This is a genomic window from Pseudomonas laurylsulfativorans (genome assembly GCF_002906155.1).
Taxonomy (GTDB): Bacteria; Pseudomonadota; Gammaproteobacteria; order Pseudomonadales; family Pseudomonadaceae; genus Aquipseudomonas; species Aquipseudomonas laurylsulfativorans.
The window spans coordinates 566,870-620,977 of the sequence record NZ_MUJK01000003.1; the positions used below are offsets into that span (position 1 = coordinate 566,870).

Genomic DNA, 54,108 nt, shown 5'->3' on the forward strand with positions numbered 1-54,108 from the left:
CGTACGACACTTTCAGCACCCTGGCCAACCAGATTCCGGATCTGATGGTGCTGGCGGTTGGCATGACCTTTGTGTTGATCATCGGAGGCATCGACCTGTCGGTCGGCTCGGTGCTGGCCCTGGCGGCCTCGACGGTCAGCGTGGCGATACTCGGCTGGGGCTGGAGCGTTCTGCCCGCAGCGTTGCTCGGGATGGTCGTCGCGGCGCTCGCAGGCACCATCACCGGTTCGATCACGGTGGCGTGGCGGATACCGTCGTTCATCGTGTCCCTGGGCGTGCTGGAAATGGCTCGCGGAGTGGCGTACCAGATGACCGGTTCACGTACGGCCTACATCGGCGATGCGTTCGCCTGGTTGTCCAATCCGATCGCCTTCGGCATTTCGCCGTCGTTCATCATTGCGTTGCTGATCATATTCATCGCCCAGGCCGTGTTGACCCGCACAGTGTTCGGTCGCTACCTGATCGGTATCGGCACCAACGAGGAGGCCGTGCGGCTGGCGGGGATCAATCCGAAGCCCTACAAAATCCTGGTCTTCAGTCTGATGGGATTGCTGGCCGGGATTGCCGCGCTGTTCCAGATTTCTCGCCTGGAAGCCGCCGACCCGAATGCGGGCTCCGGTCTTGAGTTGCAGGTAATCGCAGCCGTCGTGATCGGCGGGACCAGCCTGATGGGCGGGCGTGGCTCGGTGATCAGCACGTTTTTTGGCGTCCTGATCATTTCCGTACTGGCCGCGGGGCTGGCACAGATCGGGGCAACCGAGCCAACCAAACGCATCATTACCGGCGCCGTGATTGTGGTGGCGGTGGTGCTGGACACTTATCGCAGTCAACGCGCAAGCCGGCGGACCTGAGTCATGGCGACTATCAAAGATGTGGCAGCCCTTGCCGGCATTTCCTACACCACGGTTTCCCATGTGGTGAACAAGACCCGTCCGGTCAGCGAAGAGGTCCGGATCAAGGTTGAAGCGGCGATCAAGACCCTCGACTACGTCCCTAGTGCGGTGGCCCGTTCGCTCAAGGCCAAGACCACGGCGACCATCGGCCTGTTGGTGCCCAATAGCCTCAACCCGTATTTCGCCGAACTGGCCCGGGGTATCGAGGATTACTGCGAGCGAAACGGTTACTGCGTCATCCTGTGCAACTCCGACGACAATCCGGACAAGCAGCGCAGCTACCTGCGTGTGCTGCTGGAAAAACGCATCGATGGCCTGATTGTCGCCTCGGCCGGCGGCGACAGCGGTCTGGCCCAAGGCCTGAAGGGCGTCCGCACGCCCATGGTGATCGTCGACCGCGGACTGGACGGTGTCGATGCGGACATGGTGCGCATCGACCATGAATACGGCGCGTATCTGGCGACCCGGCATCTGCTGGAGCTAGGCCACCGGGACATCGCCACGATCAGCGGGCCGGAAAACACCAGTGTGGCGCAGATGCGTCTGGCGGGTTATTGCCGGGCCTTGAAAGAGGCGGGCGTCGAAGTCTCTTCCGGGCGCGTGCTGGCAAGCGATTTCACCAGCACCGGCGGTTACAGCGCTGCCGCGATTTTGCTGGAAAGCCATCCGCCTACCGCCATTTTTGCCGCCAACGACATGATTGGCATCGGCGTGCTGCGGGCCGCCGCCGAGCGCAATATTCGCGTACCTAGCGAGTTGTCGGTGATCGGCTTCGACGATATCCAGATGAGTCGGTATGTCTATCCGTCGTTGACCACGGTCGGGCAATCGATCTTGCAGCTCGGAGAAATGGCGGCCGAAGTGCTTTTGCGACGGATCGCCACGCCAGGACTGGTGACCGATCAGCGCATCGTGACGCCGAGTATTGTCATCCGTGAATCGACGGCGCCGCTGGCCGGCGTATTTACCCAGTTCCGTTGAAAACCGAACGCCGCTAAACCAACAGCGCCACCGAAACAGAATCGATGAGTAGCAATGTATGTCAGCAAAAGTAGTGGTGATTGGCAGCTTGAACATGGATCTGGTGACCCGGGCGCCACGCTTGCCCAAGGGCGGTGAAACGCTGATTGGTCAGTCGTTTTCCACCGTGTCCGGCGGTAAGGGCGCCAATCAGGCCGTGGCTGCGGCGCGGTTGGGAGCGCGGGTGTCGATGATCGGCTGCGTGGGTAGCGACGCTTATGGTGAGGCGCTGCGTGGGGCGCTGTTGGCCGAGCAAATCGATTGTCAGGCGGTCAGTACCGTTGAAGGTTCCAGCGGCGTGGCGTTGATTGTGGTCGACGACAACAGTCAGAACACGATCGTGATCGTCCCCGGTGCCAACGGTGAGTTGACTGCTGCAGCCATTGACCGTTTTGATTCGGTGATACAGGCGGCGGACGTGCTCATCTGTCAGCTGGAAGTACCTGATGCCTCCGTTGGCCATGCGCTCAAGCGTGGTCGCGAACTGGGCAAGACGGTCATCCTCAACCCCGCACCGGCCAGCCGTCCCTTGCCAGTGGATTGGTACGCGTCTATCGATTACCTGATTCCCAACGAGAGCGAAGCGTCGGCCCTGAGCGGAGTGTCCGTGGACTCCCTGGAATCCGCGCAAGCCGCGGCGACCCGCCTGATTGCCTTGGGCGCCGGTAAGGTGATCATCACCCTCGGTGCTCAAGGTTCGCTGTTTGCCGATGGCCAGCGCTTCGAACATTTCCCCGCGCCCGTCGTGAAGGCTGTCGATACCACGGCGGCTGGCGATACGTTCGTGGGCGGTTTCGCTGCGGCGCTGGCCGCGGGTAAGGATGAAGTGCAGGCAATCCGCTTCGGGCAGGTGGCTGCGGCGTTGTCTGTCACCCGGGCGGGTGCGCAACCGTCGATTCCCGCCTTGAGCGATGTGCAGGCGTTTAAAACCCCATGAAAAAGACACCACTGCTCAACATTGCTTTGTCGCGGCTGATTGCCTCATTGGGGCATGGCGACATGGTCGTCATCGGGGACGCGGGGTTGCCGGTTCCTCCAGGCGTTGAATTGATCGACCTGGCCTTGACCCATGGCATTCCGGATTTTGCCAGCACCTTGAAGGTGGTGCTCAGTGAGATGCAGGTCGAAAGCCATGTGCTGGCTCAGGAGTTCTTCGATAAAAAGCCGTCGCCCCTGGTGACGCTCGATGAACTGAACGGCGGAGGCGCTTTGGGGCGACGTGAAGTGCTCACCCGTGAACAATTCAAGGTCCTGAGCCGACAAGCCAGAGCGATTGTTCGTACAGGCGAGTGCCAGCCGTACTGCAACATTGTGCTGGTCGCCGGGGTAACGTTTTGACTGGCTGTTCGCGTTCTGATTTTCCTGGCGCAAGGAGCGCGCCCAGTATCGCTATGCTCAGAAACTGCACCAACTGCTCAGGAGTCTGCTGCTTTTGTCCCTGATTACCGCAACGAACGCCCAGGCGGCACAAAAAATCGACCTGATCATCGACACCGATCCGGGGGCTGACGATGTCGTCGCCCTGTTGTTCGCCCTGGCATCGCCGGATGAACTGGATGTCCGGGCATTGACCACCGTTGCTGGCAACGTTCGCCTGGACAAGACCTCGCGCAATGCGCGACTGGCCCGGGAGTGGGCGGGGCGCGAAGAGGTGCCGGTCTATGCGGGGGCGCCCAGGCCCCTGATGCGCACACCCATCTACGCCGAGGACGTTCATGGCATGGAAGGGCTCTCGGGCATTGCCGTGCATGAGCCCAGGCAAGGCCTGGCCAAGGGCAGCGCCGTCACTTATCTGATTGATACCCTGAAATCGGCCAGGCCCCACAGCATTACGATCGCCATGCTTGGCCCGCAGACCAACCTGGCCCTGGCGCTGATCCAGGAGCCGGGTATCGTTCAGGGCATCAAGGAAGTGGTGGTCATGGGCGGCGCGCACTTCAACGGCGGCAACATCACGCCGGTGGCCGAGTTCAACCTCTTCGCCGATCCGCACGCCGCCGAAGTGGTACTCAAGAGTGGTGTGAAGCTGACCTACCTGCCGCTGGATGTGACCCACAAGATCCTTACCAGCGAAGCGCGCCTGAAACAAATTGCCGCGCTGAACAACAACGCCAGCCGGCTGGTGGGTGACATTCTCAATGAATACATCAAGGGCGACATGGAGCACTACGGCATTCCCGGTGGCCCGGTACATGACGCCACGGTTGTCGCTTATCTGCTCAAGCCGCAGTTGTTCAGTGGTCGCTCGGTCAACGTGGTGGTCGACAGTCGCGAAGGGCCGACCTTTGGGCAAACGATCGTTGACTGGCATGACGGCTTGAAAGCGCCAAAGAATGCCTTCTGGGTTGAAAGCGGTGATGCCCAGGGGTTCTTCGATCTGCTGACCGAGCGTCTGGCCCGTCTGAAGTAATCGTCATGCCCCGCTGGTGTCTGTCTGCGGGGTTCACTCCCGCCCGCTGACCGCTTAGGCCTTTTGGTCCGACAGATGTTTCTCGAATATCTGCTCGATGAACGATTGGGCGGCTTCGGTTCCAATATCCCTGACCAACAGGTCAATACCGATGATGGCAAGCTCTTCCGTGCTGCTTGGGCTGTAGGAGCTGTGGCCGTCCTGCCACTTGGCCTTGATGTCAGCGTCGATGCTTACGGTGGTCATGTTGGCACTCGTGAGGTCGGGGAGGTCTGAGTGCCGAGTTAACCATTTTGCGGGGCTTTTGACACGCCGACTTAGGCAGCAAAGGTGGGCTATGCGACACTTGGTCTTTGATGAATATTCAAGGAATGCGCCGTGCAGATCGATTTGAATTCTCCAGATGGCCTCACCCTTGAGGCCGTGCGTCAGTTGCTGGCCGGCGCCAGTGACGATGAGCACACCCAGTTGCGGGTCACCAGAGGAGGCATTGCCTATATCTCCTCGGGTGTCGTGGGCGGTACCGATATCGACGGCTTGTTGTTTCGTCTCGAAACATGGGCCAAGGGCTCCGGTTATGTCGGGCGGGTCGCGGCCAGCGATGAAGTCTGGGTCATGCAAATCTTCAATGCCTTGAAGGAGAACTGGCCCAATCCGCCTTACGACTATATCGACGTCTATTGAGCGTCGTTCATATTCAGTCACGATTCAGTGATTAAGGGGAAGGCGGTGCTCAGGCAGAATCGCGGCTCGTCCGGATTGCGGGCAGGGTGCTAGCGCTGCCGGTGAAACCAAACGCCAGTCTGGTTGTCGCACGATCTCAGCTTAATCATTGAATAAGGAGGCTTCATGCCTTGGAAGCTCGCGTCATTGGGTACTTTGCTGGCCGTTGCCACGCTGGCCGGTTGCAGCACTACCTCTACGGAGTCGGCATCCGCTGATGTTGCGACGACTGACACGGGTCGCAGTCGCTGTGAAGCAAAGGCTGCCGAGTTCACCATTGGCAAACAGGCATCGCCGCAGCTGCTTGAGCAGGCGCGTACTCGCGCAGGGGCACAAAGCGCACGGTTCCTGCTGCCAACCGATATGGTGACGCTGGAGTACCGTTCCGATCGCCTGAACCTGAGCACCGATGCCGGCCGGGTGGTAACCCGAGTCAACTGCGGCTGATCGTTCGCTTTTGTTTCAGCCATAAAAAACCCCGTCACATGGACGGGGTTTTTTTAGTGCGCCTGGAAATTACTCTGGGCGAACTTGAGCAGCTTGCATACCCTTTTGGCCTTTCTCAGCCACGAAGGAAACAGTCTGGCCTTCTTTCAGGCTTTTGAAACCGTCGCTTTCGATAGCTTTGAAGTGTACGAACAGGTCGTCACCGCCACCTTGAGGAGTGATGAAGCCGAAGCCTTTTTCATCGTTGAACCATTTAACGGTGCCGGTTTGGCGATTAGACATGGTGTATCTCCAAGAAACATATATTTTCAGTAGTACTGTGCTGCTCAGGCCAACTGGGCACACCCGGGTATCATAGTCGAAATGTTCGGTTTGGGAGCCCCCCAGACGCGTTGTTTGCTTTCATATAGCACGTCTTTCACCGCGATGAATGGCTGTGAGCCCCGGTTTCAGCGGGTTTGCGCTGCTAAAAAGGGGATTAAAAAAACCCGTAAAAGCTGCGTAAATTATGTGAGTCAGCCGATATTTGGCTGTTTTAGGCCCCCGGAATACTCAAAAAACGCCCTGCAAAGCTCTATTTCTGAACTCTGCACACCGAGATTTCTTTCAGCGCGCGCTGGCTCAATTCAGGACCAGGTGGATTGTTTTTGTCCATCAACTGCGCGATTTCTTGGGTGGTAAATTTCTTCTCGAGAACGTCGGCGCCGCATGCACAGTGCTTCTTCGCTTCGGCCGGGTTGACACTTTGGCTGGCAGCTTTTGTGCAATCGCCCATGTACTGGGCTTTCACGCCGGCTGGCCAGGCAGCGTGTGCACTCAGTGGCAGCAACAGGGCAAGCGGGGCGGCGAAGGCAAAAAGATGGATAAGGCGCATGACAGGAACTCCTTGGGGTCGATATCTGTGGCGATTCTCAGTCAATTTGAGGCGGCTCGTATATCGCAAGTTCACTCTGCGCCATAAAAGTGAGGAATTTTTCACCGTCTGATTGCGTGCAGGCCGATTACCGTTCATCTGTGCTAGCATGCCCCGCTCGGGCGTTTGCAGGCTCCGACGGACCTTCAGTCCCGGTAGCGGCAGATGTGCGATTAACCCTGATTTGAATCCCAGTCACTCTGGTTCGGTTTTCCGGTTGGCCGCAAGGCTCCTGCCGCTGTAAGGCAGGCGTTCGTCATTGAATGGCCTGGACCGGATCTTGTACTGGCTCATCCCAACCCACGTGACCTTTGGTAGGGGTCACCACTAGGAGAGGAGGCGCCATGCCAACTATTACTCTTCCCGACGGCAGTCAACGTTCATTCGATCACTCGGTCTCCGTAGCCGAAGTCGCCGCATCCATCGGTGCAGGCCTGGCCAAGGCCACCGTCGCCGGCAAGGTCAATGGCAAGCTGGTCGACGCCAGCGACATCATCGACAGCGACGCGTCGCTGCAAATCATCACGCCAAAGGATGAAGAGGGGCTGGAGATCATTCGCCACTCTTGCGCCCACCTGGTTGGCCATGCGGTCAAGCAGTTGTACCCGACCGCCAAGATGGTCATCGGTCCGGTCATCGACGAAGGTTTCTATTACGATATCGCCTTCGAGCGTCCTTTCACCCCGGACGACCTGGCCGCCATCGAACAGCGCATGCAGCAGTTGATCGAAAAAGATTACGACGTGATCAAGAAAGTCACTCCGCGTGCCGAAGTGATCGAAGTGTTCAAGGCCCGTGGCGAAGACTACAAGTTGCGCCTGGTCGAAGACATGCCGAACGAACAGGCCATGGGCCTGTACTATCACGAAGAATACGTCGACATGTGCCGCGGTCCGCACGTGCCGAACACGCGCTTCCTGAAGTCCTTCAAGCTGACCAAGCTGTCCGGCGCCTATTGGCGCGGTGATGCCAAGAACGAGCAATTGCAGCGCGTCTACGGCACCGCATGGGCGGACAAGAAGCAACTCGCCGCTTACATCCAGCGCATTGAAGAAGCGGAAAAGCGCGATCATCGCAAGATCGGCAAGCGCCTGGGCCTGTTCCACACCCAGGAAGAGTCGCCGGGTATGGTGTTCTGGCACCCGAACGGCTGGACTTTGTACCAGGTGCTTGAGCAGTACATGCGCAAGGTTCAGCGCGACAACGGCTATCTTGAAATCAAGACGCCGCAAGTCGTTGACCGCAGTCTGTGGGAGAAATCCGGGCACTGGGCCAACTACGCCGACAACATGTTCACCACGCAGTCAGAAAACCGCGACTACGCGATCAAGCCAATGAACTGCCCTTGCCACGTGCAGGTGTTCAATCAGGGCCTGAAGAGCTACCGCGAGTTGCCGATGCGCCTGGCCGAGTTCGGTGCCTGCCACCGTAACGAGCCATCGGGTGCCTTGCACGGCATCATGCGCGTGCGCGCATTCACTCAGGACGACGCCCACATCTTCTGCACCGAAGAGCAGATGCAGGCCGAGTCAGCCGCGTTCATCAAGCTGACCATGGATGTCTACGCCGATTTCGGCTTTAAAGATGTCGAGATGAAGCTGTCCACTCGTCCGGAAAAACGCGTCGGTTCCGACGAACTGTGGGATCGCGCCGAAGCGGCATTGGCTGCAGCCCTTGATAGTGCTGGCCTGCCGTACGATCTGCAGCCGGGTGAGGGCGCCTTCTACGGTCCGAAGATCGAATTCTCGCTGAAAGATTGTCTTGGTCGGGTCTGGCAGTGTGGTACCCTGCAGCTCGATTTTAACCTGCCAGTGCGTCTGGGAGCCGAATTCGTCTCCGAAGACAACAGTCGCAAGCACCCGGTGATGTTGCACCGGGCGATCCTGGGGTCCTTCGAGCGTTTCGTCGGAATCCTGATCGAGCACTACGAGGGTGCATTCCCGGCGTGGCTTGCTCCGACCCAGGCAGTGGTGATGAATATCACCGACAAACAAGCGGATTTCGCCGCCGAGGTTGAAAAAACCCTCAACGAAAGCGGATTCCGTGCCAAGTCTGACTTGAGAAATGAAAAAATCGGCTTTAAAATCCGCGAGCATACTTTGCTCAAGGTTCCTTATCTCTTGGTTATCGGAGATCGGGAAGTCGAGATGCAGACTGTCGCTGTGCGTACTCGTGAAGGTGCTGACCTGGGCTCGATGCCCGTCGCCCAGTTCGCTGAGTTTCTCGCGCAAGCGGTTTCCCGGCGTGGTCGCCCAGATTCGGAGTAATTATTATTAAGCGTGAAATGAGACAAGATAAACGAGCTGCACCGAAAGCCCCGATCAACGAGAATATCTCGGCCCGCGAGGTTCGGTTAATTGGTGCTGAAGGTGAACAGCTTGGGATTGTGTCAATTGAAGACGCGCTTCTTAAGGCTGAAGAGGCCAAGCTGGATCTGGTGGAGATTTCCGCCGATGCAGTACCACCTGTTTGCAAACTGATGGACTACGGCAAATCGATCTTCGAAAAGAAGAAGCAGGTTGCTGCGGCCAAGAAAAACCAGAAGCAGATTCAGGTTAAAGAAATCAAGTTTCGTCCAGGGACGGAGGAAGGGGATTACCAGGTAAAACTGCGCAACCTGGTACGTTTCCTGAGTGACGGGGACAGGGCCAAGGTATCCTTGCGATTCCGCGGCCGTGAGATGGCCCACCAGGAGCTGGGGATGGAACTCCTCAAGCGAGTTGAAGGTGACTTGCTCGAGTACGGTTCGGTCGAACAGCATCCTAAGATGGAAGGACGCCAGCTGATCATGGTCATCGCCCCGAAAAAGAAGAAGTAATCAACAGGGCACGGCAGGCCTTCTGATTATGTTTATCAACTGAATGCGGAGTATCCGAACATGCCAAAAATGAAGACCAAAAGTGGTGCTGCTAAGCGGTTTCTGAAAACTGCTAACGGTATCAAGCACAAGCACGCTTTCAAGAGCCACATCCTGACCAAAATGTCGACCAAGCGTAAGCGTCAACTGCGCGGTAGCAGCTTGCTGCATCCGTCTGACGTGGCAAAAGTCGAGCGCATGCTGCGCCTTCGTTAATTTTAGTCAAGAATAGAGGAAGTAACTCATGGCTCGTGTAAAGCGTGGCGTCATTGCCCGTAAGCGTCACAAAAAAATTCTGAAACTTGCTAAAGGCTACTACGGCGCACGCTCCCGCGTATTCCGTGTTGCCAAGCAAGCGGTAATCAAGGCAGGCCAATACGCCTACCGTGACCGTCGTCAGAAAAAACGTCAGTTCCGCGCTCTGTGGATCGCTCGTATCAACGCTGGTGCTCGTATCAACGGTCTGTCCTACAGCCGTTTCATCGCCGGCCTGAAAAAAGCGTCCATCGAGATCGACCGTAAGGTTCTGGCTGATCTGGCAGTGAACGAAAAAGCGGCGTTTGCTGCGATTGTCGAGAAAGCTAAAGCCACCTTGGCTTAAGTACCCCCGACAGTCACCCGGCCTCGCATCTGTGGGGCCAGGTGTTAAACGTCATAAATAGGGGAAGAGCCTTCAAGCTCTTCCCCTATTTTGTATCTGGAGTCTGTACATGGAAAACCTGGATGCGCTCGTCTCTCAAGCTCTAGAGGCTGTGCAAAGCGCTGAAGATATCAATGCCCTGGAGCAAATCCGGGTTCACTACCTTGGCAAGAAGGGTGAATTGACTCAGGTGATGAAGACCCTGGGGAATTTGCCGGCAGAAGAGCGTCCGCAGGTCGGTGCTCTGATCAACGTTGCCAAGGAGCGTGTCACAGAGGTCCTTAATGCGCGCAAGGCATTGTTTGAAGAAGCCGATCTGGCTGCCAAACTCTCCGCCGAGTCCATTGACGTGACCCTGCCTGGCCGTGGTCAGACCTCCGGTGGTCTGCATCCGGTTACCCGCACTCTGGAACGCGTCGAACAGTTCTTCACCCGTATCGGCTACGGCATCGCCGAAGGCCCTGAGGTCGAAGACGATTATCACAACTTCGAAGCGCTCAACATCCCAGGCCATCACCCGGCCCGGTCGATGCATGACACCTTCTATTTCAATGCGAACATGCTGTTGCGCACCCATACCTCGCCGGTACAGGTCCGCACCATGGAGTCCAAGCAGCCGCCGATCCGCATCGTCTGCCCAGGCCGCGTATACCGCAGCGACTCCGATATCACTCACTCTCCGATGTTCCACCAGGTCGAAGGCCTGCTGGTCGATCGCGACATCAATTTCGCCGACCTCAAGGGCACCATCGAAGAGTTTCTGCGGGTGTTCTTCGAAAAAGAACTGGCCGTGCGTTTCCGTCCTTCGTACTTCCCGTTCACCGAGCCATCCGCAGAAGTCGACATGGAGTGCGTGATGTGCAGCGGTAAAGGCTGCCGCGTCTGCAAACAGACTGGCTGGCTGGAAGTGATGGGCTGCGGCATGGTTCACCCGAACGTGCTGCGCATGTCCGGTATCGACCCGGAAGAGTTCTCGGGCTTTGCCTTCGGCATGGGCGTTGAGCGTCTGGCCATGCTGCGTTACGGCGTGAACGACTTGCGTCTGTTCTTCGACAACGACTTGCGGTTCCTCGCGCAATTTCGCTAGTCGTAACGAATTTTTAGGAGAGCAGGATGAAATTCAGTGAACAATGGCTGCGTGGTTGGGTTAGCCCGCAGGTAAGTCGCGACGAGCTGGTTGCTCGTCTGTCGATGGCCGGTCTTGAGGTCGATAGCGTTACGCCGGCCGCCGGTGTTTTCAGTGGCGTGGTAGTGGGCGAGGTGCTGAGCACCGAGCAGCACCCGGACGCCGACAAGCTACGCGTATGCCAGGTCAGCAACGGCACGGAAACCTTCCAGGTGGTTTGCGGTGCGCCAAACGTGCGCCCGGGCCTGAAGATTCCTTTCGCCATGATCGGCGCCGAACTGCCGGGCGACTTCAAGATCAAGAAGGCCAAGCTGCGTGGCGTTGAGTCCAACGGCATGCTGTGCTCGCAATCCGAACTGCAGGTCGGTGAAGGTAATGACGGTCTGATGGAGCTGCCGGCCGATGCGCCGGTGGGCGAAGACTTCCGCGTTTATCTGGATCTGGAAGACGCCAGCATCGAGGTCGACCTGACCCCGAACCGTGGTGACTGCCTGTCCCTCGCCGGTCTGGCTCGTGAAGTTGGTGCACTCTATGCCACTCCAGTGGTCCGTCCGGAGGTGGCTTCGGTGCCTGCCGCGCACGACGAAGTGCGCTCAGTAGAAGTGCTGGCGCCGGCCGCGTGCCCGCGTTACCTGGGTCGTGTTATTCGTAACGTTGACCTGTCCAAGCCTACGCCGCTGTGGATGGTAGAGCGTCTGCGTCGCGCGGATGTGCGCAGCATCGACGCTGCCGTCGACATTACCAACTACGTGATGCTTGAGCTGGGTCAGCCACTGCACGCCTTCGACCTCGCCGAAATCAACGGCGGCATCCGTGTGCGCATGGCCGAAGAGGGCGAGAAGCTGGTGCTACTCGACGGCCAGGAAGTCACCCTGCGTAGCGATACGCTGGTGATTGCCGACCATTCCCGCGCACTGGCAATCGCCAGCGTTATGGGTGGCGAACACAGCGGTGTTTCCGCGACCACACGTGATGTGTTCCTGGAAAGTGCCTTCTTCGACCAGATCGCCGTAGCAGGCAAGGCCCGTTCCTATGGCCTGCACACCGATGCATCGCACCGCTATGAGCGTGGCGTGGACTGGCAACTGGCGCGCGAAGCCATGGAGCGCGCGACTGGCTTGCTGCTGGAAATCACCGGTGGTGAGGCGGGTCCGATCATCGAGACCGTCAGCGAACAGCACCTGCCGAAAATTGCTCCGGTCACCCTGCGGGTCCAGCGCATTACCCAGATGCTGGGTATGGAAATGGATTCGGCTGAAGTTGAGCGTCTGCTCAGCGCTTTGGGCCTGACCATTACTACCGCCGGGGCAGGGCAGTGGCGTGTAGAAGTGCCAAGCCATCGCTTCGATATCAGCCTGGAAGTCGACCTGATCGAAGAGCTGGCACGGCTGTACGGCTACAACCGTTTGCCGGTTCGTTATCCGCAAGCGCGTCTGGCGCCGCAAGCCAAGGCAGAGGCGCGTAGCGACCTGCCTGAACTGCGCCGTCTGCTGGTTGCCCGTGGTTACCAGGAAGCCATTACCTACAGCTTTATCGATCCGAAACAGTTCGAGTTGTTTAATCCGGGTGTGGAGCCGTTGCTGCTGGCCAACCCGATTTCCAACGATATGGCCGCCATGCGTTCGTCCTTGTGGCCAGGTCTGGTCAAGGCGCTTCAGCACAACCTGAACCGTCAGCAAGATCGCGTGCGTCTGTTCGAAAGTGGCCTGCGTTTCGTGGGTCAGCTCGAAGGCCTGAAGCAAGAGCCGATGCTGGCTGGTGTGGTTTGCGGCAGCCGTCTGCCGGAAGGCTGGGCGCAAGGCCGCGACACCGTCGACTTCTTCGACGTCAAGGCTGACGTGGAAGCGGTGCTGGGCTTCGCCGGTGCCCTGGATGCGTTCACTTTCGTGCCAGGTAAACACCCGGCGCTGCACCCGGGCCAAACCGCGCGCATCGAACGTGATGGTCGTCTGGTCGGCTTCATTGGCGCGATCCACCCCGAATTGTCGAAAACCCTCGGTCTCGACCGTCCGGTCTTCGTCTTCGAACTGGTTCTGGCGGAAGTCGCGTCGGGCAAAATGCCAAAATTCCACGAGTTATCGCGCTTTCCTGAAGTGCGTCGTGACCTTGCACTGATTGCGCACAAAGACGTGGCAGCCACGGCTGTACTGGACGTAATCCGTGAAAATGCAGGCGAATGGCTGACAGACCTCAGGCTATTTGACGTGTATCAGGGTAAAGGCATTGATCCTGATAGAAAAAGCCTCGCAGTCGGCTTGACCTGGCAGCATCCATCGCGCACTCTTAATGACGATGAGGTGAATACCGCAACGCAAAACATCCTCACCTCGCTCGAACAAAGGTTGAACGCCACGTTAAGGAAGTGACGTATGGGGGCTCTGACGAAAGCTGAGATGGCGGAACGTCTGTATGAAGAGCTGGGCCTGAACAAACGGGAGGCTAAGGAATTGGTCGAACTGTTTTTTGAAGAAATCAGGCACGCGCTCGAAGACAACGAACAAGTCAAATTGTCCGGTTTCGGCAATTTCGACCTTCGGGACAAACGCCAGCGGCCTGGCCGCAATCCGAAAACGGGGGAAGAAATCCCGATCACGGCTCGCCGTGTGGTCACCTTTCGTCCAGGGCAGAAGTTGAAGGCCCGAGTTGAGGCTTATGCTGGAACCAAGTCATAACGACGAGCTCCCCGTCATCCCGGGCAAACGCTACTTCACCATTGGAGAAGTTAGCGAGCTGTGTGCGGTAAAACCACACGTGCTGCGCTACTGGGAGCAGGAGTTTCCTCAACTCAACCCTGTCAAACGCCGCGGAAACCGCCGGTACTATCAGCGCCAGGACGTGCTGATGATCCGGCAGATCCGCGCGCTCCTTTATGATCAGGGGTTCACCATCGGCGGAGCGCGCTTGCGTTTGTCCGGTGATGAAGCCAAAGACGACACCACCCAATACAAGCAGATGATCCGCCAGATGATCGCCGAGCTCGAAGATGTTCTGGTGGTACTCAAGAAATAAATTCCTGCTTTTAAATACTTCCAGTTTTCAAAAGCTTGCGATATATTCTTGAGCGTTCCTCGAGATGAGGAACAGGTTTCACGCCTAGTCGGGGCGTAGCGCAGTCCGGTAGCGCACTAGCATGGGGTGCTAGGGGTCGAGTGTTCGAATCACTCCGTCCCGACCATTTATTCTTAAAGAAATCCAGTCACTTAGCGGTGACTGGATTTTTTTATGATTTATTGTTTTTTCGCGGAGCTGATTTTTGCCCCACTTTTTGCCCCACCGAGGATTTCGATTATCCGCTGGTCGAGAGGGAGGGGAATTAACGTAGAGTGCTGCAACGCGGGGTGTTCAAGAGCATCGGGTTGCGAGGCGTGCACGAGTGCATCGTTAATAGGGAGGAACGTTTTCCTCTTCGGGTATGAACCGCCACGTATCCGCCACATATCTCCAAGCACAGCCCGTAAGAGGCTGGCTCAAAATCTCTACCGCGGGTGGCAGTGAGCGCTCTTTCAGGTAGCTGAAGCCATGACGGGTACGCAGGGCAGGGTCATGGGCGGGGAACGGCACGATTGCCCCTGCGCTAGTTTCCTGCTCAAAAGTGCCTTCGCAAAGAGGATTTCTTGTGCCCGAGCTGGTTGCACGCCTCAGACCATCTTTCCACCAGGCAATACGCTCGAATAGTCAAAGCTTGGGTGACAGCCATTGGCCTTGATCCAACCATGTACGGAACCCACACGCTAAGGAGAACCAAGGCTTCGTTGATCTATCGCAGGACGAAGAACCTGAGAGCAGTCCAACTCCTGCTTGGTCATACGAAGCTTGAAAGCACTGTCAGATACCTGGGAATCGAGGTCGATGATGCCTTGGAAATGGCGGAGCAGACGGAAGTCTGACCATTCATTGCGACGGTCGTGCTAGGCCGTCGCTACTCGTCCCACTATCGGTCAAATGTGCCTATAAAATCAGAGACCGATTCAGATCAGAGGGCAACCTTAGACTGCACTGAGTGATCTAAGACTGGCGTATCCTCATTATGGAATCTGTGATGGCTTGAGCATTTGTGTCCAGCGTTTCCATGGCCGACATCGCATTAGCGGCGACGCTGCCTACTCCATTTTCTGAGAGCCACTTGGTTATTTCTTCTATCGCTGCACTTAGGGCGTGCTGGTTGTGGAGGAGCAATGTCAGAGCGTCCGCTGTGGCGATCTTGCAATCTGAGTTATCTGGCATGACTGTCGTCCTTGAGTAATGATGCCGGAAGCCTAGCTCATCTCGCCGTTGGCTTAGACTGGTGGCCAATTACCCAGATCTACCCAGCTGTTTGCATTCAACAGTCACCTGAATTGCGCTTGCTCACGCTCCTGATTTTTGACCGGCAGAGGACGACCCAATATGACGGTGGTGAGAAGAGAAAGAGCTTGGACAAGGGTAACGTTTGACACTCGATGAGGACATTGCTCAAGCACCGCGCCGCCGGGTCGAGTAAAAGTTCAGCAACACCTAGTGTTTGCTAGAAACGGTGATTGTTAATGCTTAGTCTCGTCGGGTAATCAGATCGCGTATCCAGACTGGCCTCATAGGCGATCTCTTACGAGATGCTTAATTAACCTCCGGGATTCCACTATCCTGGGCAGACGTTTGAGAGGCCGCCTCTATCCCCTCTTCGAGCTGGGCAATGCAAGAGTTGGATTGCCAAGCTCTTTGTCCAGCGATAGATCAACGATGCCTTGGTTCGCCGTAGCGTGTGAGTATTGACCGACCTTTCCGCGCAGAGCTCCTGGCGTGGTGGCCGGCTCGAATAAGCAAAATTGTGGCCCTAAGCTATCATCCTGATATTCAGGACTCACATCAGCGAACTTTGGGGGACGTGTATGCGTTTAGGTTTAGGCCCAACCTCTGTACTATCGATTAGCTTGCTCACCGGCTGTGTTAACCCTTACCCCCTCCCCATAAATGAACCAACGGAGAAAGATTCCGTCCTTCAGCCCGAACGAGCAAAGGGGGCCAATGGAAAGCCGAGCGCTGTTGTTCGTACCACGCGCGAAGCCAACCCCGACCGACCAGGCGGTTTGGCTTCTGCCTTGATGAAACCAGAAACTCAGCACGACTTGAAGCTGAACCTGCTCATTTACCGCGATCACTATTTCAAGGCCCATAGCGATCTAATCACCGCTAACAACGTGACAAAGGACACCACAGTGGCTGGTGGGATCATCGGCGTAATCGGTGGCCTGGCTAAATCCACCTCGACCGTTTACACCGGCGGAGCCATTGCCGCCGGCTCCTCGATCTACGGGCAGCGCTATGAGTTCACGATCCAGGCCTCGAACTACCGGAAAGCCAGCACAGCGATGGACTGTATGCTGGGTGTGGTCGCGCCACTCAAGGATGTAAACCCCCTCTCCAATGCAGGCATTACAACTGCATCTGAGAATATCGAAGATATTCGGCAAAAACTATACCAAGCTCAGTCTGCGGTAGTTCTGAAAGATCCTGATTTAAAGCAGCTGAAAGAAGCGTTGTTAGTAGAGGAAGAAGCTGATAAAAGCTTTCGCACATACGCTGGCGCGGGACCGCATGCCCTCGCCGCAGGCGCTAATCTTGCGAAGGAAGAAGAGGCTCTGGTACTGGCTAGGCTTGATGAGTGCGCAAAATCATTCTAAGTCATTGATGTAGTCAAAGCTTGTGATTCAAGCAGTTACACTTGTAATCACAAGCATTTGAACCTTCAGTTACCAAGACAAGCAAGCATTTTATCAATTTTATCTTTGGTGTATCCCGACTTATCCGCCTTGTCCTTTATAGACGTAACTGAAACTTCCTCCTGAATAACTCTCCCTATTGTTGGAAAATTGGCTTGTCCAAGAATCACAAAATCCAACTTATTTACTATGCCGGTGTAGGCTCGAATATCACTTTGAGATTTAGCTGTATAACCAGGCTGGCAGCGGTCATCAACAAGGTCAGGTCGTGATTGAAAGGGTGGACGTAAGCTAAGCTCTCCAGGCCCACACCGGTCTTTTTTGGCGATGGGGCCAGTCTTCTGTTCAGCAATTGCACCGGTTCGCAACAGTTGATGAAGCGCTATGGAACCCTCACCGAATGCCGGCCCCTTGTCACCGATCAAGGCGAAAGTACTCGTGAGCCCAGCTCCACCCACCCAGACGACCTTGCCGAGTAGGTCAACCCTCGGCGTAACAGCTATTGGGAGGGATTCGGAGTCCAAATGCTGCTCGGTGCCATTAACCAGGTGCTTCCTAGAGGTGGTAGAAACGTATGATTGGACTTGCTGCCCCGTTACAGTCTCTAGCATGCCACCCAGTTTCAGTCGCCCCTTACCGTTCCCGACAATGATTCTCCCGGGCCCGCACGAGATCAAATCACGGCCAGCCTTAAGTGGTTCGGCTTCCATCGCATATACGCAAAACTCTGCTGTGCCTGCCTGGAAGCCTTTTACTTCAGCTTTGGCGAACTCTTTTGAGCACTTTAAATCACACCCATCTGCCTTACCATTTCGCAGGATTGAAAGACCATTTGCAATATATGTGAATCCGTGATCACCAACAGTGTAGGAGCCCGCCCCACCGTCAGGATTCACCGCAAGCCCTGCACGGACTGCTATTGAACCGTCGTTAAAAAATCGAGCTTTCAGATCAACTTTTTCTTTCTTCACTTGATCGCCAACTCGTTTTTCAACGTTGCCTACGATCGTGCCTGCCACCCCGCAGTCATCCGCATAAATTGGAACCGTAGCGCTTAACAGCAACAGTGCACCACCCAGCTTGGTGAGAATTCGCATACAGTTTCTCCTAAGAAATAATAGTTAAAAAACCATGGGCACAATCTGACGGATGCTCAGTTTTGTATTAGTTCCCCCTAGTGCAGACGTACGATTGCGCTACGTCAAGGAAGAAAAATGGCATTAACCTAATAGAACCTATCGCGATTGTGCCTACAGACCATTTTGAAACGACTGTGATGCTGAACTAAGCTGAGTCGACCATACGACTCGGTGGATACAACATGTTTAAGACAATGCTTCTGCTGATGGGACTCTCTTTGGGAGTGTCAGCTGCTGATCTTGAGGAAGTGTTGAAGGGACGCGGCGTTTGGTGGAAGAGTCCCGCGAAGTATTCAGATACCTTGATCCAAAGGCTCGATGACATGGGCGTACGCCGAGTCCACATCATGCTGACTAAGGATCCCGTCGAGGCTACGGAGTGCCCCCTCCGACAACCAACTTCCCTGAGTAAGGAGCGCCAAGCGAGGATGCCAGTACCCCTGGCTAGGTTGGACCAAGTTGAGAAGCTGGTGAAGGCTCTTCGAAATAAGGACATGCATGTCATTGCGACTGTTTACTTGCCACCAACGAAGGAAGCGGTTGATGACCTGCTCGATTCAAGCTCGGACCTCGTACCAGCTTTACTAGCAGGGGGTATCGATGCGGTTGAACTGGATCTTGAGGGCGTATGGAGGCGGAGCGTGTTATGCGGCTACAAGAACCATGCCGAGGCGTTTGCTGACTTCAAAGATCGGGTGAAGACCATGAAGCCGGGTGTGCCAGTTGGCATTACTACCCATGGGGGCCACATTGGTGCTAAGGAAATACCGCTGGACGCGGCCGACTTTGTCTCAATGCAGGCGTACAGCAAGTGCCAGGATGACTGCAAAGCATTCGATGACAACAGGACAGGTTCAGGTAATCGGCAGCGCTACATAGTAGGCAAAATGAAGGACATCAAAGGCCCGATTGTGCTCGGCCTTGCGGCCTATGGTCAGCAATGGGATGGGTATACCTGGGACGCGGCGATGGAGAAGGCCTTGTCTGCCACCGAGGAAATCATGGCCAAGGATCCTCGTGTAGTCGGGTATTCCTACTGGTCAAGCATGTCTTTTGACGGATCCGGTACCGGAAATAAACCGTACCAGTTTCTGTTGAAACACCAGCCAAAATAGAATTCTGGCCAGCGCCCTACCGTGTGACATGTAAGGCGCTGGCTGCTTATTCAGAGTTAAACTCCTACATCCGGCTCGGCACAGCTAGGCCCGACTGATTCGAGCATCCGCATCACACCCCTCAAAATGGTTTTGCGCAATGTGAACCCATTTGCATTCAACCTGAGCAGTCATTTGCCTCACATTCGTTAGAATGCTGCATGGCCATGATCGGCAGTGAACGACCCAAAACAGCCACTTGCGAACGGCATTTATCGACCGATTCTGTTGAAAAAGTCGGCCATGGTTTCCACGGTAGAAAAGTATGCGCTTGAGATTGAAATCGTCACTTCGAGCAGAGGATTCGGGGCTCAGATTTCGCATAGAGACGCGCAAAAAAGACGTTTTCAGCGGTCATTATGGGGGCAGTCTGGACGAACCGACTTTTTCAACAGAATCGACCCATAGCGGCCAGCGGCTAACTGCAATAACCGCCCCTAGCTTTATCCCGAGCGACTCTCTAGCTCTAGACGTATGCCTCGCTGCTTGTACATGAACGCCGGCATGCCAATATCCTGCACACCTATTTCATTCTGTGCTTGGATGGCAGCAATCAAGAATTCGTACATAGTCTCAGCAGTACGCTTTCCTAGTGCAACGGCCTCAGCAAAAGCCGTGTTAGCGTCCTCCTCATGAAATGCTCTCATTCCAATAACAGCGACTCTACCTTGAGGAATTTCTTCCATGAAAACCACTGCGCCTTCAACCGCGCTCGGGAGTATTTCGTATTGATAGATATGATAATTCCGAGTTTCCGGGCAACAAACACCCAGAATGAAATCAGCCCGGTATGCCTCGAAAAACTGCTTCATACTGTCATGTTTTTTAGCCTGGATTAAAACGGATTCAACTGAGTGTTTGACGACAGACGCAATAAACGCCGCTGTCAGTAAGTGGTTTACACCCAGGTCGTGGCTCAAAAACATGTCCGTGTCGTAATAGCCATTGAGAAATTTTTTAGTCTCGCAAGGCATGGCCAGCTGGTATTTACCATCAAGATATGTAGGCTTTAGGTCGGATAGGTGGTTCTTTATAGAGTTCAAGATGTGTTGAGCGACCAATGTGCTTCCTGCAAAGGCTATCGCACATCCGCCTTCGTAGCGATATCCCAAATAACCATTGAACCAATCATCGAGGAAATTCAGCCCGGCGACTCGAACAGGAGTCTCTATCACTTTTTTGAAACCGCTGACTAATACACTTCCTTGTTGAGTGATATTGCTATCAGCTACAAAAAATATCCCATCGCAAGAGGTGCTTTTCATCCTCGAAAATCCACTTTTTTGGAGCGAGTGGCCTGAAATTACCAAAGTCAATTTTTGCTATCTCCCCATTGATAAGCGGCAGGTTAAAGCAGGCACGATGTGAATCCAACCTACGTGCCGTCAGATTCGTGCTTTAAGCAGTCTTAGGATGAGCGCGAGCTTCTGGCTGGTTTTTCCGTTGAGTCAAAATGTCGGCTAATTTCCGATCGCTGCCGAATTCAGTCCCAGGACTTTATACCCTTGTAGACGTTAAAATTCTTTCTAAGGACCTTTGGAGCTGCCGACTAGGGCGACCGGCGTCACCCGGCTGAGGCTGTGTAAAAATGTTTTAGATCATACTCCTGAGCGGGATCACTCGAAAAGTTGTGCCCCTAGGAAAATTTCAGGTCTGCTGAGCAGCTGATCGTCAGTAGATTTCGCGTAGGAACGCATGCATCAACAGTGGCTGCGTGATTCATACAGCTTGGAGCCAATGCAGGCGTTCACGGAGCATCTACGAACTCAAAGGGCGCCTCCTGCGGGTTGTCAGGGTGAATATAAGCTAAATGTTCCAGCTAACAAAATTGTGATCAGTGACTGGCACCTCCTAAAATACCGCCTAAGCTATTAAATTACCTTAAGGAAATCATTGTTGTGGAATGACCTTCGTTATTCTTGATTCAATGTGGGAGTAAGAAGATGTTAATTTCAAACAATAAAGGTTGCGAAACTTTTAGTCATGTTTGGCGCTATCCAGCGATAAGGGTGTCGGTAAGAAAGAGCTTTTTAAGTATATGAGGTGTGAGGCTGAACAATAATGAACAAAAATTATGTTGGCCAGTTCGTTGGTGTTGTACCCCCTAGTGCATTTGCAACGCAGGGATACCCGAAGCAGTTGCTGTTGATGTTTGATAGTCTTGCGTTAGACTGGGGAGCAGCGGGGATGAGCTTGGAAGATAGAAAAATAATTAAAGACGCCACGACCGACATAAATTGGCTTTTGAAATCCGAGATGCTTACTTTATTGTCTGGGCTTCAGGCAAGTAACGAGCTAAGGCCAAGCGCGGAAGCAATTCAGCATGCGAGAAATACTCTCGGAGTCAGCCAAGTCACGCATGAGAGGTTCAATGCTTATTTGTTGAGAAAAAAGGGGATTGATGCCGTACCAATAATGAGTCCATTTGAAGACCTTGACATCGACTCAGAAGCTGATAGGGATGCAGTTATTCGTCTTACAATAAGATCCTTTCCAGTGCCGACAGATGTAACTCCATGGGAAGCTATCGCAGATTTTAGAAGTGACAAAGACGCAAGGGACAAATTTTGGTCTCTGAAACAGTGGATAAACAAAGTAGGTAAGAATGGCTTAAAAAATTATGAGGTGACGGATGAGCTAAAAAATTTATTGAATGAATATAATCAAAGCATGAGCCTTCATAAGCTAAAAAATGAAATGGGTGTTTTTGAAGTGTTAGTAACTACTACGGTTTCCGTGGCTGAGGATTTGGTTAGGTTTAAATGGTCTAATATTGCTAAGTCTGTATTTCAGGTCCATAAGCAAGGTGTAAAGCTCCTTGAGGATGAGCGAGGTTTACCGGGAAGAGACGTTGCCTACATTGCTAGGGCGATAGAAAGGTTCAAATGAAACCATATTTTGGTGAGGGGGTAGGAAAGTGGAACGTGCCTATATAATTATGTCGGATGGTGAGGATTTCGACTTCCCGCGCTCAGTTTGTATGTCTGATTTGTTTCCAGAAAACTATTGTCCAGCTGTCTCCTCGAATCAAACGGTTGTCAACATAAAACTTTTTGGTGGGGAGGCGAGATTCATCTTCGGAGAGGCTGAGGTCGAATGTTATTTTGATTTCTATGAGCAAGATGAAGAGCTATTTGAAGACACAGGTTTTGAGGGCCAGGATGATTATGTTCGCGGTCTACTCAATTATGTCGCAAAAAGGATTGGTGAGGCTTGTGGCAGGGAGGCGGAGTGGAATGGTACTTAGTATGCTGTGAATCGGTCCAGCTTTTTCGGACGTTTCTATCCGACCGGTTCTGGCCGATTTCTGCCGGCCACGAGGGGCAGAAAACCACCCCAAGCGGACTGCCAACAGTCCTCAAACGCGGCAACGAATCGTTGCCGCACTCTCCACGAATTGTCATTCCTGCATGCCCGTTGGCACTACTCACTTGTGGAGGGGTGTCATACAACACTGGCTAACAGTTCTGACTGATCAAGCGTGGCGAAGTGAAAACTGCCATCGATGCGCCTGAATAGTGATAGATGTCGAGGGATAAGCATTACGGAACATTGTATCGATGTTGGATTCAGGAACACCGTAAAGGCGTCATAGACATATCTACCAGGCGATCGCTGATAGATGTGCACGTCCAATTTGCAGGTGGCGATCTGAATGGCGTCGCAGTAGGATTTTTCCAAGCTCACTGTGCAGGGTTGTCCACGTTCTGGCCTTGCTGTTGCCAGGCAGCGAGAAAAGCGTTGAATAGTAGGCATTCGAGCTGACCGGGGCGGAATGAAATAAACGATTATGTCATCTACAACAGCATCGGCCACTTGGTGAGGTCGCATGCTTAACTAAGGCGTTACCCACTAACCTCGCAGAGAGATCTTCACAATTTTCAAGCAGACTTCTGCAGGTCCAGCTAACCTCGAAGTTAGACTGTAGTCGGCAATCCTTTCCGATTAGCCTATTTAGGAGTCAGTTATGGGGACAGCTCGAATCAAGCCATTTTTTCTTACTACAATGCTCCTCTTTCTTCTGGCACCGTCCAGCACATGGGGATTTCAAATCAGCCCATGCTTACGCATTTTGACCTATAAACCCGGAGAACTCGGGCAGGTTCCGATCAATCTGTATAACCAATGCGCTTTATTCCCCCAGAAAACGGGTTTGGCCGTCCATGAGCATCTTACCAATTTTGCCATTGATGAATATCGAGGACACGGTTTTATTAGGACCGCTCAGGTTCTATCAGCGACTCATTCAATCGCAAAACAAAAAAATGAATATAGAAGAACGCAAAATGACTGGTATATAAGAAACCCTGAAAGACTTCACAGCACCTCCGATCTAATTTATGGCTCTTGGTGGAATGATGACCCGCTTATGTTGTTGTGGGGGGAAGGGGGTGATCTATATACGGGGAGTAAAGCGTTTGCCAAGTTTTTCGATGGGCCTACCCAGTCGCATTACCCAGGCGGCGTCGAATATTGTAAAGTCCCTCGAGCCCAAAGCCTTGGGTGGAATACACACTTTGGTGCACTCCAGCATCTGCACTTCATGTCGGAAGCTGTTAAAGCAGATACGACAACTGATCGTATAGACGATACTCTTGGAAAATCACTTGAGTGGATTGAATATGCGTATAAGGTTGCGACACTTAAAATCGCATTTGACGCCAAGCTCACCTCAGAAGATCTTGCAAAACTACGCCTGCCATCCATAGTTGCCAACCTTTGCCTTAAAGATGATAGATATGTAACTGTTCGCACACTATTTTCACGAGTCGATTTTCAAGATGAACGACGAAAAAAAATGGTCCCTGATGTCGCACTTGGAAGTATTTTTCACGTGTTGCAAGACTCGTTTTCTCCAGCCCACACCTGCCGAGTTGAAGAGGCGGTTAACGGAAAACAATATGCAACATTAATCGAGGTATATAACTACAATGATCAAGTTAAAGAAAAAAATGGAAAAGAGAATCACACCAAACTAGATCTTTACCCTCAGTGGCTATTGGATTATTCCCGCACAGGCGTTCACAAATACGAGAATGATCCGGTCAGTGTCGGTGCTTGGCTTCTGGATGCTGTTGATACGGGAAAGGAATGGCCGGAGGTGAGAGATCACCTTCTCAATACCGCCTTCAAGAAAGCCAGCAGCCAACGTCTTGAAGGGGTTAGTTGTATTGGTACATGAGCCCATGGGTCTGTTGCGTCTGTTGTCGCAACACAAATATCCGCTGGCTCCGGTTCGGAATTCCCAGGACCGACCACAACAGATTAGTGTCCGACCAGTGTTAGGGAGAATGGGACCAAGCCGATACGTTTGGTGAGCAGGCGCGTTTTGCCTAGGGTTTGTACGAAAAGTCGCCGAGCGGCGATCAGGCAAGGCGAAAACAGGCAAGGAACGGTCTGAGTCGCGCTCGATTTTACGGGTTATAAATGAGCATTCCGAGCCTGTTTTCAACGCAGCATAATCGTCGCGCAGGCACTTTTCGTACAAAGCCTAAAGTCGGTGTGCTGACAAATTCCCGATCCGGTTGAGCTACGCTCCATCGAAGATCAGCGCGCCTCGTCGTAGTGCAGTGGGACGCCCTCCTCATACCAGTCATATTGTGGAGTGTCGTTATGAAGGTATCGACTGTTGCTTGGGTTTTGGTGTGCGCTTCCCCTGTGTTACCAGCATTTGCCATGGCCGACGAGGATCAGGTGGCCTTGCGGGTGGCTAGCGTGACCTGGCCTGCGAATTACACGGGAGCGGCGGCCCCGTTACCCGACCCGCGCCTGGCACAGGTCGGCAAGGTCTATTTGCCTGTGCTGATACCCAAGTCGTTTCTCGTCGAGAAAGACCTGCAACTCGTAGCACAGCCGACCAGCTACACCTTCTCGAGCAGCAGCAATGGTGCCGAGCTGGTATTCAGCGGCACTCGGATAGTTACCGATCTTCCAGGGAAGCCCCCGATTTCCGCAGAGCAACCCGACGTTGCGACGCAAGTCACCCTGGCAGAACAAAACGCTCTGGCTACCACTGTGCGTGCAGGCGCTACTTATCTGGCCAGTGTGGAATGTCGTTCGCAGGCTGACACGCGCTGCGCGGACGGTCGCTTCGTCACATCACTTGTCGACAGTGCCGTGTTTCTAGGGGGCGCCAAGGGAGAACCCCAGGCGCAGTCTGGGGCCGCGGCGCCTTTACCGCCGGCCAAGCCTTTCGATCCGAACTTCACCTACAGACCTGCAGGCGAGCTTGTGTCTGGCAGTGGCCAGGGCGTTGCATCGATGCTCAACCGTGCGCCCGGGATGCGGTTCCCTATCGAGCGCCCCCCGGCTTATCTCAATTCGCAGGTCTGGGGGGTGGGGGGCTCACACGGCGCCAAGGGTTCATGGCGAGATGGGGCAAACTACACGTACCCTTGGCGAGACACGTTCTGCGAGTCGCGTTCTCGGGCGACGCCCATTTGCCCTGCAGGTAAGGGGCATCAAGGTGTCGATATACGTCCTGTGGACTGGGCCAGGGGCAAATACTGGGTCGTGGCAGCCGAAGATGGCGTGATCTCGGATATCGGTACTTACACCGTCACGCTGCAAGCCAAGGGCACCCGCTATCGCTATCTGCACATGCAGATGTCCAAGCTGGCGGTGAAGGTTGGCCAGGCTGTCAATCGAGGTGATCATCTGGGCCTAGTGTCCAATGATTTTGGCGACACTTCGACCACGGTGCATCTGCATTTCGAAATGCTGCAGAACTTGTCGGGCAAGGGGTGGGTGCATGTCCCACCTTACCAGTCGTTGGTTGTCGCTTATGAAAAGGGGAACTGACCATGGATTGCCGCCCCAGCGCCCCTGCTGCGGCACTGTGCGCGATACCCCTGTCGCTGGTGCTGGGCATGGTGCAGGCCGCTGAGCGTACCGAGACCAGCGACAAGCAGATACTGGCCATGCGTAAGGTGCAGCCACAGAGCTATGTCGATCTTGCCCGCCTCTGGAAGGGCGGTTTACCCATCCCCGTCTGCTGGGAGGCGGATGTCGCCCCGTTTGCCGAGCAGAAGCAATGGGTCGAGGACATCATCAGGCAACGCCTGGAAAACCCGACAGCTGTTCGCTTCAAGGGTTTTGCAGTGCAGGCTAAACGCTGGCCGACGTGCAGTGCAGCGGCGCTGGGCATCCGCATTTCTGCCACCGAAGGGCGGCCGCGTAGCGATGTGGGCAAGCAATGGAGCCCTGGCCCCTTAAACCCGAAACGTCAGCAGTTTCCAACCCGTGTACAGCTGGACTTCAAGCTTGGCGGTGCATATGAAAGTTACTGTGGCGGCCAGAAACGCAAGTGCCTGGAAGTGATTGCCTTGCATGAGTTCATGCATGCCATAGGCTTTCTCCACGAACACCTTCGCGACGACGCCCCGCAGGCGTGCCGAGAGACGTTTGGCCACGAGGGTGATGACACAGGCATTCACCCAAACAAGTTCAGCGTCATCTATGACCGTGCCTCGATCATGACCTACTGCGAATCGATCTATGACCGCCCGATTCGGCTGAGTGCCGAGGACATTGCCGCAGTCAATCACTTCTATCAGACGCAATGAGGGGCCCCAATGAAGCTGCTGCGAGCGTTGGCGGTATGTCGGGCCTGCCTCTCTGCACGCCGTCTGGGTGTACTGTTGGTGATGGTAAGTTTTCTCGTGGTCAGCGCCGACAAACCAGGGCGTCGACTCTGGACAGATGCGCGCATGAACGCCATGGTCAGGGTCGAGATCTTTTCGCAGGATGCAGGCGCATCGGTCGGCAGTGGGTTCCTGGTGCAGGGGATCGATCGTGTCTATGTCCTTACATCGGCACATGTGTTTGGCAGAGAGCTGGAAGATGAGGGGGAGAAGGAGTGCGTACCCTTTTCCATCGAGATTAAGCTGTATCAGAGGGAGCGCAGCGGCGAACGGCTCGAACACGACAACTGTGCCTGGCTGTTGGGGCGTGACCTCGCCCTGGTTCCAGTGCATGAACGCTCCAATGGCTATCCCACTCTGGAGCTGCGCACACGGGAGTTCCATCAGTGGGACGACATCTACATCGCCGGTTACCCCAACGGCTACGAGCTGGACACAACCACTGCGGGCATGGTCAGGAGCGTGCACGCTGTCAATGATCTGGTAATGACCAATGCCTTGTCGTTGCCCGGCATGAGCGGCGGCCCCTACTTGTCTGAAAGTGGTTACACGGTGGGGTTGCATACGGGGGGCTTGGACTTCGTTTCGGGCGCCGCCCATTTCACTTCCCTGAAACGGGTGCGCGAGCGCCTGGAACCGTACCTTGGCCCGCTGCAGGAAGAGCCGGCGGTTACGTCCGATCCACGTTCAGTCGCAGACAGTGTTGCCGTGAATGCCGAGCTGGGACAGTTGGTGGCCTTGCGTGCGGTGTCTGATGGCGAGAAGAGGGTGCAACTGTGGCAGACCTTTTTGGGCCGATCTGCGTCATTGCAAGAAGTGCAACTCCTGACATCGTTACCAGTAGCCAGGGTCGAAGGTATAAAACCTGCTGCATTGGCAGTGTTGGAAAAAGATACCCAGCAAGACCGGCTTGCCATTGCCGGCAGCCTGGTGTCCATCAGTGTTGCCACGCAGGCAGCCTGTCTGGGCGGCTCCATGAAGCTGGTGGATGGCATTCTTGAATGCGGCGGCATCTCCAACTATCTGCCGACAAAAAATGCTGGCGCCAGTATCGAACCACAGTTGATCGTGCTGCATAGCACGCTTACCCGCAGTTTGAAGCGGACGGTGGAAACGCTGCTCGACAGTTCGATGGGGGCTTCGGTGCATTTTCTGATCGACCGCGATGGTGCAGTGGTGCAGCTTGTGCCAACCAACCGTGCAGCCAGCCATGCCGGACGTGACTCCCGATGGGGCGAGTTCAAAGGTCTCAATCGCTACTCTGTCTCGATCGACTTCATCAACTTGGGCCAGTTGGTCAAAGATGGTCAGGAAACGTTCAAGGACTACACCGGTGCTGTTGTTTCAGCGGACGATGTGCAGGCTATCGACGGCCCGTTCGAGACCACCTATTGGCAGCGGTTCACCGGTCCGCAACTGGCGATTGCTCAGGCGCTTGCTGGCGAACTCGCCAAACATTACAAGATTCAGGCTATCGCCGGGCACTGCAACGTGTTGCCCGAACGCAAGGCTGACCCCGGGCCGGCCTTCCCGATTGAGGTGTTCGGCAACACTGTGCTGGGCAAAAGCGAGCCTGACTGCGCGCCGGTTGGCAGCCGGTATTGATAAGCCTGATCAGCGGATTTCCACACTGACCCGTCCTGCAGCCATAGGGGCGGAGACCGGCAAGTTGAAACGCATCGGCGGCAGCGCCGTGTAATGCCTTGGCGTCTTCTTCGCGTTTCTTGATAGTACTGGCGAACGCGCTTTTGGTTGCGGGGCTGAACCTACTCAAGGCTTGTCGCACTTGAGCCTCCTTCGTCCATCCCGCCTGGTAAACCTGGTTGGTATCGAAGAGGTTGCCGGTGGTCGGCAAATCATTCAGCAGTCCGGCAATCTGTTTTTTTGCGCTGCAGTCGTAGGCGTCATGTAGAGCCACCACAAGGCTCCCGCCTGATCGACCGAGAGCGTGCCCGGTGGATTGAGCAACGCGCCCAACTCGGCAAGTGCAGCCTCGTCAGCCCTCGCTGCCAACGGTTGCTCATAGGTGCGATCTACCGTGGGTTTGACGTCCCCCTTCTTGATGGCTTGGCGCACCAGGGCCAGTATCGATGCGGGTGTGCAGATGTTCTGGTTGTCCAACAAGTGGACGCTGGTGCTGGCATAGATCAGGGGTGTCTGCTCACGTGCGGCATCGCTGTGTACGTTCAACGCATGGGTGGTCAGCTCGCGTACCGCATCGACGTTCTTTGCGGCGAACAAGAAGTTCTTGGTGTAGATATCCAGCCCAGAAAACGTGAGCCCGGTAGCCAGAGCCACATTGGCAACGGCATTGTTGCTGGCACCGTGTAGGGCCATCACCGACGCTGCCAGGGTGCCAACTGCGCCCACGGTATGGCGGGTGACCATCAACCAGCGCTGAGTCTGCCCTGCAGAGGTGAAGAACAGATCGCAGTTTGCGTAGATGAGGGCAAACCCGTCTTCAAGCATCTGACGGGCAAGGAAGTCGTCGGACTGCGCGTGACGAGCGGCAGATTCCGAGGTGGCAAAGCGACCGGTGACGAATGACTGCTTTTGGCCGATTCTGTTGAAAAAGTAGCTCCCCTGTCTGGCCTGCGGCAAAATCTCTGCATTGGCCAGCAGGGAAGCACGCAGCATGATGGGACAGTTATCGAGTGGGCAAGAACGGCTGTTTTACTCGTTCAACCTTGAAGAGCACATCCCCGCCAATCACCTTCTGCGCAGCATTGATCGGTGTCTCGATCTGAGCGACTTGCGCCATTACCTCGCCGATTTTTACAGCCCGATTGGGCGTCCGTCGATTGATCCTGAGCTGATGAACCGCATGCTGATCGTGGGCTATTGCTACGGCATTCGCTCAGAGCGTCGGTCGTGCGAAGAGGCCCATTTGAGCCTGGCGTATCGCCGGTTCTGCCGGTTGAGCCTAGAAGATGAAGTCCCTAACCACTCGCCGTTTTCCAAAAATCGACACGGTCGTTTTCGGGACAGCGAACTATTTCGCTGGCACTCCACGTGCGCATGGGGCTGCCCTTGCGGTGTTAATAAGTAAGATTGAGGAAAGGATTGTCAGTAGGGACAGGGCTCAGAAGAGTTTCAGCATTTTGCAACATGTAGCCATTGAGGGAAGCCTTCCGGCGAGGGCCCTGGACTGTGCAAGTCCATATGTTCTGCCCGTTTGGTCGTTTGAGATGTACGCCTAAGTGCTCAAAGTGACGTTGAGTGCGCCGCCAAGCATCGGTCTTGTCGTCCCCTGCAGATAGCTCAGGGTGCTCCGAAGCGTAGAGCTGGAAAATGCCGGGTGTGACCAGGTAGAACGTGCCGTCGACTATGTGAATCTTTGCCTTACAGTCGTTGACGAGCAGACGATGGCTTTGGATCCCCTCGCGTAGCCAGTCGACAAAGGCCAGCCCTGGTGCCTCGCGGGGTGAAGCAGTTGAGGATTTCAGTCCTTGAGCGCTCGATTCATCCTCGTGCTCAACCGTCTCTTGCAACATATCCATCAAGTCATCGAGATAGTCGAAGTCATGGTTCGGAGGTAAGGGCTCTGGCGTTTCCTTGGCCGAAGTTGCTTGTGGCCGATCCAAGGCCGACTCGATAGCTTCACCTCTCGGCACGGTATTGTCAGCAACGAGCTCAACTGTTCCTTCAAAGCATCGGGGCCGGCTTTCATCGGCCCAGATCAGGCTCGGTTGGAGACGCAAGAATGTGAAGCGATGCTGCCACCCTTCGTCTGACACGGTTGCGCTCCATACCGCTTTGCCTTCTGGCGTGGTGTCTACCAACCCGTGCGATTGCAGTTCATCGAACATGGCAATGTTGGAGGAGGGGATGCCATTTACTGCCTGGGCCAGGAGGTAAGCGCGAAGTTTGTCAGTTGCGGTCTTGCTGACTAGCCACAGATGATTTTCGGTGAGCCAGCCAGCAGCCCCGGGCTGATTGAGTTTGAACTCGTTCTTGACCAGATGGCGTAAGCCAGTCAACAGGTGATGCTGAAGCGACCGAGTGGGCGCCTGTAGTGCCTTGGTGGGATTGGCTCCGATGTTCTGTGCGGTAGATACCCGGTCAGCTTGCAGCACCAGCTCCCCCAGCGTCGCGGCGTATTCATAGTGGTTGGCCAGCAACGACAGCAGGTTGCCCCATAGAGTTGGGTAACCGCTGAGCCAGTCGAGCAGGCGCGGCGTCAGTATTTGGGTGTAGAGCAGCCCAGCGGCCGCAGCATGTAGCTGGTAGTCGCGCCCTGTCACGTAGCGGAAGCGGTAGGGCTTGTTCAGGGGGCCGTGCCACGGATGCCAGAGCTCACCATTCTGGTACTCCACCTGCAGGTCGACGGCAATCTTGCCGATGTCATGGAGCAGGGCGCCATAGGCGATGGCGGCGCTCCAGGCGTCGGTCTGCGCGGCCTGGTCTTCGGGCGCGGCGCCGCTGGGTAGCAGGTACGACTGGCGCAGTTTCAGGCTGCAGGCCATCAGCTCCAAACCGTGGTCCAGCATGCCTCCCGGATAGGCATGATGATGGCTTTCGCTGGCAGGTAGTTGCTGTACATACTTGGCGTAGCGGTGGATTGGATCTAGATAGAGCTGATCGAACTGAGGTTGGGAAAGGGCGGTGTATTGGCAGATGCGCTCGAGCAGCCGCTTCCGGTGATCGGCGGCAAGGAGCGATTCTGATGACTCAGGCAAGAAGTAACCTTCGGCGACAAGTGCTGGCGCGGGGCTAGCGGCGTTGCCTTTTTCATGTTTGAGCCACCAGCGCATCATCGCAATACCTGCTTTGTACCTGGGAGGTCCTTTTGCCTTTTCGGATAAGCCTCTTACCCTTGCAATCCCTTCCATTGGCGCCGTTATCCTTTACTGCCTTTGTCCTTTTCGCGAACGCGAAAATCCGAAGGCGGGAGCGTCGAGTTAGTCGGTCGAACGGGATGGCCGTTGCCTTTTACAGCTATTAGACTGGCCGGCATCATCTTTCGGAGCAGGGGGGCTGATGACGCTTACCGATGCAGTGTTGATCGTGTTACTGGTCGACCGGATTCATGGGACTGACGTTGCCATTCGCTCAGCTGCTAAGCGTTGCGCGAAACAGCTGCCACGTAGTCAGCGCGATATCTTGTTCAAAATTGGGAATAGCCCTGCACCTTGGCAACTTGTTGGCCACCTGTGCCAATACTTGGCAGAGTGAAAAGTCAGGCAGATCTGTTAAAGCTGGACACCCGACGAGCCGCAGAGAGGATCAAAACCTCGGCTAAAGAGCGGGTCTCAGATACTATTCCCACACTTGTTTCATACCTAGGAAGAGCCCATGTCTAAGCTTGCCGAATTCAAAGCGCTGGAAGCGCAACTGGCCGTGCAACTTCAACAACTGGATGCGATGAAAAACGATTCCGGGTTGAAGCAGGAAATCGAGTTTGAACAAAAGCTCAAGGCCTTGCTGGAAGAGTACGGCATGAACCTGCGCCAGGTGATCACCATTCTTGATCCTTCCAAGGGGGGGAGCGTAAGTGCCGCCGGCGCCTCCAGTAGCGTCCAGCGCAAGCCTCGTGAGATCAAGCGCTACAAGAACCCGCACAGCGGTGAAGTCGTGGAAACCAAAGGCGGCAATCACAAAGTCCTCAAGCAGTGGAAGCTGGAGCACGGCTCCGACATTGTCGAGAGCTGGTTACAGTAATCGGTCGTCCAGTCGCAACGGCGGATGACCGACGTTGCAGGCAAAACAAAGGCCCCTTTTGGGGCCTTTTTGCTGCTTGAGTGAAGTCATGCCGTTAGCCGTTCTATCATCTCGGTGCCTTGATCCGACTGCAGTGCTAGCAGGTACTCGGAGGCCTCCCGTGCTTGGCCGCTGGCGCGGAAGATTGCACGCTTATCCTCCTTGAGTATCTTCAGCCAAGACGCCAGGTACTCTTCGTGCCGTAACTCACCTTGGGTGCCGGTCAGCGCACAGAGGAATGCGGCGCCCATTTCCGCTACCAGCTCCTCGAAGGCGTACTCCGCGGAACCAAATGCGTGACCGCCAGTAATACCATCGCGGTTGAGACGTGAAAGGTGACCCGACCAGTGCGTCAGCTCATGAAGGGCCGTCGCGTAGTAGCTGCCGACGTCTTCGAATTGACCCTTGATGGGCAGCTGGATGAGATCCCGCACCGGCTGATAAAACGCTTGATCTCCGTAACGATGCTCGATGCGTGCCCCGCTCGCGACCAGCAATTGCTCGGCTGGGGCATGATCAATGAAGGCCGGCTGGTCGTCACACTCATCGTATATTTGCTCTTCGGCAGGCAAGTCTTCGGTCTGCTCGATGTTGAACAGGCAATGCGTTCGCAGTAGCGCGAATTGCACCATTTTGATGTTGCCCTGTTCATCACGAACGACCTGACCGTCCTCGTCATGCGCCTCCTTGCTCATCGGTTTGTACAGCACCGCGAGGGTTGATTGCTCACCCTTGCGAACATGGCCACCGGCCTTGCGTGCCTGGTTGAACGTGAGCCAGCGATCCTGGCGGAAACCACGCAGGCGTGCCTCGGCCCACAGCAGCGGAATGTTGATACCGGCGTAGGGCCGTCGGCTGATGGCGTTGATCGGGAAAGGGCAGTCAGCACTCGAGCTGGCGGTTGTCCAAGGTTTGATCCAAGGGATAACCCCTTGACTCAGGGCGCTGACGATTTTGTTGGTGACGTCCAGGTAGATATCGGACATGACGTTCTCCGGTTATGAAGGGGGAACGCTGCCCGGCCGGGAAGGGTTCCCGGTGGGGTAGAGGGGGCATTCGATGTGCTGGCGGTGTCAGATGGCGGCAATGTCTACAGCGATCTCACTGGGCAGCCGGATAAGCAGAAAAGTCGGGCCTCTGCGTGGAGTGATGCGAGCCAGCTGTAATGGAGATGAGTGAGCGACTACTGATGTGTCGTCGCTCTGCGGGTGATCGAACGGCAGATCGACTGGGAACTGCAGGACATGAGGGGCGAAAGTCAGGGCGCTGTTGAGCAGCGCTGCCAATCGCTGTGCTGAATGTCCAACAGGGGCGTTGCCTGCATCAGGGTCGATGACGTGTTGCCACGCACCAGGGCTCAGCACAACGGCAGTCGAGAAGAGTTTCATCCTGGACATCGGAGCCTCCGGGTGGTTGATCCCACGACACCTCTGGCGAGGATCTTGCGCGGGCTTTGCACTCAGCGAGACGTGGAGTGTCTGTGTATTAAAACGCGTTCGAATGTGGGGTCAATCTCCCATCCAGACCACATGCAAGCGTGTCTATCCAGTGCGTTCCAGGGAAGAATATTGGCCTCAGGTTCCAGATAAACGGCGATCTCTAATCGCTTGGAGAGTGGCGCGAAAGATGTTCCAGAAAGGCTCGGATAAGGAGCCCCTCCGGAAATTTGACTGACTCACATTGGCGTTCAAGATTTTGTCGTCGGGCCAACCTCGGCAGCTAGATACAAGTGGGTGGAAGTTGCCTCCACCACCAGCGACCCTGCTGTCCCGTAAAGACTTGCCAGTACCGGATCGTCGATGTCGAAGTACTCGACAAAATCATCGCCACCCAATTCATCTTGTGCGCGATTCCACCAAGAATCGAAGTCGTCGACGTATGGGTCGCAGCCGGCGGCGTAGACTACGTGTTGTCGGCCGCCTCCATCCGGTTTGTTCTCGCCGATCTCGGACATAAAGTAGACACCATGGTCCTTGACCAATATCAATCTACAGCCATTGATACCGGCCTCGGCCAACACAGTGTGGAGTGCAGAACCTGTGAAGCGCAGCATAATGAGATCCTCCAGAGGGTGCGGAGGAATGCCACCCGTGCGGGGGAATTCCCAGCACTGGAATGGATTGAGAAGGGTTGCATCGAAGACGCAGGCTCAGTGAGCCTGGATATTAGAAGGCGTTCATCACCGCGGGAGCGATGACCGTGCGAGCTGCCGAACGCGAATCGCATTTGGGGAGAACCATCACGAGAGTGACGTAGCCTTGAAGGTTATGACTACCTGGGGTGCTGGAAACCAGCAATTGCACAGTCGGTTTATCAAGCGGAACGACGTAGCGTCAATGGTGTTTTTAGGGGGAATGAGCTGCTTCGATCCATGCAGTCCCACTGACGATCATCAGCGCAGTCCAGGTGATCAACGGTCATGGGAATCAGCGGAAGAGGAGTAAGCTAATGCTTGGATCCAAATTATTGGTAACTCTTTGGCCGTGAGTGCAGAGAAGAAAGGGAGGCACTCAAATGACTACTCCAGCTTCTTCTACATCCAGCCGTACCCCATTCGGCAAGTCTTTAGTTCGTGCGGTAGTCCGTGCGGGTCGCCTGGTGAATCAGCTCGAAACGGGAATTTTGTACTCCCGTGTGTTGGCTGCCGTGCCCTTTAAGTATCGGCAAATCGGCTTTCAGAGTTTCAAGGTAATGTTTGTGCTTGCCGCTGCGTCTGTTGCGATTCTCTTGGCGATCGGAATGATTGCTGTATGGACCATTGCGGCTCTGCCCATTAGTGCTGATAGGCAACCTCGTATTCACGAAGTGAGCCACCCCCAACATCAACTCAAGTATCCCGAACTGTACGACGATAATGGGGCGCTCAGGTAACAGGCTATTTTAACCTCCGGGCTCCAGAAATGAGCTGAGAGGAGCCCTTCTCTGCTTGGACCTGAGCAGCTTCTGTTCCTCGAGTGAGGAGCGTTTGGACGCCACTGCCCACGTTGTACCCCGCCCAGCTCATCGCGCCGAGAAAGAACATCGGCAGTACCAAAAACATCGCGCCCATGACGTACTCGATCACTTGTGCGGTCACCGTCCCATCCATGAAGCCAGCGGTCGGCAACGACAAGAGTGCCTGGTCTGTGGCAGACACCTGGTTGTACAGCGTCTCCAGCATGCTCGAATCGATCCAGCGTGCCAGCTCCCACCAGAACGTCAGCATGTGCAGGGTAAACAGCGCGAACGTGACGGTCATCAGCGCCTTGAGCTGATAGGTGCTGATCAGCAGCACCAGCGGTAGGCTGATGATCGTGCCCATGATCAGAAAGGCCTGGACCATCGGTAGTGCGGCGCGCAATGCGTTCATCGCCGGGAAATTGCTGAACGAGCCCAGGGCCAAACCGGTGTTCGTGGCCAGGTTGTTCAGTCCTTGCGTCAGTGATCCGCCCCGGGCGCTGCTGCCGTAATCCTGGAACACCTGCCCTGGCGCCATGCTCAACGATTGCTGCCGCGGGCTAACCAATTCGCGAAGGGTGGCGTCTTCGATCTCGCCTGTGGTACGCCCGGTTAACCAGCCTCGCAGGCGCGAAATCAGCGACGGATCGACCTCGGCGACCAAACGATCACGCAGCCCGATCGTGGCATCGCTCCACCATTGTCTGCAGGTAGGGTAGCCAGCACCGTTGGCGAGTTGGGGAAGGGAGGTATCCCGGGTCTCGTCGTACGGCCAATCAATCCTGGGCGTTCGCGAGCGATCGGTGTCGTAATAACCTGGCGTGTTAAGCATGTACGTCGAGCCAATCCAGGACGCGTCGTAGCTCTGCGACTCGTCCAGTTCGGGGCGATTGGTGAACAGCCGCGAGCGCGAGAAGCCGTAACAATCCCGGGTAAAATCGGCGACTTCCTGCAGCAGCACCTGGTCGTTGATACGCGAGCTGTCGATCTCCATGCGCATCGCACGGATGTCGGGCGCACACGGAATCGATGCGGTCGCGGCGGCCGTGATGCCTTTGCTCATGGCATGCACGAGAAACCACCACACCGGCACATTCGCTGATTTTTCGCCGATGATGTTGAAGGTTGTGCCCCAGGCCGTTTCGGCGGGCTTGGCCATGGAAACGCCGCAGCGTTGGCTCGCCGTATCGTCGAAGGTCACGGAGGACAGATTCAAGGGGAAGAACGGCATGCAGCCAAATAAGATGACCACGTAACTCATCCACAGCCGGTTCTCGACGCGAGGGATCGACAGCAAACCCTTGTTGCCCTCGTCAGCGCCTTGTTGGCGAGCGGACAGCCACTCCTGGAGGATGATCGCGCCGAAGGGCGCGGCGAACAGCCCGGTGTCTGCCAGTGTGTTCCAGATGCCGTTGTTGATGATCCAGGCCAACAGCGACAGGTAGTACTCGAGGTAGCTGTTGGTGCTCATGCTCATGATTGCACCTCACACGCGAAACAGTTCGACCAGGATGATTGAGCTGAAGCCGATCAGCCCCAGGCGTTTGAGCCGTTGCTGGTCTGCAGGCGCCGGCCGCAAGCGCAATGCCGCGGTCCAGCCTGCGAGGATCAGGGCATACAGCAGGGCACGCCAGGAGGCGAGGTAGGGCGTAGCGGTGCGCGCCTGCCCGAACCAATCAAGCTGGGCACCTGTCAGCTGCAGCGCCATCCAGGCAATCAGGAGCATCAAGGCCATGGCGCTGAGGATTAGCAGCACATGGGCAAGAGTGGACTTCACAGAAAACAGCATCATGGTGTGCTCCTACCCTGGTCCGCGCGGTGCAGCCGGTCCGGCTCCGGATCGCGCTGATCGATGCTGCGGGAGGCGTCGGCACCGCCAGCGTGGCGATCGAGGACCAGGCTGGCGGTGTTGGTGGCCAGCGACTGGCGTACCTGTAGCTCCGTTTGCAGCAGGCGGATCTCACGTTCCAACGTTTCGACGTTGCCATTGAGGGCGGTGGTGGCGGGCTGCGCCGACGCGACATTGGGCTCATGACTGCCGGCCAGGAGCGTGCGCTGTAGCAGCATCGCCTTGTAAATCACGCTCGACAGCGCGGTCTCGCTGGCCAGGCGCCGGGCCAGCAGGTTCTGGTCGGGATCGTCGCGCAGGCCCTCGATGACGCCTCGTGAGACCTGCAGCAAGGGACTGGAGACTTTGCCAAGGTTCTCCGGCGTGGGTTGCTCGGTGCCCGACAACATTCGTTGCAGACCCTCGAGGTGTTCTGTGTAGGTTTCCTGGATCAGCGGCGAGAGGCCTGCCCCGGCGGTAACGCGCAAAGTCTCGCAGTCATCGCAGGTTGCCACCTCGGTTTCACCAAGCACACGGGTGGCCCATTCTGAGGCCTCCTCGGGGCTCGACCAGGCCTGGCAGATGGCGCCATTCTGGCAACCGGAACCGACGGCCGACGTATCCTCGATCGCGCGGTTGTGCAGTAGGTTGTAGCCCGCTTTAACGACGTCCGAAGTCACCCGGATGGGTTCCTGACCGTTACCACCGGCTTTCTGCCCACCGACCCAGCTGACGCCGTTGTTGCCGTTGTTCGATTCGGTGTCCTTCACCGCCATCACAGCATCACCGTCGGACTGTTCGAGGTTGTGCTGCATCTCCTGGTTCTGCGCCAGTGCGCCCCAACCGGCCTGGTCGACCTTGTCGGCCATTTTCGCCGCCATCGCCTGGCAGGTGAGCTTTGAGCGGTCAAAGTCGATGCGCCCCTGCAGCACGCCGTTGCTCAGCAGCTCATACAGACCGGGGTTGGCGCGCTGAATGATCATCGCCGGCAGGGACATCACGGCCTGTGTGGCATTCTCGATCACATTACCCATGATCTGCTGGAAGCCTTGGGTGGCGCCATTGAGCTGATTCTGCAGGGTGTTGGAGAGGTTCATGTTTCCGCACATCATGTTCGCGCGCCAGGACATGCCCACGCCAAGGCCATTGGGGCGGTAGAGCGAGGAGGGGGATCCCGTCGCCGATCCGCCGCCGATGGTGTACATCACGCGGTCATCCAGGACCTGGGCCTGGTCACCAAGGTGGTAGCCGTTTTCAGCGGCATGGCCGACGGCACTTACGAGGGCGCACACCAACCCGAGCGAGAGGGTATTCATCATTGGCCTCCATCAAAGTCGATGCTGAACAGGAAGGTCTGGCCCATCCGCTGGCAGCAGCGGTAAGGGCGCCATAGCGACCAGGCATAGGCGCCGTCGGCGCTCTGGATCGTCGGGCTGGGAAAGATGGCGCAGGTGGTCTGGATCACCGGGGCGAGCAATTGCCAGCGGTGGTTGTTGATGTTGTTCTCCATCACCGGCTGCGGCGGCCAATAGCCGGGAGATGGCATCGGTTGCAGCGGCAGGTAGACATGCGGCTGGCCGGCGCGCGTGATGAAGTCGCTGGCACGCTGGGCCATGACGGCGGATGCTTTGAAGTCGTCAGGCTGCACCAGAAATCCGTGCCGCGGATAGACACTGCCCCACATGTTCCCCAGTGCCTGACTGCCAATCTCGCGCATGCCCGGAATGAGCGCTTGTGGATAGACGGATTCGGGAACGGCCTGACGCCAGGCCAGCGGGTCGAGCGTGCTGAGGTAATAAGGCGTAAGGGGCGTCGCCCCAGTTGGACATGCATAGCCGAAGCCATGCGCAAGGGCCGTCAGCGCCGAACTGCCCGGATACCCGATACCGTCAACATTCTTGAACCGGGACAGATTATTGCGCTGCGGCGAAGGCGTGATCAGGTTGCCACCCCCTTTTGATGCCGGCGTGGGCATCGACAGTGCGGACATCTCGCCCCAGGGATTGCCGCCGGTGTCGGAATAGCTCGACACCACCAACTCGGGAATAAAGTGGCGGACCTTGGGTGAGGTCTTCACCGTGCAGCCAAACGGTGTACAGAGTAGCCAAAAGCAGATCCCGACGACCCGGTACTCCAGGCACTGCAATGAAGTGACGGAGGCGATGATGGCGGGGGTGGTCAGTGCCAAGCACTGCTCAGCCGCGACAAACAGTACAGCCGCGGTGAAGGCTCGGCTATGGCCAATCTTCCTGGACTTTGGCGATCTGAATCGGGTGGTGGCGGTCACTTTCATGGGCAGCGCTCGACATGCGGCAGCGGTGTGCGTCCGTGCGCCAACTTTCAGCATCCAGGATCCGAGCGGAGAGGGCGACGGACAAACCGAGGCCGAATTGATCGGTTTTGCCAGTCGCCGGCTTGAGGGCCGCGCGTTGTGCAAAATCACCGATGGAGAACAAAAATGTACTCATGCCGGTTTTTTATTGATTGAAAGGCGTTTGAAAGTCGCCGACGCTCGGGTGTTCACGACATGCCGCGTAACCGATCGATCTCCGCCGCGACTTGGAGGGCGGCGTCCAATTCGGACTGCTGGCGTTCTTCCATCAGTCGCCAGCGCTGGGCTTTTTCCTCCGGCTCGGTCATGGCCAGGGCGAGGTACAGGCTCGGCGGCACCGCGCGAAACAACATCTCCAGGTTCTTCGACAGGACCACGCCCTCGGTGTATTTGCCCGAGGCCTTGCTCGCGGAAAGCAGCAGGGCTTTCTGAGCGGATGTGAGCTTTTTGAAGCGGGCAATCTCTTCGATTTCTGCCGGTGGCATGTTCAGGCAGATCCACCACTCGATCATGTTGAGCATGGTCTGCGCTGCATCGGGGAAGTCGGCCAGGTTCTGCGTCGCCATCCAGAACCACGCGCCAAGTTTGCGCCACATCTTGGTGCCCTTGACCACAAAGGGCGCCAGCAGCGGGTTCTTGGTGATGATGTGGCCCTCGTCAGTGACCATGATGATCGGGCGACCGAGGTACTGGTCGCGTTCGGCGAGGTTGTTCACCGTGTTCATCAGGCTGATGTAGCTGATCGACATCTGCGCCTCATAACCTTCACGGGCATAGGTGGCGAGGTCAACGATCGTCACATCGCTCTCCGGCCAGGGTGTGCCTGGCCGGTCGAAGAGAGCGCCCTCAAAGCCCTGACAGAACAGATCGATGGACTCGGCCATTTCCTGCGCCCGCTCGCGACGCTTGTCGGGCAGATGGGCGTCGCTGGCGACCTGGCGCAGTGCATCGCGAACGTGGCGTGTCATGACCTGCTGCTCGGTGGCTGTGCAGTGTCTGGCGGCATCCAAGATGCACTCGCGGATCAGGCTGCGGTCTGCCCGCGTCAGCCGCGCCTCTTCCTTGGCTTCGCCGCCGGTGATCATTAGGCGGGCCGTGATTTCCAGCTCGCCCAGCACGTCGCGTTGCTCATCACTGTCCGTGACGGCTTCATCCAAGTCCTCGGTCGACAGGCTGGTCACCTGGTCGGGGTGCTCGATCAGACGGCGAGCATCGGCGAAAGGCGCCAAGCTCAAGCCACTGCCGGGTTTGAGCTGAACCTTGTTGACGGACAACCCTAGGGTGGCGAAGTAATCGCCCTGCAAACCGAAGGAATTACCCGCTTCGACAATGAACAGCCGCGGTCGATACATGGCCATGACCTGCATCAGGATCGAAACCAAGGTGGCCGACTTGCCGGCGCCGGTCGGACCGAACAACAGCAGGTGGCCATTCATGGATCGGTCGAAACGCGACAGCGGGTCGAACGACAGGGGCGCACCACCACGGTTGAAAAAAGTGATGCCCGGATTGCCGGTGCCGATGCTGCGCCCCCACAGGGGCAGCAGGTTGGCGACATGCTGGGCAAACAGCAGGCGGGTGTACCAGTTGCGCGTGTCTCGAGCCGGGTTGTAGACCATGGGCAACCAGCGCAGGTAGCTGTTGCACGCCGCGACTTCATCGCCCTCGCGCACCGGCTGCAGGCCCGCGCCGAACAGTACGTTGGCGGCCTGGGTTGAGCGCTGGCGCAGTTGCTGTTCATCGGCACCGCGCAGGTACAGCGCCAAGGTGCCGCGGTACAGCTTGTGCTGGCGGCCGATCAGCGCGCGGGCCTCTTCCACGTCCTGGCGGGTTTGGGTCGAGGCGAGGTTCTCACCGATGGCTTTGCGCGCCAATCGGTTGAGCTGCTCCTCGAGCACATCCTGAGGCGTGATTACCAAGGTCAAACACATGACGGCCTGCTCGGGCAACTGATCGAACAAGGCGTTCAAGGCCTCGCCCTTACGCGTTTCGCCGGTGAGCTGACCGATATGGGGCGGTCTGCGCAGCTTGTCGACCACCATCACGGCATGCGGCTGCTGATCGAAGTACCACAGGCCCTGGTCGCTATCCGAGCGTGGCTCCTGAAAGAACAGTCGCTCGGCAAAATTGTGGTCGAACGGCAGCGGCAGTTCATCGCCGTCATCCTCCTCGGGGTAGGGCACCCGCCGATAAAACGCTGCGGGTGATTCGCCGGTGAGGGCAGGGGCCGGGTTGAACCAGGGCAGCAACCAGGTGTAGAAGTCGCGCCCGGTCAGACGCCGCGGGCTGACCCCGCAGGCCTGCAACGAGGCCGCAAGACGGTCACACGTCCGACTCAACAGCTGAGCCGGGCTCTGCGTGTCGTCGTCACCTTGATCCCCCCGCCAGCGATAGACCACCAGCCGAATCCGTCGATTGCTGCCGCGCCAGGGCAGGTGAGACACGACATGGTCGTCGAACAGTCCGCCCGGTTTGGCGATGGCGTCGAGGTGACGTTGCATCGACGCGAGAAAGGCCTCGGTGAACGGCGTGCCTCGTGCCCGCGGCGCGATGTAGTGCTCCAGGCGTTCGAGGTACGGGGAAAAGTCACTGTCGTCCTGGCAGAAGAACTGCACCACCCAGGGCGCCTGGTCGAGCTCGTCGAAGCTGTCCTGCAGTGCGTCTTCCAGGGCGTCGCGCGCCGCCATCAGCCACTCGGGCTCACGGCCCTCAGTGCCGATCGGCTGCAGCTCAAACACGGCGCCCACCGAGCGATTGTCATCGAGGAGAAAACACTGCTCGTCCTCGAGGTATTCGACCCAGGGCAAGTGGTCGGTGAAACTGGGATTGTTAGCGTACTGGGCAGCCTCATCGGCAAGGGTGGCGCGCCGATGTTGCGCTGCGCGCCAGGGCTTCCAACGCGACGGCTCGCGACTCGTGTCATCGACCATCACAGGTCTTCCAGGCGCTCGCCGGGCAGCGCGTACTGGACCTTCTCGTACAGCGGGAACACGGTCGAGTAGCCAGGCACCGGCGTCTGCTGGGTGCCGGTCAGGTGCGGGTAGACGTACATCACCAGGTCGGGGTTGGGCAGGCGCGGGAACTGGTTGCGGATCTCGTTGGCGGCCGTGCGCGTGTAAGCACTCTGATCGCTGATCAGCCGCTCCGGATCGAGCACCGGCCTGCGCAGTTCGCCGCGGGCTTCCTGCAGCTGTTGCTGAGTGCCGACCGAGCCACTGCCGTTCCAGATGTCCAGCATGGTTTGATCGCCATGAGGCAGCATTTCATCTTTGCTGGTGGAGCAACCGGCCAGGTGCAGGCTGAGCAGCAGGCTAATCCAGATCCAGTACCGAAATGGATGGGTTTTCATGATTCACTCTCCGGCCTTTGGGTTCGTAGTCGATGCTGATTTCATGGTCCAGGTGCAAGGCCACCTTGGCCCCGGGTGGGACGTAAATGGCCGCAAAGGCTTCACCGTAGAGCTTGTTGATCCAGTCACGGATGTCGCCAATGCCACCGCTGATGACCGAGTTCAACGCGCTGTTGCCGCTGTTCTGGGTCAGGCCTAGGTTGCCGCTGGCCGAGTTGATGAAGGAGGTGTTGGTCTGCTCACTGCCCAGGGCCGCAGCGAAGCCGGCACCGGCCGCAGTGATCAGGCTCTGGCTCCCCAGGTACTGCTGGGCGTTGGAGCGGCGTTCGCCGGAGATGCAGGGAATGCCGTAGGGATCTGAGATGTAGCCCAAGCCGCCGCGGATCTTCTCGGTGTCCGAGGTCTGGGCGCTGCTGCGATTACGGCTGACAACTTTTTGCGGCTGCGGCACCGTGCGGACGGTGCCGTCGCTGAAGACAAAGGTGATCGACTCAACCTGGCCGCGTACGCAGGACAACGTCCAGTCGCCTGCGGCGGTGCCGCTCATGACCGCACCGACCACGTCCGGCAGGTCGATGCCATTGGCGGCGAGGTTGTCCGGTCCCACCAGCACCTTGAACGGATAAGGATCGTTCACCGTGCCGTCCACCGGCACCCGGCCAATCAGGGCGGTCATGGCGATGGAACCCATTAAGGTCGAGTTTTCGGGGATGGTGTAGACGGGCCTGGCACCTTCGGTGCGGTCCTGGGCGCTTTCCAGGTCGCGCTCGCCCTTGGCGACGGCACGCAAGTGGTCCTGGCCACGGTCGATCGCGTTGTTGTCCAGACCGTGCAAGTCCTTGAATTTCGACGTGAGTGTCGACAGCGGACCACTGGCTTTCGTGGCGTCCTCTTGGCTGGCGCGCGCATTCGACGGTTCGATCCACTGCACCACGTCAGCCGAGGCTTGCGCGCCCGAAAATTGCTGCTCGTCACCTGGCTCGAGACCAAAGCCCACGGGCACGTCGGACTTCGTTGTAGGCTTGTCGGCGATCTGGTCCTTGAGCCTGGACAGCAGCCCTTGGGTTTCGCGATGTTGCTGCTCGGCCTTCTGCCGGGCATCATTGGCCTGCTGGCGCTGTTCGGTGACCTGCTGGGTGACACTGCTCAACGTGCTCTGGATGCGGCTGTCGATATTGCCTTCGCGCGTGCGTAGCCGGGTGTTCTCTGTCTGCAGCCCATCGTTGCCTTTCTTCAAGGACAGCATCTCGCTGCGCATCGCCTTGACCTGCCCGATCAGCGTGGCCACGGTGTCGCGCGGGGTGTCGCCAGCGATGCCAAGGGCCTTTGCCTGTTCCGGGCTGAGTGTTGCCTTGTCGGGATCGTGAGCAGGCTGGCTACCAGGCACGACCACCCAGGATTTGCCGATGATTAGGACGATCCCCAGCAGGACGCCGGGTACAAACCACTTCAGCAGGCTGTTAGCTTTCATGATCGGCAGCCTCCGGCGTCGGCGGGGGCAGCAGCAACGCGTGCTTCAGGTCGCCACCGCGGGTGACGAGGTAGACCACGGTGGTGTCTTCGGGCGTGCCGGCGTGGCCGAGGTACGCGTGCTGGAACGTAGCGGCGTACAACGTGGCCTGCAGGTGACGCGGGTCGAGCGTGACTTTGCCGGGTCCGCGATTTACGATCTTCACCGCAGTCACCCAGTAGTCGCCGAGGCGCCAGGCCGCCAGCCCCTTGATCGAAACCCGTTCGGTAGGCAGTAGCGTGCTGAAGGCGATGGAGTCGCTCAGCGGCATCCGACGTACACCGGGCAGTGGTGCCACCGTACGCAAGGGCGCGTACAGGTTCTGCGCCGCATAGCGGGTGAGCACGACCGGTATCGGGGTCGCTGCAGGTGCTGAGCCCGGTGCGGTTTCCACCTCTGGCGCCTGGGCCTGGGCGACGATCTTGACTGGCTCCAGCGACTCACTGCCGTCACGTGCTTCGATGTCGATCAGAATGATGTCCCCCGACTTCACCGACTGCAGTTGTATTCGGGTAGGGGGAAGGGCTTCCGCGGCGCGCAGGTAGACCGTCCCACCGACGGACTGTACGCGCAGCTTGTTGGCGATCGCACTTGGCAGCCCGACACGGACGTCTTCGTCCAGCATCAGGATGCGCTCCTGACCCACCGTAAGCGGGACGGCCAACGGCAGGCGGTCCCAGTATTTGACCTCGACGGCGCCCGCGGCTGAGCACCAGGCGGCGGTGGTCACGAGTATCAGGATCAAGACACGCATCATGATGCGCCTCCAGGCAGCGTCAGCTTCTGCGGTGTGCCTTCGTAGCAGTCCAGGGCCAAGCCCCACTTGTTGTGCTCGGGGTCGACGTCGAAACGCACCACCCGTAGCGGATAGCGCACCACCACGCGTTTCACCGGCTCGGCGGCGTAGTATTCGTCGGCGTTGAGGTCGAGCTTGACCAGCCAGCTGTGCTTATCCAACTGCTTCACTCGCAAGTTGGGATCGTCGCTGAAGCCGCGGCCCAGCACCTCGTACACGCCGCGCACTCGGCCGCGCAGTTCGCCTGCCGCCTTGCGGTACTCGAAGTCGCCGTCGAAGAAGGACTTGCACGCCGGGGTGAGGTAGGGCTGCAAGGCGAAGATGGCGCGGTGGTAGTCGACCTCGCCATCCGTGGGCCAGCGGTTGAGCTGGCCGAAAATGTACAGGGCGAAGGCATAAATGTTTTCGGGCGGTACGTCCCACCATTTGCGCGTACTGCCGGAGCGCAGGTCGGGCGGCACGTGTATGGTCAGCTCAGACGGTGCAGTCTGCCAGCCGTACCAGAACCCTGTGCACAATAACGCCAGGATCGCCACGGCCAGACGCAGGCTGAGGATATGCGCCTGCTGCGCGTCCACCTTGTTGCGGAAGCGGCTCATGTGGCGGCCCTCACATGCCGGCGCGTTCGCCGGACGGTCCAGGGACCGGAATGCACGATCAGCTGGTGAGCACCGATGCCCCAGCGCACCGCCAGGTGCCACTGCAAGCGCCGGTACAACCAGGTTTCGGGACGGGCACGCTTGGCCCGGCGCAGTAGCTTGCCGCCGCCGAGCAACACCAATGCCATGCACAGGAACATGCAGGTAGGGAGGGTGGCAATGGAGACAGTGGCCACCGCCAGAGGCGCGCCTAGGATCACACCGAGCGTGGCGCCGGCAATCAGCGCAACCCACATCTCGTCGTTGGTGAGGCCACGCAGGACGGCCGGGCCACGGTTGAGGCGCTCCGGCAGGAAGGTCAGCGTGCCGTCAGGCAGGGTGGTAGGGGTGTCGGACATAGTGACCTCACAGAATCGTGGCGGCTTTGGTCAGAAACCACAGGATCACCACCACCAGTAGTGCGCCGACACCGACCACAGCGCCGAGGTCTTTCCAGGTTTTGCGCTGGTTCTGCACGTCGGCGTAGACGGTGAGCGAATGCCAGGCCACACCCAGGAACGCGAGGGTGGCGATCAGCAGCCCAAGCAGAATGCCGCCGTCGTAGGCGTAGTTTTTGATGGTATCGATCAGCCCCGAACCTTCGCCGCGGGAGGGCGCTTCCATGGTCGGCAGGTCAGCCCAGGCGAGCGTCGAACTCAGCAGAACCAGGCCGCCGAGCAGGGCTTTCGAACAAGTGCCCCGCAGCATGGCGAGCGGGCGGTAGCAACCACGGGAGAAGTTCATGGCAAGGTCTCCTGATTTACGACAGCATGAAAAACATCAGCACGATCAAGGCGAGGGCGAGGCGCAAAGTGCTGCCGCCAAGCGCGCCGAAATTAGTGTTGCCGGCCGCCCAGCCGCGGTAGCCGCTCCACAGCGCCCAGGCGCACCAGAGCAACGCCAGCACCAGAACCGAGGAGCGCCACAGCACCGAACTGAGCTGGGGGGTAAACCCGGCCACTGCGGAGAACGCGGTGAGTTGGGCGTCAGTCATGCTCATCGTGCGAACTCGGGTGAGGCGCTTCAGCGCGATAGTCACTGGTCAGCTCGGCTAGATCGGTCGGCTGCGCTCGGGAGGGCGACAGGTACTTGCTGATGCCGCGGCGCATATGCTCGAGGTCGGCTACGAACCTCGGGTAGTCGAAGTGATACCGAGACGTTTCGACATCGACCTGGCTACTGCGCGCGCGATCGGCCAACTGCTCGATGACAGTGATCTGCCGCTGCATAAGGCCTAGGTCCGAACGCTCGCGAGCATCCTGTGCAGCGGCAGATAGCGTCACAAAGCAAGCAAGCAGCAGCGGATAGCGTGAAGAGATCATGGCGAAATCCAGCCGAGAATCTGGCATTCACCTTGATGTATTAGGCAGGTGTTGACATGACCTTAAAGGATTGTCGGGCCATCGATTTACAGGGGGCTTGATAGATAGGTTTCGAGGCAAACCGGTGCGCGGGAGATAATAAACAGGCCAGCTAATTGACCGGTATGCGAATTTTTCTGTGTGTAACTGTGCGCTGGACACTGCAAACCTCAAATGCACTATTTCGTCAGCTTTTAGAGGTAAAAGGTGAGTGATCAGAGGTATTTTTTGAAAGTCGCAGCAGTAATGGCGACCATGCAGCCGAGTAGCGTAGCGCATGGGAGCAGCACCCAGTTGGGATTAAGCGACCAAGGTAGAGAAAGATAGATTACCCAGGGGCTCACCGTCAGCGGCAGTAATGTTCGCTTCGCTCGGTGGTAAACAAAGCTGCTCTCCCGGTCGGCTCCGAACTTACGAAGGTCGCGTCGCATCAAGCCATCGACGGCACCGGTGATCACGGCGAGCAGGAACAGGGGCATGGCCAGGATGAGGACGGCCAGGCGAACCACGAAAGTGAAGACCGTGAACAAGGCTGCCAGCAAGTAGTCCTGCAGCACGACGTATGCTTGGGCAAACTGCCCCTGTAGTGACGACTCTCGACTGAGCAGCTTCAGTTGGGCGTCGGATTGTGCCCATCCGGAGCGGACCACGACCCACTCGTTGAGGTGTTGAAGTACTTTGGCGGTTGCCTGCGCCGGTTCTTGCACGAGCAGGGAACTCTTGAAATGGCCGCTCAACCAGCCCAGCTCACTCAGCCACATGGCATGGCTGTGATGCCAGCCCTGTTCCGGCCAGAACCACAACAGGCCCACGAACTCCAGCACGATGGAGAACAGCAGCGAAGCGAACAGCAGGCCGAGCAACCGTAAGCACAGTTCGACCGTGCCGAAGATGAGGCCTGGACGTGGTGGTGCAGGCGGTGGGCTGGTCTGAGGGGTAGGCATATGGGCTCCGCAGTGTTCGCTTGCTGGCGGAGCGCTTACGATGCGCGTCTACGCCCAGGCGGTGGCATTTCGGGATCGAAGTCGACGGTCGGCGCACCTCCTGCGCTGGTCCACCAATTACCCGCATTGGCGTTGTACGAGTCGCGCATGCAAGCGGCCAGGGTCTGTAGATCCGCCGGCATCGCATCGTCGCTGGCTGGTGTGGGCAGCGGCATGCGCACCTTCCACAGTTGCCCGCCTTCCTGGAATGAAAACATCTGTCCCTTGGGCAGGGCGATAATGTGTGCGGGTTCGATCAGCGGCACGGCGGTGGTGGTGACACGGTCTTGCGAAGAGGAGGTGAAGTCCGTACGGGCTTCGGGATCCGCGGTGTCCGTCGCCCCAGAGACCAAAGTCCGTGTCTGCACATTAACCTTCGGCAGTTGATTGGTCAGCAGTTCCGCGGTGGCGGTTTCCCGTACACGAAGCATTTGCAGCGTGTTGAAGTTGCCGATGACTTGGCCAGCTTTGGCCCGGCTGCCGATGCGCGCCTCAATGTCACTCAAGGTTTGGGTGTAGGCAGTAACCTGGATACCCGCACCACCGCCCTTGTTGATCAGCGGGATGAATTCATCCCCCATCAGCTCGTTGAACTCATCGGCATGCAGGTTGATCGGCACCTTGTCCGCCGCGCTGGAGGAACCCGGCAGGCCGTGGTCGATGCCGTGCTTGTAGATATGGCCAGCGACGGAGACCAGATCGGCGAACATCGAATTCCCGACAGCGGCGGCGACTTCAGCGTCGGACAGGGCATCCAGGCCGACATAGACGATGCCGCGTTTGCGGATGATCTGCAGCCAATCGAAGATCGGCCGCGGATCTTCCAGGTCGGCGTAGTTGGGGGCCAGCAGTTGCGCCGTCTTACCACTGGTGAGCTTTTCCAACAGGGGCAGTAGCGAGGCGACGATCTTGTCGAAATAGGTGCGGTCATAACGCACGGCCGAGCGCAGACCATCCATCACCGGGTCAAAGATGCGCTTTGCAGCCAGGTACTGCTCGATGGCGACCACGCGCTTTTCCCGGCCAATCATATGCCGCGGCACATTCTTCTCGTTGAGGCGACCCTCGATTTGCACGATCGTTTCCCAGGCCTGCGCGTCGTGGTGGGCGAAGAAATGTTGGGCGTATTCGATGAACAGTGCGTCGATGTTCACCACATGGCGCTGGATCTGCAGGTAGTCTGGACGCCGGCCCAGTTCGATCAGCGCCCGGGCAATGATGTTCACAAAACGCCAAGCGAACTCGCGAAATGCTGCGGAGTTGCCTTCGCCGCTTAACTGTCCGGCGATACGGGTAGCCACTTCCGAGATGCGACCGAAGCGGCCGATGGCGTTGTAGCGTGCGGAGATTTCCGGCCACCCGAGGTGAAAGACGTAAAATTCGTGTTCGCGGCCGGCGCGCCGTGCCTCCACGTACATGCGCTTGAGCAGGTCGGCGTCGCCCTTGGGGTCGAAGACAATCACCACCTCTTGGGTTGGCCGGTGGATGTCCTGGGTGATGTAGACCTCCGCCAGACGCGTCTTGCCGACCCGGGTGGTGCCCAACACCAAGGTGTGCCCAACACGCTCACCCAGCGGCAAGGTGGCTTCCTGCTCACTCGGCTCGACGCCGTGCAGCAGCGGCGAGCCCCCAACCGGTGGCAGCGGGCGTACCGGATTGAGTGGGTTGTCCCAGGCGGTCAGGCGGGGCAACAGCGAGAGCCCTGAAGGCGCCTTTTCCAACAGACGCTCTAGGCGCCTGGCCCACCGATAGGCAACCGATTGGTTCACATAGCAGGCCAGCGCCGGGTCCTGAGCCTCGAGCAGGCGCTGGGTGTGCAGGCGAGTCCAGCGGAAACCACGCCCCATGAACAGACGCTTGCGGCTCACCGGAATCTGTCGACTGGTCAGCGAGTAGCGCGGCAGGCGACGGATGTTGTGTCGATAGCGCAGGACAATCCGGGCCTCGTTGAGCCGCTTGATGCCGAACGCGGTGTAGGCCAGGGCCATGCCCATCCCCACCTCGGGCGACAGTGCCACCGCCCAGGGCGAGTGTAAGCAGAGAGCGCCGGCACCGGCGCAGATGCCCACGGTGTACAGCTCAACTGCAGGGCGCAGCAGTGACTCCATCGCATGGTCGCCCATGATGATCCCTCATTGTTCCAGGCCAGTGGGCGTGATGAGCACCGGGTAGTGCCCCAGTTCCAGCCGTTCGGCGATGTCGTCGCCACTCACCGGCCAGATGTTCAACCCGGGGGCCGCCGCCTGGATGCGGCGCAGGCCCTGAGCGTCTGCGACCTCGACCGCCAGACCGCTGGCGCGCAGGTCCTGCAGGGCCTGCGCGTGCCGCGACAACCAGTCCAAAGAGGCGGGATCCTGCCCGACCAAGAACAGTGGAGTGATGCCCGGCAGGTCCAACGTTCTATGTGGCACGGTGCCCGGTGTGAGGCGCGCGCTGTGCACCGGCAGCACCCAGTTCAGCGCGCGTGGATCTGGGGCTTTGTCGGGGGCGGGCAACTCCAAGACGGCATCGGGCAGGGGATTGGCGGGGGCATCGAACGCGGTGAGGGACAGCCACTGACAAATGGCCAGCGCCGCCAAACGCGAGAGACTCATGGCTGTGACCCTCCGCGAAGGGACGCGATCGCTTGGATGCGCTGCCAGTGCCGACTGAACTGTGTACGGTAGCGCGCCGCGGGCGCACCGCCGGCCGGTCGGTGATAGCGCCCAGCAGCCACGACCCAGTCACCCACCTCGGCATAGTGCGCACGCAGCAGCTCGGCGGTGACGGCCAAGTTCGCCCGTGGATCGAGTGCACTGCAGGCGCTGGGGTAGCGGTCCGGGTGGTAGCCAAGGTTGGTCTGCCCCAGACCGACATCGATGCGCTTGGGGTCATAGCGTGTGAGTTCCAGGCTGAGTGCAGCACAGGCCTCATCGCGACTGGCAAAACGCTGCGGTGTGCCGGCGACATTCAAGGTCCAAGGCCAGGGCATGATACGCCCGCGTAGCGGGGTGCCGCTCTCCTGCAGGGCGATGGCGAACAGCACCGAGGCGGGGATGCCAGCCCGCGCGGCGGCCAACTGGTACGCGGGCGGAGGCAGGGCGTCCGCCCGGGCGACGGCTACGCTGATCAAGGCCAGCGCGAGGATCAGTCGATGCGCTGCCATTTCCCGTCCACCTGCTGAAAGCGCGCCGGCAACGGGCGGGTGGCGCCCAGGGCGAACCACCGGCCGCGGTCGTGGTTTAGGGTGACCTGACCGCTGCTAACCTGGGCTGGAGTAATGCCTGCGCCACGCGCCCAGTTTCTGAGATTCGCGTCGTCACCCTGGCTGCCGACCAGGTACACGTCCAGGCGGGCGCCGGCACGGAGCCACTGCTGGGTGTTGGTCGCGCAGGCCGGGCAGCGTTCTTCCACGAACAGGGCATAGCGGGTGTTGCTCGACGTTGCAGACTCATCGGCCAGACCCTGCACCGGCAGCATTCCCGGAAACAGTCGTGCCCACGTGGCGGTGTAGGCCTTCTGGTAAGCCAGCTCGCGTTCGGCGCGTTTGGCTTCGAGGCGAACCTGCAGTTCGGCGTAGCGTTGCCGCTCCTGCTCAGAGTCAGCCTCCACGCCCAGGGTGGTGAGAGGGTCGAGCTGCGGCGACCAGTAGTGGCGAGGCCCGGCCTGCAGTTGCTCAAATTTGGCCCATTCGTCATCCGTTAGCCCCCACACTTTGGCCTGTGTCGCGTCCGAAGGCTGGCGATCCAGTGGTGCCTGCTCGCTGTACTGCTGGTCTGAGCCGAGCCTGTTCGGTGCACTCCATCTTGGCTCTGCCAGCAGGCAGGTGGGGAGCAGGATCAGCGAGAGGGCGGAGAGTCGCAGCATAAGCACCTCTTCACGGCAGGGGCAGTGTGCGATCGCCATGGCCGGGGACGTGGAACACGGCCTCGTCCTCGCGGATCGTGCGCAGCTGCCAACCGTTCAGGCTGTCGCCGGGCTGCAGCAGGTGCACGGTCGACAGCGAGTGGGCACCGGTGGGCAGGGCGGCAACGAACCTCACCACGCCTCGGGTCTCGATACCCAGCAGGGTTAACGGCGGCGCCGGGGCTTTGGCCTTGGCTTTCTGGCCCACGGGCGCCGCCGGTCGTGTGTCGGCCGCTGGCACGGAGGCTCGTGCCGACAGGGTCTCAAGCGCAACTTCTGTCCTGCCAAGCCTCTGTTCCAGTGCACTGAAGTCGGCGCTGCTCGGCCCACTCGGTGCCGCTTGAACGGCCTTAAGCGACACGGCCATCTCATCCAACTGCTGGCTGATCGTCGTCTGCGCCGAAGCGTGCTGACCTTGCGCGTCTCCCAGCGCCGCCACCTGCGGTTGCAGTGTCGCGAGGGTATTGCCGAGCGCATCGATGTCGCGCCGCAAGGCGGGCGCCGGGTCGGCGGGGGCAGCGCGGGCTGCGGCCTGGAGCTCGGCCAGTTGCTGGTGTTGGTTGTACGTTTCGCCAGCCAGCACGGCGGCGCCAAGGCATAGGCCGCCGATCACTAGGGCCTGAAAACGGTCGACCTTCATGGCGCAATCTCCGATGTCGAGAGTGGCGGTTTGGGCTGTGGCGAGCGGAGGGTGTAGCAGACGGTCCGGTCGACCGGATCGATGTTGATCCTCCAGGCGGGACCGCCGATGATGGTCAAGGCGTCCAGCAGCGAAATCGGTCCGAGTTGGTGGTGCACGGCGGGTAGTGGGCGGCTGAACAACCGATCTACCGCTGCGCTGTCGGGGCAGAGTGAGTAACCCGACCGTTGCAGCACGTGACGCAGTGCCTCCCCGACATTCGCGTGCAGAGCAGGCGCGATCTGCACGTTAATGAGCTGATACAACGGCTGGCGCTGCTCCAGGGTCGGCTGTGTATTAGCCAGGGTGTATCGGTCCTGGCGGACCCATAAAGGTAGCGTGGGTTTCTGCTTCTGCAGTGAGGCCGGCGATATTGATGGCGCTGCTGGGGCGGGCGCCGGTGGCGACGTGTTGCAGCCGGCCAGCGCGATCATCAGTCCGAGGGTGGAGAGTGTGGGGGTATGCATGTCCGGGTCTCGACAGAAGTTGCCGATACCTTGGCGAAAGTGCGAGCCGCGCTCCTACCGAAAAACCGAATCTGGCCGTCCGGATTACCGAGAAGCACTCATGAAAAAGGCGCCCTGTGGGGCGCCTTGGGTCAGTCTTCAGTGAATTGGGACAACTCCGGGAGTGGCGCTGCGTCGGGGTCAAAGATCAGCAAGCGGGTGTCGGCGTGACCTGCCAGCAGCAACAGCTGTACAACACGGGCGGGACATCGTCATCGCGCATGCGGGTGCTGACTTCGCTGGCGCTGCAGCCGCAGTGCCCTTCGGCCTCCATGCTCCAGGAGGTCGAGTACAGCTTGCACCCCACGGCATGGCTGCTGAGTTCGAAGCACTCGAAGAAGCCTGTCGGTGAAGGGTGTCAAGCGCGCTCTTGCAGGTACTCGAATTCCGTCGTTGGCAGGTGGGCAGAGCTGATCTCCCAACTGCGGCTGTAGTGCCCCGTGGAAAAGGCCAACAAGTCGATCAGGGTCCGTGCTGCCTCTTCGCTGGGGAGGTCACCAAGATGCATCGGGCATCCAAGTTGATGGCCGATGGTCTGTTAGATCACGCTACTCCCCAGGCCGGCGCCCAGGCAGCGCATGCGGACAAATCTGGGCACGCTTCGGCCGTCGGTGATGACCGCGCAGTTGTCATCGAACAGGCAGGGTTGGAATTGATGCCCTCATTGGGCAGTTGGATTTGCGCCGGGTGCAGAGGGCGGTAGCAGGGTGGACAATTGTCGGCCTAGCTGATTTGGACGACGCGTTCGTAGCTCAGGTCGCGGAAACCGCGAAGGAAGGGATTGCGAAAGGATGGGGGCATGATGGTTCTCAAGAGGCGCAGAGGCCACCCCGAACTGGCGGTGACCTCCTGGGAGGGAGTGGGCTGTCAGATCCAGCCATTTTCGGCGAGCGAAAGCGGGGTGCCTGAGCCGACGATGATGTGGTCCAGGACGCGCACCTCA

59 protein-coding genes, 1 tRNA gene and 2 pseudogenes (2 of these 62 only partly in view) are annotated in these 54,108 nt (G+C 57.8%); 29 read left to right on the forward strand and 33 right to left on the reverse strand.

Annotation, left to right across the window (positions count from 1 at the left end; genetic code table 11):
* The 5 genes from B0D71_RS13060 to B0D71_RS13080 form a co-directional block, all read left to right on the forward strand.
* Positions 1 to 851, forward strand: partial view of an ABC transporter permease gene (locus tag B0D71_RS13060; protein WP_103395114.1) — the 3' portion only. 127 nt of this gene lie to the left of the window's left edge; the window shows 851 of its 978 coding nt (coding positions 128-978); its start codon lies off the left edge, out of view; its stop codon occupies positions 849 to 851.
* Positions 852 to 854: 3 nt separating this feature from the next.
* Entirely contained in the window at positions 855 to 1,874 is a 1,020-nt protein-coding gene (locus B0D71_RS13065; RefSeq protein ID WP_103395115.1) for a LacI family DNA-binding transcriptional regulator, read from the forward strand.
* 58 nt (positions 1,875 to 1,932) lie between these two features.
* A complete protein-coding gene (gene rbsK / locus B0D71_RS13070) occupies positions 1,933 to 2,850 on the forward strand; it encodes a ribokinase (protein ID WP_103395116.1) in 918 nt (305 codons plus the stop codon).
* On the forward strand, positions 2,847 to 3,251 hold the full coding sequence (gene rbsD / locus B0D71_RS13075; protein ID WP_103395117.1) for a D-ribose pyranase: 405 nt from the start codon (positions 2,847 to 2,849) through the stop codon (positions 3,249 to 3,251). Before rbsK ends, rbsD begins: the two co-directional genes overlap by 4 nt.
* A gap of 64 nt (positions 3,252 to 3,315) precedes the next feature.
* Entirely contained in the window at positions 3,316 to 4,323 is a 1,008-nt protein-coding gene (locus B0D71_RS13080) for a nucleoside hydrolase (RefSeq protein ID WP_103395118.1), read from the forward strand.
* A 54-nt stretch (positions 4,324 to 4,377) separates the two neighbouring features.
* Here the strand turns inward: B0D71_RS13080 and B0D71_RS13085 are convergent, their stop codons facing one another.
* Complete coding sequence (locus tag B0D71_RS13085) at positions 4,378 to 4,569, reverse strand: hypothetical protein (protein WP_103395119.1); 192 nt, start codon at positions 4,567 to 4,569, stop codon at positions 4,378 to 4,380.
* A 132-nt stretch (positions 4,570 to 4,701) separates the two neighbouring features.
* Between B0D71_RS13085 and B0D71_RS13090 the strand changes: the two genes are divergently transcribed.
* Positions 4,702 to 5,007 carry a hypothetical protein gene (locus B0D71_RS13090; protein WP_103395120.1) on the forward strand — a complete coding sequence of 102 codons (306 nt, stop codon included), beginning with the start codon at positions 4,702 to 4,704 and terminating at the stop codon, positions 5,005 to 5,007.
* 165 nt (positions 5,008 to 5,172) lie between these two features.
* Positions 5,173 to 5,493, forward strand: a complete 321-nt coding sequence (locus B0D71_RS13095) for an I78 family peptidase inhibitor (protein WP_103395121.1) — start codon at positions 5,173 to 5,175, stop codon at positions 5,491 to 5,493.
* 69 nt (positions 5,494 to 5,562) lie between these two features.
* On the opposite strand, the gene B0D71_RS13100 is transcribed toward B0D71_RS13095, so the two are convergent.
* Together B0D71_RS13100 and B0D71_RS13105 are read right to left on the reverse strand one after the other, a co-directional pair.
* Positions 5,563 to 5,775, reverse strand: coding sequence for a cold-shock protein (locus tag B0D71_RS13100; RefSeq protein WP_003179963.1), 213 nt, complete (start codon positions 5,773 to 5,775; stop codon positions 5,563 to 5,565).
* A gap of 292 nt (positions 5,776 to 6,067) precedes the next feature.
* Positions 6,068 to 6,367, reverse strand: coding sequence for a hypothetical protein (locus B0D71_RS13105; protein WP_103395122.1), 300 nt, complete (start codon positions 6,365 to 6,367; stop codon positions 6,068 to 6,070).
* A gap of 383 nt (positions 6,368 to 6,750) precedes the next feature.
* Here B0D71_RS13105 and thrS point away from each other — a divergent pair, with 383 nt between their 5' ends.
* The 10 genes and pseudogenes from thrS to B0D71_RS13160 all read left to right on the forward strand — a co-directional run.
* The gene (thrS, locus tag B0D71_RS13110) at positions 6,751 to 8,673 is read left to right on the forward strand and encodes a threonine--tRNA ligase (protein ID WP_103395123.1); all 1,923 of its coding nucleotides are present in this window, start codon (positions 6,751 to 6,753) and stop codon (positions 8,671 to 8,673) included.
* Positions 8,673 to 9,224, forward strand: coding sequence for a translation initiation factor IF-3 (infC, locus tag B0D71_RS13115; RefSeq protein ID WP_172668659.1), 552 nt, complete (start codon positions 8,673 to 8,675; stop codon positions 9,222 to 9,224). Before thrS ends, infC begins: the two co-directional genes overlap by 1 nt.
* Positions 9,225 to 9,284: 60 nt before the next feature.
* On the forward strand, positions 9,285 to 9,479 hold the full coding sequence (gene rpmI, locus B0D71_RS13120) for a 50S ribosomal protein L35 (protein ID WP_002553160.1): 195 nt from the start codon (positions 9,285 to 9,287) through the stop codon (positions 9,477 to 9,479).
* Positions 9,480 to 9,507: 28 nt separating this feature from the next.
* Positions 9,508 to 9,864 carry a 50S ribosomal protein L20 gene (rplT, locus tag B0D71_RS13125; protein WP_007905879.1) on the forward strand — a complete coding sequence of 119 codons (357 nt, stop codon included), beginning with the start codon at positions 9,508 to 9,510 and terminating at the stop codon, positions 9,862 to 9,864.
* A 109-nt stretch (positions 9,865 to 9,973) separates the two neighbouring features.
* Positions 9,974 to 10,990, forward strand: a complete 1,017-nt coding sequence (gene pheS, locus B0D71_RS13130) for a phenylalanine--tRNA ligase subunit alpha (RefSeq protein ID WP_007992477.1) — start codon at positions 9,974 to 9,976, stop codon at positions 10,988 to 10,990.
* A 26-nt stretch (positions 10,991 to 11,016) separates the two neighbouring features.
* A complete protein-coding gene (gene pheT / locus B0D71_RS13135; protein ID WP_103395124.1) occupies positions 11,017 to 13,395 on the forward strand; it encodes a phenylalanine--tRNA ligase subunit beta in 2,379 nt (792 codons plus the stop codon).
* 3 nt (positions 13,396 to 13,398) lie between these two features.
* Entirely contained in the window at positions 13,399 to 13,701 is a 303-nt protein-coding gene (ihfA, locus tag B0D71_RS13140; protein ID WP_002553164.1) for an integration host factor subunit alpha, read from the forward strand.
* Positions 13,682 to 14,038, forward strand: coding sequence for a MerR family transcriptional regulator (locus tag B0D71_RS13145; RefSeq protein ID WP_003179985.1), 357 nt, complete (start codon positions 13,682 to 13,684; stop codon positions 14,036 to 14,038). The genes ihfA and B0D71_RS13145 overlap by 20 nt, the downstream gene beginning before the upstream one ends.
* A gap of 89 nt (positions 14,039 to 14,127) precedes the next feature.
* Positions 14,128 to 14,204, forward strand: a tRNA-Pro gene (locus tag B0D71_RS13150).
* A gap of 412 nt (positions 14,205 to 14,616) precedes the next feature.
* Positions 14,617 to 14,916 (forward strand): annotated as a pseudogene (locus B0D71_RS13160) (tyrosine-type recombinase/integrase); the annotation flags it as partial.
* A gap of 118 nt (positions 14,917 to 15,034) precedes the next feature.
* Here the strand turns inward: B0D71_RS13160 and B0D71_RS31805 are convergent.
* The gene (locus B0D71_RS31805) at positions 15,035 to 15,253 is read right to left on the reverse strand and encodes a hypothetical protein (RefSeq protein WP_103395126.1); all 219 of its coding nucleotides are present in this window, start codon (positions 15,251 to 15,253) and stop codon (positions 15,035 to 15,037) included.
* A gap of 641 nt (positions 15,254 to 15,894) precedes the next feature.
* Between B0D71_RS31805 and B0D71_RS13170 the strand changes: the two genes are divergently transcribed.
* Positions 15,895 to 16,686: a hypothetical protein gene (locus B0D71_RS13170; protein WP_240635694.1), complete on the forward strand. Its 792-nt coding sequence runs from the start codon at positions 15,895 to 15,897 to the stop codon at positions 16,684 to 16,686.
* A 65-nt stretch (positions 16,687 to 16,751) separates the two neighbouring features.
* Here the strand turns inward: B0D71_RS13170 and B0D71_RS13175 are convergent, their stop codons facing one another.
* A complete protein-coding gene (locus tag B0D71_RS13175) occupies positions 16,752 to 17,822 on the reverse strand; it encodes a hypothetical protein (protein WP_103395127.1) in 1,071 nt (356 codons plus the stop codon).
* 224 nt (positions 17,823 to 18,046) lie between these two features.
* Between B0D71_RS13175 and B0D71_RS13180 the strand changes: the two genes are divergently transcribed.
* Positions 18,047 to 18,979 carry a hypothetical protein gene (locus B0D71_RS13180; RefSeq protein WP_103395128.1) on the forward strand — a complete coding sequence of 311 codons (933 nt, stop codon included), beginning with the start codon at positions 18,047 to 18,049 and terminating at the stop codon, positions 18,977 to 18,979.
* A 482-nt stretch (positions 18,980 to 19,461) separates the two neighbouring features.
* Here the strand turns inward: B0D71_RS13180 and B0D71_RS13190 are convergent, their stop codons facing one another.
* Positions 19,462 to 20,283: a hypothetical protein gene (locus B0D71_RS13190; RefSeq protein ID WP_103395130.1), complete on the reverse strand. Its 822-nt coding sequence runs from the start codon at positions 20,281 to 20,283 to the stop codon at positions 19,462 to 19,464.
* 796 nt (positions 20,284 to 21,079) lie between these two features.
* Between B0D71_RS13190 and B0D71_RS13195 the strand changes: the two genes are divergently transcribed.
* The 6 genes from B0D71_RS13195 (at position 21,080) to B0D71_RS13220 (ending at position 28,266) form a co-directional block, all read left to right on the forward strand.
* Positions 21,080 to 21,907 (forward strand): hypothetical protein, encoded by an 828-nt coding sequence (locus tag B0D71_RS13195; protein ID WP_103395131.1) that lies wholly within the window; start codon positions 21,080 to 21,082, stop codon positions 21,905 to 21,907.
* A gap of 28 nt (positions 21,908 to 21,935) precedes the next feature.
* Complete coding sequence (locus B0D71_RS13200) at positions 21,936 to 22,265, forward strand: hypothetical protein (protein ID WP_133160933.1); 330 nt, start codon at positions 21,936 to 21,938, stop codon at positions 22,263 to 22,265.
* A gap of 720 nt (positions 22,266 to 22,985) precedes the next feature.
* Positions 22,986 to 24,200: a hypothetical protein gene (locus B0D71_RS13205; RefSeq protein WP_133160934.1), complete on the forward strand. Its 1,215-nt coding sequence runs from the start codon at positions 22,986 to 22,988 to the stop codon at positions 24,198 to 24,200.
* A 431-nt stretch (positions 24,201 to 24,631) separates the two neighbouring features.
* Positions 24,632 to 25,819: a M23 family metallopeptidase gene (locus B0D71_RS13210; protein ID WP_103395134.1), complete on the forward strand. Its 1,188-nt coding sequence runs from the start codon at positions 24,632 to 24,634 to the stop codon at positions 25,817 to 25,819.
* A gap of 2 nt (positions 25,820 to 25,821) precedes the next feature.
* A complete protein-coding gene (locus tag B0D71_RS13215) occupies positions 25,822 to 26,583 on the forward strand; it encodes a zinc metalloprotease (protein WP_103395135.1) in 762 nt (253 codons plus the stop codon).
* A 9-nt stretch (positions 26,584 to 26,592) separates the two neighbouring features.
* Positions 26,593 to 28,266, forward strand: coding sequence for an N-acetylmuramoyl-L-alanine amidase (locus tag B0D71_RS13220; RefSeq protein ID WP_103395136.1), 1,674 nt, complete (start codon positions 26,593 to 26,595; stop codon positions 28,264 to 28,266).
* 255 nt (positions 28,267 to 28,521) lie between these two features.
* Here the strand turns inward: B0D71_RS13220 and B0D71_RS13225 are convergent, their stop codons facing one another.
* On the reverse strand, positions 28,522 to 29,298 hold the full coding sequence (locus B0D71_RS13225) for a hypothetical protein (RefSeq protein ID WP_103395137.1): 777 nt from the start codon (positions 29,296 to 29,298) through the stop codon (positions 28,522 to 28,524).
* Here B0D71_RS13225 and B0D71_RS13230 point away from each other — a divergent pair.
* A pseudogene (locus B0D71_RS13230) lies at positions 29,297 to 29,662 on the forward strand (transposase); the annotation flags it as partial. The gene B0D71_RS13225 and the pseudogene B0D71_RS13230 overlap by 2 nt on opposite strands.
* 37 nt (positions 29,663 to 29,699) lie before the next feature.
* Here B0D71_RS13230 and mobH read toward each other — a convergent pair.
* Positions 29,700 to 31,418, reverse strand: a complete 1,719-nt coding sequence (gene mobH / locus B0D71_RS13235; RefSeq protein ID WP_103395266.1) for a MobH family relaxase — start codon at positions 31,416 to 31,418, stop codon at positions 29,700 to 29,702.
* A 223-nt stretch (positions 31,419 to 31,641) separates the two neighbouring features.
* Here mobH and B0D71_RS31815 point away from each other — a divergent pair, with 223 nt between their 5' ends.
* Both B0D71_RS31815 and B0D71_RS13245 read left to right on the forward strand, forming a co-directional pair.
* Positions 31,642 to 31,836: a DUF7740 domain-containing protein gene (locus tag B0D71_RS31815; RefSeq protein ID WP_103395138.1), complete on the forward strand. Its 195-nt coding sequence runs from the start codon at positions 31,642 to 31,644 to the stop codon at positions 31,834 to 31,836.
* Between the two features lie 120 nt (positions 31,837 to 31,956).
* Entirely contained in the window at positions 31,957 to 32,322 is a 366-nt protein-coding gene (locus B0D71_RS13245; RefSeq protein WP_103395139.1) for a histone-like nucleoid-structuring protein, MvaT/MvaU family, read from the forward strand.
* Between the two features lie 86 nt (positions 32,323 to 32,408).
* On the opposite strand, the gene B0D71_RS13250 is transcribed toward B0D71_RS13245, so the two are convergent.
* From B0D71_RS13250 to B0D71_RS13260, 3 genes are all read right to left on the reverse strand, one after another.
* Entirely contained in the window at positions 32,409 to 33,347 is a 939-nt protein-coding gene (locus B0D71_RS13250; protein ID WP_103395140.1) for an ArdC family protein, read from the reverse strand.
* An 87-nt stretch (positions 33,348 to 33,434) separates the two neighbouring features.
* Entirely contained in the window at positions 33,435 to 33,758 is a 324-nt protein-coding gene (locus B0D71_RS13255) for a hypothetical protein (protein WP_223446339.1), read from the reverse strand.
* Between the two features lie 290 nt (positions 33,759 to 34,048).
* Entirely contained in the window at positions 34,049 to 34,414 is a 366-nt protein-coding gene (locus B0D71_RS13260; protein ID WP_103395141.1) for a DUF3085 domain-containing protein, read from the reverse strand.
* Positions 34,415 to 34,875: 461 nt separating this feature from the next.
* Between B0D71_RS13260 and B0D71_RS13265 the strand changes: the two genes are divergently transcribed.
* The gene (locus B0D71_RS13265; protein WP_103395142.1) at positions 34,876 to 35,232 is read left to right on the forward strand and encodes a hypothetical protein; all 357 of its coding nucleotides are present in this window, start codon (positions 34,876 to 34,878) and stop codon (positions 35,230 to 35,232) included.
* Positions 35,233 to 35,236: 4 nt separating this feature from the next.
* On the opposite strand, the gene B0D71_RS13270 is transcribed toward B0D71_RS13265, so the two are convergent.
* The 22 genes from B0D71_RS13270 to B0D71_RS13375 all read right to left on the reverse strand — a co-directional run.
* A complete protein-coding gene (locus B0D71_RS13270) occupies positions 35,237 to 36,775 on the reverse strand; it encodes a conjugal transfer protein TraG N-terminal domain-containing protein (RefSeq protein WP_103395143.1) in 1,539 nt (512 codons plus the stop codon).
* 9 nt (positions 36,776 to 36,784) lie between these two features.
* A complete protein-coding gene (locus B0D71_RS13275) occupies positions 36,785 to 37,090 on the reverse strand; it encodes a hypothetical protein (protein WP_103395144.1) in 306 nt (101 codons plus the stop codon).
* Positions 37,087 to 38,442, reverse strand: coding sequence for an integrating conjugative element protein (locus B0D71_RS13280; RefSeq protein WP_103395145.1), 1,356 nt, complete (start codon positions 38,440 to 38,442; stop codon positions 37,087 to 37,089). The genes B0D71_RS13275 and B0D71_RS13280 overlap by 4 nt, the downstream gene beginning before the upstream one ends.
* On the reverse strand, positions 38,442 to 39,419 hold the full coding sequence (locus tag B0D71_RS13285) for a TIGR03756 family integrating conjugative element protein (protein WP_103395146.1): 978 nt from the start codon (positions 39,417 to 39,419) through the stop codon (positions 38,442 to 38,444). Before B0D71_RS13285 ends, B0D71_RS13280 begins: the two co-directional genes overlap by 1 nt.
* 227 nt (positions 39,420 to 39,646) lie before the next feature.
* On the reverse strand, positions 39,647 to 42,388 hold the full coding sequence (locus B0D71_RS13290; protein WP_103395147.1) for a conjugative transfer ATPase: 2,742 nt from the start codon (positions 42,386 to 42,388) through the stop codon (positions 39,647 to 39,649).
* Positions 42,388 to 42,807: a TIGR03751 family conjugal transfer lipoprotein gene (locus tag B0D71_RS13295; RefSeq protein ID WP_103395148.1), complete on the reverse strand. Its 420-nt coding sequence runs from the start codon at positions 42,805 to 42,807 to the stop codon at positions 42,388 to 42,390. The genes B0D71_RS13290 and B0D71_RS13295 overlap by 1 nt, the downstream gene beginning before the upstream one ends.
* The gene (locus B0D71_RS13300; protein ID WP_103395149.1) at positions 42,770 to 44,278 is read right to left on the reverse strand and encodes a TIGR03752 family integrating conjugative element protein; all 1,509 of its coding nucleotides are present in this window, start codon (positions 44,276 to 44,278) and stop codon (positions 42,770 to 42,772) included. The genes B0D71_RS13295 and B0D71_RS13300 overlap by 38 nt, the downstream gene beginning before the upstream one ends.
* Positions 44,268 to 45,074 (reverse strand): TIGR03749 family integrating conjugative element protein, encoded by an 807-nt coding sequence (locus tag B0D71_RS13305; RefSeq protein ID WP_103395150.1) that lies wholly within the window; start codon positions 45,072 to 45,074, stop codon positions 44,268 to 44,270. Before B0D71_RS13305 ends, B0D71_RS13300 begins: the two co-directional genes overlap by 11 nt.
* On the reverse strand, positions 45,071 to 45,712 hold the full coding sequence (locus B0D71_RS13310) for a PFL_4703 family integrating conjugative element protein (protein WP_103395151.1): 642 nt from the start codon (positions 45,710 to 45,712) through the stop codon (positions 45,071 to 45,073). The genes B0D71_RS13305 and B0D71_RS13310 overlap by 4 nt, the downstream gene beginning before the upstream one ends.
* Positions 45,709 to 46,110 (reverse strand): TIGR03750 family conjugal transfer protein, encoded by a 402-nt coding sequence (locus tag B0D71_RS13315; protein WP_103395152.1) that lies wholly within the window; start codon positions 46,108 to 46,110, stop codon positions 45,709 to 45,711. Before B0D71_RS13315 ends, B0D71_RS13310 begins: the two co-directional genes overlap by 4 nt.
* Positions 46,111 to 46,117: 7 nt before the next feature.
* Positions 46,118 to 46,495 (reverse strand): TIGR03745 family integrating conjugative element membrane protein, encoded by a 378-nt coding sequence (locus B0D71_RS13320; RefSeq protein WP_103395153.1) that lies wholly within the window; start codon positions 46,493 to 46,495, stop codon positions 46,118 to 46,120.
* A 16-nt stretch (positions 46,496 to 46,511) separates the two neighbouring features.
* Entirely contained in the window at positions 46,512 to 46,751 is a 240-nt protein-coding gene (locus B0D71_RS13325; RefSeq protein ID WP_103395154.1) for a TIGR03758 family integrating conjugative element protein, read from the reverse strand.
* Positions 46,738 to 47,073 carry an integrative conjugative element protein, RAQPRD family gene (locus tag B0D71_RS13330; protein ID WP_103395155.1) on the reverse strand — a complete coding sequence of 112 codons (336 nt, stop codon included), beginning with the start codon at positions 47,071 to 47,073 and terminating at the stop codon, positions 46,738 to 46,740. Before B0D71_RS13330 ends, B0D71_RS13325 begins: the two co-directional genes overlap by 14 nt.
* A gap of 254 nt (positions 47,074 to 47,327) precedes the next feature.
* Positions 47,328 to 48,056, reverse strand: coding sequence for a TIGR03747 family integrating conjugative element membrane protein (locus B0D71_RS13335; protein WP_103395156.1), 729 nt, complete (start codon positions 48,054 to 48,056; stop codon positions 47,328 to 47,330).
* A 35-nt stretch (positions 48,057 to 48,091) separates the two neighbouring features.
* A complete protein-coding gene (gene traD, locus B0D71_RS13340) occupies positions 48,092 to 50,218 on the reverse strand; it encodes a type IV conjugative transfer system coupling protein TraD (RefSeq protein WP_103395157.1) in 2,127 nt (708 codons plus the stop codon).
* 9 nt (positions 50,219 to 50,227) lie between these two features.
* A complete protein-coding gene (locus B0D71_RS13345; RefSeq protein ID WP_240635695.1) occupies positions 50,228 to 50,689 on the reverse strand; it encodes an integrating conjugative element protein in 462 nt (153 codons plus the stop codon).
* On the reverse strand, positions 50,686 to 51,240 hold the full coding sequence (locus B0D71_RS13350; RefSeq protein WP_103395158.1) for a lysozyme family protein: 555 nt from the start codon (positions 51,238 to 51,240) through the stop codon (positions 50,686 to 50,688). Before B0D71_RS13350 ends, B0D71_RS13345 begins: the two co-directional genes overlap by 4 nt.
* Complete coding sequence (locus B0D71_RS13355; RefSeq protein WP_103395159.1) at positions 51,222 to 51,941, reverse strand: TIGR03759 family integrating conjugative element protein; 720 nt, start codon at positions 51,939 to 51,941, stop codon at positions 51,222 to 51,224. Before B0D71_RS13355 ends, B0D71_RS13350 begins: the two co-directional genes overlap by 19 nt.
* Positions 51,942 to 51,951: 10 nt before the next feature.
* Positions 51,952 to 52,620: a hypothetical protein gene (locus B0D71_RS13360; RefSeq protein ID WP_103395160.1), complete on the reverse strand. Its 669-nt coding sequence runs from the start codon at positions 52,618 to 52,620 to the stop codon at positions 51,952 to 51,954.
* Positions 52,617 to 53,126 (reverse strand): PFGI-1 class ICE element type IV pilus protein PilL2, encoded by a 510-nt coding sequence (gene pilL2 / locus B0D71_RS13365; protein ID WP_083263087.1) that lies wholly within the window; start codon positions 53,124 to 53,126, stop codon positions 52,617 to 52,619. Before pilL2 ends, B0D71_RS13360 begins: the two co-directional genes overlap by 4 nt.
* Before the next feature lie 397 nt (positions 53,127 to 53,523).
* Positions 53,524 to 53,673, reverse strand: coding sequence for a hypothetical protein (locus B0D71_RS31820; protein WP_240635696.1), 150 nt, complete (start codon positions 53,671 to 53,673; stop codon positions 53,524 to 53,526).
* A gap of 359 nt (positions 53,674 to 54,032) precedes the next feature.
* Positions 54,033 to 54,108, reverse strand: the end of a protein-coding gene (locus B0D71_RS13375) for a JAB domain-containing protein (RefSeq protein ID WP_069557621.1). The gene runs 419 nt beyond the window's last position; the window shows 76 of its 495 coding nt (coding positions 420-495); the start codon falls outside the window, past its right edge; the stop codon is at positions 54,033 to 54,035.

What these genes read in the sequence shown, in the direction of transcription:
- B0D71_RS13175 (WP_103395127.1), bottom strand. Translation starts at nt 17,822, where the DNA reads ATGCGAATTCTCACCAAGCTGGGTGGTGCACTGTTGCTGTTAAGCGCT.
- B0D71_RS31815 (WP_103395138.1), top strand. Translation starts at nt 31,642, where the DNA reads ATGACGCTTACCGATGCAGTGTTGATCGTGTTACTGGTCGACCGGATT.
- B0D71_RS13100 (WP_003179963.1), bottom strand. Translation starts at nt 5,775, where the DNA reads ATGTCTAATCGCCAAACCGGCACCGTTAAATGGTTCAACGATGAAAAA.
- B0D71_RS13180 (WP_103395128.1), top strand. Translation starts at nt 18,047, where the DNA reads ATGTTTAAGACAATGCTTCTGCTGATGGGACTCTCTTTGGGAGTGTCA.
- B0D71_RS13300 (WP_103395149.1), bottom strand. Translation starts at nt 44,278, where the DNA reads ATGAAAGCTAACAGCCTGCTGAAGTGGTTTGTACCCGGCGTCCTGCTG.
- B0D71_RS13310 (WP_103395151.1), bottom strand. Translation starts at nt 45,712, where the DNA reads ATGAGCCGCTTCCGCAACAAGGTGGACGCGCAGCAGGCGCATATCCTC.
- B0D71_RS13255 (WP_223446339.1), bottom strand. Translation starts at nt 33,758, where the DNA reads ATGTCCAGGATGAAACTCTTCTCGACTGCCGTTGTGCTGAGCCCTGGT.
- B0D71_RS13105 (WP_103395122.1), bottom strand. Translation starts at nt 6,367, where the DNA reads ATGCGCCTTATCCATCTTTTTGCCTTCGCCGCCCCGCTTGCCCTGTTG.
- B0D71_RS13205 (WP_133160934.1), top strand. Translation starts at nt 22,986, where the DNA reads ATGGGGACAGCTCGAATCAAGCCATTTTTTCTTACTACAATGCTCCTC.
- B0D71_RS13245 (WP_103395139.1), top strand. Translation starts at nt 31,957, where the DNA reads ATGTCTAAGCTTGCCGAATTCAAAGCGCTGGAAGCGCAACTGGCCGTG.
- B0D71_RS13095 (WP_103395121.1), top strand. Translation starts at nt 5,173, where the DNA reads ATGCCTTGGAAGCTCGCGTCATTGGGTACTTTGCTGGCCGTTGCCACG.
- B0D71_RS13250 (WP_103395140.1), bottom strand. Translation starts at nt 33,347, where the DNA reads ATGTCCGATATCTACCTGGACGTCACCAACAAAATCGTCAGCGCCCTG.
- B0D71_RS13225 (WP_103395137.1), bottom strand. Translation starts at nt 29,298, where the DNA reads ATGCTGCGTGCTTCCCTGCTGGCCAATGCAGAGATTTTGCCGCAGGCC.
- rpmI (WP_002553160.1), top strand. Translation starts at nt 9,285, where the DNA reads ATGCCAAAAATGAAGACCAAAAGTGGTGCTGCTAAGCGGTTTCTGAAA.
- traD (WP_103395157.1), bottom strand. Translation starts at nt 50,218, where the DNA reads ATGGGCGACCATGCGATGGAGTCACTGCTGCGCCCTGCAGTTGAGCTG.
- B0D71_RS13280 (WP_103395145.1), bottom strand. Translation starts at nt 38,442, where the DNA reads ATGAATACCCTCTCGCTCGGGTTGGTGTGCGCCCTCGTAAGTGCCGTC.
- B0D71_RS13295 (WP_103395148.1), bottom strand. Translation starts at nt 42,807, where the DNA reads ATGAAAACCCATCCATTTCGGTACTGGATCTGGATTAGCCTGCTGCTC.
- B0D71_RS13355 (WP_103395159.1), bottom strand. Translation starts at nt 51,941, where the DNA reads ATGCTGCGACTCTCCGCCCTCTCGCTGATCCTGCTCCCCACCTGCCTG.
- B0D71_RS13190 (WP_103395130.1), bottom strand. Translation starts at nt 20,283, where the DNA reads ATGAAAAGCACCTCTTGCGATGGGATATTTTTTGTAGCTGATAGCAAT.
- B0D71_RS13275 (WP_103395144.1), bottom strand. Translation starts at nt 37,090, where the DNA reads ATGATGCTGTTTTCTGTGAAGTCCACTCTTGCCCATGTGCTGCTAATC.
- B0D71_RS13215 (WP_103395135.1), top strand. Translation starts at nt 25,822, where the DNA reads ATGGATTGCCGCCCCAGCGCCCCTGCTGCGGCACTGTGCGCGATACCC.
- B0D71_RS13290 (WP_103395147.1), bottom strand. Translation starts at nt 42,388, where the DNA reads ATGGTCGATGACACGAGTCGCGAGCCGTCGCGTTGGAAGCCCTGGCGC.
- ihfA (WP_002553164.1), top strand. Translation starts at nt 13,399, where the DNA reads ATGGGGGCTCTGACGAAAGCTGAGATGGCGGAACGTCTGTATGAAGAG.
- B0D71_RS13320 (WP_103395153.1), bottom strand. Translation starts at nt 46,495, where the DNA reads ATGAACTTCTCCCGTGGTTGCTACCGCCCGCTCGCCATGCTGCGGGGC.
- B0D71_RS13085 (WP_103395119.1), bottom strand. Translation starts at nt 4,569, where the DNA reads ATGACCACCGTAAGCATCGACGCTGACATCAAGGCCAAGTGGCAGGAC.
- B0D71_RS13220 (WP_103395136.1), top strand. Translation starts at nt 26,593, where the DNA reads ATGAAGCTGCTGCGAGCGTTGGCGGTATGTCGGGCCTGCCTCTCTGCA.
- B0D71_RS13260 (WP_103395141.1), bottom strand. Translation starts at nt 34,414, where the DNA reads ATGCTGCGCTTCACAGGTTCTGCACTCCACACTGTGTTGGCCGAGGCC.
- B0D71_RS13210 (WP_103395134.1), top strand. Translation starts at nt 24,632, where the DNA reads ATGAAGGTATCGACTGTTGCTTGGGTTTTGGTGTGCGCTTCCCCTGTG.
- B0D71_RS13285 (WP_103395146.1), bottom strand. Translation starts at nt 39,419, where the DNA reads ATGAAAGTGACCGCCACCACCCGATTCAGATCGCCAAAGTCCAGGAAG.
- B0D71_RS13270 (WP_103395143.1), bottom strand. Translation starts at nt 36,775, where the DNA reads ATGAGCATGAGCACCAACAGCTACCTCGAGTACTACCTGTCGCTGTTG.
- B0D71_RS13195 (WP_103395131.1), top strand. Translation starts at nt 21,080, where the DNA reads ATGAACAAAAATTATGTTGGCCAGTTCGTTGGTGTTGTACCCCCTAGT.
- B0D71_RS13325 (WP_103395154.1), bottom strand. Translation starts at nt 46,751, where the DNA reads ATGAGCATGACTGACGCCCAACTCACCGCGTTCTCCGCAGTGGCCGGG.
- pheS (WP_007992477.1), top strand. Translation starts at nt 9,974, where the DNA reads ATGGAAAACCTGGATGCGCTCGTCTCTCAAGCTCTAGAGGCTGTGCAA.
- B0D71_RS31805 (WP_103395126.1), bottom strand. Translation starts at nt 15,253, where the DNA reads ATGCCAGATAACTCAGATTGCAAGATCGCCACAGCGGACGCTCTGACA.
- B0D71_RS13145 (WP_003179985.1), top strand. Translation starts at nt 13,682, where the DNA reads ATGCTGGAACCAAGTCATAACGACGAGCTCCCCGTCATCCCGGGCAAA.
- mobH (WP_103395266.1), bottom strand. Translation starts at nt 31,418, where the DNA reads ATGATGCGCTGGTGGCTCAAACATGAAAAAGGCAACGCCGCTAGCCCC.
- B0D71_RS13350 (WP_103395158.1), bottom strand. Translation starts at nt 51,240, where the DNA reads ATGGCAGCGCATCGACTGATCCTCGCGCTGGCCTTGATCAGCGTAGCC.
- B0D71_RS13305 (WP_103395150.1), bottom strand. Translation starts at nt 45,074, where the DNA reads ATGATGCGTGTCTTGATCCTGATACTCGTGACCACCGCCGCCTGGTGC.
- B0D71_RS13265 (WP_103395142.1), top strand. Translation starts at nt 34,876, where the DNA reads ATGACTACTCCAGCTTCTTCTACATCCAGCCGTACCCCATTCGGCAAG.
- B0D71_RS13330 (WP_103395155.1), bottom strand. Translation starts at nt 47,073, where the DNA reads ATGATCTCTTCACGCTATCCGCTGCTGCTTGCTTGCTTTGTGACGCTA.
- B0D71_RS13335 (WP_103395156.1), bottom strand. Translation starts at nt 48,056, where the DNA reads ATGCCTACCCCTCAGACCAGCCCACCGCCTGCACCACCACGTCCAGGC.
- rbsK (WP_103395116.1), top strand. Translation starts at nt 1,933, where the DNA reads ATGTCAGCAAAAGTAGTGGTGATTGGCAGCTTGAACATGGATCTGGTG.
- pheT (WP_103395124.1), top strand. Translation starts at nt 11,017, where the DNA reads ATGAAATTCAGTGAACAATGGCTGCGTGGTTGGGTTAGCCCGCAGGTA.
- pilL2 (WP_083263087.1), bottom strand. Translation starts at nt 53,126, where the DNA reads ATGCATACCCCCACACTCTCCACCCTCGGACTGATGATCGCGCTGGCC.
- rbsD (WP_103395117.1), top strand. Translation starts at nt 2,847, where the DNA reads ATGAAAAAGACACCACTGCTCAACATTGCTTTGTCGCGGCTGATTGCC.
- B0D71_RS13360 (WP_103395160.1), bottom strand. Translation starts at nt 52,620, where the DNA reads ATGAAGGTCGACCGTTTTCAGGCCCTAGTGATCGGCGGCCTATGCCTT.
- rplT (WP_007905879.1), top strand. Translation starts at nt 9,508, where the DNA reads ATGGCTCGTGTAAAGCGTGGCGTCATTGCCCGTAAGCGTCACAAAAAA.
- B0D71_RS13170 (WP_240635694.1), top strand. Translation starts at nt 15,895, where the DNA reads ATGCGTTTAGGTTTAGGCCCAACCTCTGTACTATCGATTAGCTTGCTC.
- B0D71_RS13065 (WP_103395115.1), top strand. Translation starts at nt 855, where the DNA reads ATGGCGACTATCAAAGATGTGGCAGCCCTTGCCGGCATTTCCTACACC.
- B0D71_RS13315 (WP_103395152.1), bottom strand. Translation starts at nt 46,110, where the DNA reads ATGTCCGACACCCCTACCACCCTGCCTGACGGCACGCTGACCTTCCTG.
- B0D71_RS13345 (WP_240635695.1), bottom strand. Translation starts at nt 50,689, where the DNA reads ATGAGTCTCTCGCGTTTGGCGGCGCTGGCCATTTGTCAGTGGCTGTCC.
- B0D71_RS31820 (WP_240635696.1), bottom strand. Translation starts at nt 53,673, where the DNA reads ATGCATCTTGGTGACCTCCCCAGCGAAGAGGCAGCACGGACCCTGATC.
- thrS (WP_103395123.1), top strand. Translation starts at nt 6,751, where the DNA reads ATGCCAACTATTACTCTTCCCGACGGCAGTCAACGTTCATTCGATCAC.